Annotated in this window: 53 protein-coding genes (1 of these 53 running past the window's edge); 13 read left to right on the forward strand and 40 right to left on the reverse strand. The window is 70.0% G+C overall.

Annotated elements, in window-relative coordinates; genetic code table 11:
- Positions 1–100 precede the first annotated feature (100 nt).
- A complete protein-coding gene (gene tsf / locus ACT3SQ_RS01185; protein ID WP_441443583.1) occupies positions 101–925 on the reverse strand; it encodes a translation elongation factor Ts in 825 nt (274 codons plus the stop codon).
- A 101-nt stretch (positions 926–1,026) separates the two neighbouring features.
- Positions 1,027–1,980 (reverse strand): 30S ribosomal protein S2, encoded by a 954-nt coding sequence (gene rpsB / locus ACT3SQ_RS01190; RefSeq protein ID WP_441443584.1) that lies wholly within the window; start codon positions 1,978–1,980, stop codon positions 1,027–1,029.
- A 568-nt stretch (positions 1,981–2,548) separates the two neighbouring features.
- On the opposite strand from rpsB, the gene ACT3SQ_RS01195 reads away from it, so the two are divergent.
- Complete coding sequence (locus tag ACT3SQ_RS01195) at positions 2,549–3,283, forward strand: peptidoglycan DD-metalloendopeptidase family protein (RefSeq protein WP_441443585.1); 735 nt, start codon at positions 2,549–2,551, stop codon at positions 3,281–3,283.
- Between the two features lie 81 nt (positions 3,284–3,364).
- Here the strand turns inward: ACT3SQ_RS01195 and ACT3SQ_RS01200 are convergent, their stop codons facing one another.
- The 25 genes from ACT3SQ_RS01200 to ACT3SQ_RS01320 form a co-directional block, all read right to left on the reverse strand.
- Positions 3,365–4,354 (reverse strand): tyrosine recombinase XerC, encoded by a 990-nt coding sequence (locus tag ACT3SQ_RS01200; protein WP_441443586.1) that lies wholly within the window; start codon positions 4,352–4,354, stop codon positions 3,365–3,367.
- A 136-nt stretch (positions 4,355–4,490) separates the two neighbouring features.
- Positions 4,491–5,723 carry a DNA-processing protein DprA gene (gene dprA, locus ACT3SQ_RS01205; protein ID WP_441443587.1) on the reverse strand — a complete coding sequence of 411 codons (1,233 nt, stop codon included), beginning with the start codon at positions 5,721–5,723 and terminating at the stop codon, positions 4,491–4,493.
- Positions 5,720–7,261, reverse strand: coding sequence for a YifB family Mg chelatase-like AAA ATPase (locus ACT3SQ_RS01210; protein ID WP_444598965.1), 1,542 nt, complete (start codon positions 7,259–7,261; stop codon positions 5,720–5,722). Before ACT3SQ_RS01210 ends, dprA begins: the two co-directional genes overlap by 4 nt.
- Entirely contained in the window at positions 7,261–7,791 is a 531-nt protein-coding gene (locus tag ACT3SQ_RS01215; protein WP_441443589.1) for a YraN family protein, read from the reverse strand. Before ACT3SQ_RS01215 ends, ACT3SQ_RS01210 begins: the two co-directional genes overlap by 1 nt.
- A 205-nt stretch (positions 7,792–7,996) precedes the next feature.
- A complete protein-coding gene (locus tag ACT3SQ_RS01220; protein ID WP_441443590.1) occupies positions 7,997–8,299 on the reverse strand; it encodes a DUF2469 domain-containing protein in 303 nt (100 codons plus the stop codon).
- Positions 8,296–9,156 (reverse strand): ribonuclease HII, encoded by an 861-nt coding sequence (locus ACT3SQ_RS01225; protein ID WP_444598964.1) that lies wholly within the window; start codon positions 9,154–9,156, stop codon positions 8,296–8,298. Before ACT3SQ_RS01225 ends, ACT3SQ_RS01220 begins: the two co-directional genes overlap by 4 nt.
- Entirely contained in the window at positions 9,153–9,926 is a 774-nt protein-coding gene (gene lepB / locus ACT3SQ_RS01230; protein WP_441443592.1) for a signal peptidase I, read from the reverse strand. The genes ACT3SQ_RS01225 and lepB (ACT3SQ_RS01230) overlap by 4 nt, the downstream gene beginning before the upstream one ends.
- A gap of 30 nt (positions 9,927–9,956) precedes the next feature.
- Positions 9,957–10,535: a signal peptidase I gene (gene lepB, locus ACT3SQ_RS01235; protein WP_441443593.1), complete on the reverse strand. Its 579-nt coding sequence runs from the start codon at positions 10,533–10,535 to the stop codon at positions 9,957–9,959.
- Between the two features lie 8 nt (positions 10,536–10,543).
- Positions 10,544–10,894, reverse strand: coding sequence for a 50S ribosomal protein L19 (gene rplS, locus ACT3SQ_RS01240; protein WP_010551346.1), 351 nt, complete (start codon positions 10,892–10,894; stop codon positions 10,544–10,546).
- A 332-nt stretch (positions 10,895–11,226) separates the two neighbouring features.
- A complete protein-coding gene (gene trmD / locus ACT3SQ_RS01245) occupies positions 11,227–11,949 on the reverse strand; it encodes a tRNA (guanosine(37)-N1)-methyltransferase TrmD (RefSeq protein ID WP_441443594.1) in 723 nt (240 codons plus the stop codon).
- 8 nt (positions 11,950–11,957) lie between these two features.
- Entirely contained in the window at positions 11,958–12,542 is a 585-nt protein-coding gene (gene rimM / locus ACT3SQ_RS01250) for a ribosome maturation factor RimM (protein ID WP_441443595.1), read from the reverse strand.
- Positions 12,539–13,357 (reverse strand): hypothetical protein, encoded by an 819-nt coding sequence (locus ACT3SQ_RS01255; RefSeq protein WP_441443596.1) that lies wholly within the window; start codon positions 13,355–13,357, stop codon positions 12,539–12,541. The genes rimM and ACT3SQ_RS01255 overlap by 4 nt, the downstream gene beginning before the upstream one ends.
- Before the next feature lie 208 nt (positions 13,358–13,565).
- Complete coding sequence (locus tag ACT3SQ_RS01260; RefSeq protein WP_345082588.1) at positions 13,566–13,808, reverse strand: KH domain-containing protein; 243 nt, start codon at positions 13,806–13,808, stop codon at positions 13,566–13,568.
- 1 nt (position 13,809) lies between these two features.
- The gene (rpsP, locus tag ACT3SQ_RS01265; protein WP_441443597.1) at positions 13,810–14,289 is read right to left on the reverse strand and encodes a 30S ribosomal protein S16; all 480 of its coding nucleotides are present in this window, start codon (positions 14,287–14,289) and stop codon (positions 13,810–13,812) included.
- Positions 14,290–14,582: 293 nt separating this feature from the next.
- Entirely contained in the window at positions 14,583–15,695 is a 1,113-nt protein-coding gene (locus tag ACT3SQ_RS01270; RefSeq protein ID WP_442331935.1) for an amidohydrolase family protein, read from the reverse strand.
- A gap of 116 nt (positions 15,696–15,811) precedes the next feature.
- Positions 15,812–16,723 (reverse strand): DUF559 domain-containing protein, encoded by a 912-nt coding sequence (locus ACT3SQ_RS01275; RefSeq protein WP_444598963.1) that lies wholly within the window; start codon positions 16,721–16,723, stop codon positions 15,812–15,814.
- Positions 16,724–17,264: 541 nt separating this feature from the next.
- Positions 17,265–18,875: a signal recognition particle protein gene (ffh, locus tag ACT3SQ_RS01280; protein WP_441443600.1), complete on the reverse strand. Its 1,611-nt coding sequence runs from the start codon at positions 18,873–18,875 to the stop codon at positions 17,265–17,267.
- Between the two features lie 188 nt (positions 18,876–19,063).
- Positions 19,064–21,409 carry an HD domain-containing protein gene (locus ACT3SQ_RS01285; RefSeq protein ID WP_444600783.1) on the reverse strand — a complete coding sequence of 782 codons (2,346 nt, stop codon included), beginning with the start codon at positions 21,407–21,409 and terminating at the stop codon, positions 19,064–19,066.
- Entirely contained in the window at positions 21,399–21,737 is a 339-nt protein-coding gene (locus ACT3SQ_RS01290) for a P-II family nitrogen regulator (RefSeq protein WP_442332728.1), read from the reverse strand. The genes ACT3SQ_RS01285 and ACT3SQ_RS01290 overlap by 11 nt, the downstream gene beginning before the upstream one ends.
- On the reverse strand, positions 21,734–23,116 hold the full coding sequence (locus tag ACT3SQ_RS01295; protein ID WP_441443603.1) for an ammonium transporter: 1,383 nt from the start codon (positions 23,114–23,116) through the stop codon (positions 21,734–21,736). Before ACT3SQ_RS01295 ends, ACT3SQ_RS01290 begins: the two co-directional genes overlap by 4 nt.
- A gap of 323 nt (positions 23,117–23,439) precedes the next feature.
- On the reverse strand, positions 23,440–24,999 hold the full coding sequence (ftsY, locus tag ACT3SQ_RS01300; RefSeq protein WP_444501718.1) for a signal recognition particle-docking protein FtsY: 1,560 nt from the start codon (positions 24,997–24,999) through the stop codon (positions 23,440–23,442).
- 166 nt (positions 25,000–25,165) lie between these two features.
- Positions 25,166–25,321 (reverse strand): hypothetical protein, encoded by a 156-nt coding sequence (locus ACT3SQ_RS01305; RefSeq protein ID WP_441443605.1) that lies wholly within the window; start codon positions 25,319–25,321, stop codon positions 25,166–25,168.
- Positions 25,322–25,444: 123 nt separating this feature from the next.
- Positions 25,445–25,870, reverse strand: a complete 426-nt coding sequence (gene ndk, locus ACT3SQ_RS01310) for a nucleoside-diphosphate kinase (RefSeq protein ID WP_441443606.1) — start codon at positions 25,868–25,870, stop codon at positions 25,445–25,447.
- Between the two features lie 63 nt (positions 25,871–25,933).
- Positions 25,934–26,350, reverse strand: coding sequence for a DUF4233 domain-containing protein (locus ACT3SQ_RS01315; RefSeq protein ID WP_444501717.1), 417 nt, complete (start codon positions 26,348–26,350; stop codon positions 25,934–25,936).
- Between the two features lie 2 nt (positions 26,351–26,352).
- Positions 26,353–27,702: a bifunctional folylpolyglutamate synthase/dihydrofolate synthase gene (locus ACT3SQ_RS01320; RefSeq protein ID WP_444501716.1), complete on the reverse strand. Its 1,350-nt coding sequence runs from the start codon at positions 27,700–27,702 to the stop codon at positions 26,353–26,355.
- A gap of 229 nt (positions 27,703–27,931) precedes the next feature.
- Here ACT3SQ_RS01320 and ACT3SQ_RS01325 point away from each other — a divergent pair, with 229 nt between their 5' ends.
- Together ACT3SQ_RS01325 and ACT3SQ_RS01330 are read left to right on the forward strand one after the other, a co-directional pair.
- Complete coding sequence (locus tag ACT3SQ_RS01325) at positions 27,932–28,711, forward strand: hypothetical protein (RefSeq protein WP_444501715.1); 780 nt, start codon at positions 27,932–27,934, stop codon at positions 28,709–28,711.
- Complete coding sequence (locus tag ACT3SQ_RS01330; RefSeq protein ID WP_441443610.1) at positions 28,708–30,318, forward strand: WXG100 family type VII secretion target; 1,611 nt, start codon at positions 28,708–28,710, stop codon at positions 30,316–30,318. Before ACT3SQ_RS01325 ends, ACT3SQ_RS01330 begins: the two co-directional genes overlap by 4 nt.
- Positions 30,319–30,370: 52 nt before the next feature.
- Here the strand turns inward: ACT3SQ_RS01330 and ACT3SQ_RS01335 are convergent, their stop codons facing one another.
- Together ACT3SQ_RS01335 and ACT3SQ_RS01340 are read right to left on the reverse strand one after the other, a co-directional pair.
- Complete coding sequence (locus tag ACT3SQ_RS01335; RefSeq protein ID WP_441443611.1) at positions 30,371–30,814, reverse strand: hypothetical protein; 444 nt, start codon at positions 30,812–30,814, stop codon at positions 30,371–30,373.
- Between the two features lie 56 nt (positions 30,815–30,870).
- Positions 30,871–32,295: an S-layer homology domain-containing protein gene (locus tag ACT3SQ_RS01340; RefSeq protein ID WP_441443612.1), complete on the reverse strand. Its 1,425-nt coding sequence runs from the start codon at positions 32,293–32,295 to the stop codon at positions 30,871–30,873.
- A 232-nt stretch (positions 32,296–32,527) separates the two neighbouring features.
- Between ACT3SQ_RS01340 and ACT3SQ_RS01345 the strand changes: the two genes are divergently transcribed.
- Positions 32,528–32,953, forward strand: a complete 426-nt coding sequence (locus ACT3SQ_RS01345) for a hypothetical protein (protein WP_441443613.1) — start codon at positions 32,528–32,530, stop codon at positions 32,951–32,953.
- 51 nt (positions 32,954–33,004) lie between these two features.
- Here ACT3SQ_RS01345 and ACT3SQ_RS01350 read toward each other — a convergent pair whose 3' ends face one another.
- The 3 genes from ACT3SQ_RS01350 to ileS all read right to left on the reverse strand — a co-directional run bounded on the left by ACT3SQ_RS01350 (position 33,005) and on the right by ileS (position 38,729).
- Positions 33,005–34,480, reverse strand: a complete 1,476-nt coding sequence (locus ACT3SQ_RS01350) for a hypothetical protein (protein WP_444501714.1) — start codon at positions 34,478–34,480, stop codon at positions 33,005–33,007.
- The gene (locus ACT3SQ_RS01355; RefSeq protein WP_444600769.1) at positions 34,477–35,238 is read right to left on the reverse strand and encodes a hypothetical protein; all 762 of its coding nucleotides are present in this window, start codon (positions 35,236–35,238) and stop codon (positions 34,477–34,479) included. Before ACT3SQ_RS01355 ends, ACT3SQ_RS01350 begins: the two co-directional genes overlap by 4 nt.
- A 194-nt stretch (positions 35,239–35,432) precedes the next feature.
- Positions 35,433–38,729: an isoleucine--tRNA ligase gene (ileS, locus tag ACT3SQ_RS01360; protein ID WP_444600770.1), complete on the reverse strand. Its 3,297-nt coding sequence runs from the start codon at positions 38,727–38,729 to the stop codon at positions 35,433–35,435.
- A gap of 483 nt (positions 38,730–39,212) precedes the next feature.
- Here ileS and ACT3SQ_RS01365 point away from each other — a divergent pair, with 483 nt between their 5' ends.
- Positions 39,213–39,470, forward strand: a complete 258-nt coding sequence (locus ACT3SQ_RS01365) for a hypothetical protein (protein WP_444501711.1) — start codon at positions 39,213–39,215, stop codon at positions 39,468–39,470.
- A 156-nt stretch (positions 39,471–39,626) separates the two neighbouring features.
- Entirely contained in the window at positions 39,627–39,899 is a 273-nt protein-coding gene (locus tag ACT3SQ_RS01370) for a 2Fe-2S iron-sulfur cluster-binding protein (RefSeq protein WP_441445107.1), read from the forward strand.
- A 69-nt stretch (positions 39,900–39,968) separates the two neighbouring features.
- Here the strand turns inward: ACT3SQ_RS01370 and ACT3SQ_RS01375 are convergent, their stop codons facing one another.
- The 6 genes from ACT3SQ_RS01375 to ACT3SQ_RS01400 all read right to left on the reverse strand — a co-directional run bounded on the left by ACT3SQ_RS01375 (position 39,969) and on the right by ACT3SQ_RS01400 (position 45,891).
- A complete protein-coding gene (locus ACT3SQ_RS01375) occupies positions 39,969–40,193 on the reverse strand; it encodes a hypothetical protein (RefSeq protein WP_441445106.1) in 225 nt (74 codons plus the stop codon).
- 208 nt (positions 40,194–40,401) lie between these two features.
- Positions 40,402–42,333, reverse strand: a complete 1,932-nt coding sequence (locus ACT3SQ_RS01380; RefSeq protein ID WP_442331914.1) for an ABC transporter ATP-binding protein — start codon at positions 42,331–42,333, stop codon at positions 40,402–40,404.
- Complete coding sequence (locus tag ACT3SQ_RS01385) at positions 42,333–43,139, reverse strand: SDR family oxidoreductase (RefSeq protein ID WP_441445104.1); 807 nt, start codon at positions 43,137–43,139, stop codon at positions 42,333–42,335. The genes ACT3SQ_RS01380 and ACT3SQ_RS01385 overlap by 1 nt, the downstream gene beginning before the upstream one ends.
- Positions 43,140–43,192: 53 nt before the next feature.
- Positions 43,193–44,101, reverse strand: coding sequence for a cation diffusion facilitator family transporter (locus ACT3SQ_RS01390; protein ID WP_442331913.1), 909 nt, complete (start codon positions 44,099–44,101; stop codon positions 43,193–43,195).
- Complete coding sequence (locus ACT3SQ_RS01395) at positions 44,098–44,493, reverse strand: ArsR/SmtB family transcription factor (protein WP_442331912.1); 396 nt, start codon at positions 44,491–44,493, stop codon at positions 44,098–44,100. Before ACT3SQ_RS01395 ends, ACT3SQ_RS01390 begins: the two co-directional genes overlap by 4 nt.
- 117 nt (positions 44,494–44,610) lie before the next feature.
- Positions 44,611–45,891, reverse strand: coding sequence for a dicarboxylate/amino acid:cation symporter (locus ACT3SQ_RS01400; protein ID WP_444600771.1), 1,281 nt, complete (start codon positions 45,889–45,891; stop codon positions 44,611–44,613).
- Between the two features lie 181 nt (positions 45,892–46,072).
- On the opposite strand from ACT3SQ_RS01400, the gene ACT3SQ_RS01405 reads away from it, so the two are divergent.
- From ACT3SQ_RS01405 to ACT3SQ_RS01425, 5 genes are all read left to right on the forward strand, one after another.
- The gene (locus tag ACT3SQ_RS01405; RefSeq protein ID WP_441445092.1) at positions 46,073–46,867 is read left to right on the forward strand and encodes an ABC transporter permease; all 795 of its coding nucleotides are present in this window, start codon (positions 46,073–46,075) and stop codon (positions 46,865–46,867) included.
- Entirely contained in the window at positions 46,860–47,735 is an 876-nt protein-coding gene (locus ACT3SQ_RS01410) for an ABC transporter permease (RefSeq protein WP_444501709.1), read from the forward strand. Before ACT3SQ_RS01405 ends, ACT3SQ_RS01410 begins: the two co-directional genes overlap by 8 nt.
- Complete coding sequence (locus ACT3SQ_RS01415) at positions 47,732–48,733, forward strand: ABC transporter ATP-binding protein (protein WP_441445091.1); 1,002 nt, start codon at positions 47,732–47,734, stop codon at positions 48,731–48,733. The genes ACT3SQ_RS01410 and ACT3SQ_RS01415 overlap by 4 nt, the downstream gene beginning before the upstream one ends.
- 110 nt (positions 48,734–48,843) lie before the next feature.
- The gene (locus ACT3SQ_RS01420) at positions 48,844–50,139 is read left to right on the forward strand and encodes a hypothetical protein (protein ID WP_441445090.1); all 1,296 of its coding nucleotides are present in this window, start codon (positions 48,844–48,846) and stop codon (positions 50,137–50,139) included.
- A gap of 42 nt (positions 50,140–50,181) precedes the next feature.
- A complete protein-coding gene (locus tag ACT3SQ_RS01425; protein ID WP_442331922.1) occupies positions 50,182–51,240 on the forward strand; it encodes a lipoyl protein ligase domain-containing protein in 1,059 nt (352 codons plus the stop codon).
- A gap of 23 nt (positions 51,241–51,263) precedes the next feature.
- On the opposite strand, the gene ACT3SQ_RS01430 is transcribed toward ACT3SQ_RS01425, so the two are convergent.
- Positions 51,264–52,034, reverse strand: coding sequence for a metallophosphoesterase family protein (locus ACT3SQ_RS01430; protein ID WP_444501708.1), 771 nt, complete (start codon positions 52,032–52,034; stop codon positions 51,264–51,266).
- A 107-nt stretch (positions 52,035–52,141) separates the two neighbouring features.
- Here ACT3SQ_RS01430 and valS point away from each other — a divergent pair, with 107 nt between their 5' ends.
- Both valS and ACT3SQ_RS01440 read left to right on the forward strand, forming a co-directional pair.
- On the forward strand, positions 52,142–54,814 hold the full coding sequence (gene valS / locus ACT3SQ_RS01435; RefSeq protein ID WP_441445088.1) for a valine--tRNA ligase: 2,673 nt from the start codon (positions 52,142–52,144) through the stop codon (positions 54,812–54,814).
- Positions 54,815–54,964: 150 nt separating this feature from the next.
- Complete coding sequence (locus tag ACT3SQ_RS01440) at positions 54,965–55,456, forward strand: hypothetical protein (RefSeq protein ID WP_441445087.1); 492 nt, start codon at positions 54,965–54,967, stop codon at positions 55,454–55,456.
- A 211-nt stretch (positions 55,457–55,667) separates the two neighbouring features.
- Here the strand turns inward: ACT3SQ_RS01440 and ACT3SQ_RS01445 are convergent, their stop codons facing one another.
- Positions 55,668–56,141: the end of a WXG100 family type VII secretion target gene (locus tag ACT3SQ_RS01445; protein ID WP_441445086.1), read on the reverse strand. The gene runs 825 nt beyond the window's last position; only the last 474 of its 1,299 coding nucleotides appear in the window; the start codon falls outside the window, past its right edge; it ends in the stop codon at positions 55,668–55,670.

The following is a 56,141-nucleotide window of genomic DNA, read 5'->3' on the forward strand; positions in this document are numbered from 1 at the left end:
CCGGGGCGCCCCCGCACCGTTGGGGGGGGGCCGCGGGGCGGTGGCCACGCTCACGCGCGGCCGACGGGATCGGACCCTGGAAGGTCCGGCCCCGGTGTGGTCAGCTGCCGACGCGGAAGCGGACGAAACCGGTGATGGTGCCGCCGGCCTCCTCCACGATCTTGCCGACGGACTTCTTCGGATCCTTGGCGAAAGCCTGGTCCAGGAGGCAGTTCTCCTTGAAGAAGCCGTTCAGACGACCCTCGACGATCTTCTCAATCGCCTTCTCGGGCTTGCCCTCGTTCTTCGCGGTCTCCTCGGCGATGCGACGCTCGTTGGCGACCTGGTCCGCGGGGACCTCATCACGGGAGAGGAAGGCGGGGGTGAACGCAGCGATGTGCATGGCGACGTCGCGCGCGACCTCTGCACCGGCCTTGTCGGTGGCGACCAGCACGCCGACCTGCGGGGGCAGGTCCTTGTTGGTGCGGTGCATGTACGAGGACACGGACTCGCCGGAGACGCGACCGATACGACGCACCAGGATCTTCTCGCCCATGGTGGCGCCGGCGTTGGTCAGGGCCTCGCCGAAGGGGGTCGAAGCCAGGTCCTCGGGCTCGCTGGCCCCGGACTCGACGGCCGCGGCCACGGCCTCGTCGCCCAGGGCGACGAACTTGTCGTTCTTGGCCACGAAGTCGGTCTCGGAGTTGAGCTCGACGAGGGTGCCGGTCTGGCCGCCCTCGGTGTCGCGGATGTCGACGGCGATGAGGCCCTCGGACGCGGTGCGACCTTCACGCTTGGCGATGCCCTTGAGACCCTTGACGCGGATCAGCTCAACGGCCTTGACCTTGTCGCCGTTCGCCTCGTCGAGCGCCTTCTTGACGTCGAGCATGCCCGCGCCGGTGGACTCGCGGATTTCCTTGATGTCTGCTGCCGTGTAGTTGGCCATGTTCCTCTTCCTTGTCAGAGCTGCTGCGGGAGGGGCGGGGGCGGCGTGCGCCTCCCCGTGGAGGGGCCCGGGAGCGACGCTGTCGTTCCCGGGCCCGTGGGTCACTCGGCGGCGGGGGCCTCGGAGGACTTCTCCTCGGTGGACTCCTCGGCGGGAGCATCCTCGGACGGAGCCTCAGCTGCGGGGGTCTCCTCGACTGCGGGGGTCTCCTCTGCGGCGGGGGTCTCCTCAGCAGCGGCGACGGACTCCTCGGCGGGAGCGTCCTGCTGCTGGACCTCGGACTGCTTGAGCAGCTCCTGCTCCCACTCGGCCAGGGGCTCGGCCGCGACGGCGGAGACGTTCTTCTCGCCACCGGTGCTCTTGGCGTGGCGCTCCTGCAGACCAGCAGCCACGGCGTCCGCGATCACGCGGGTCAGCAGGGTGACGGAGCGGATCGCGTCGTCGTTGCCCGGGATCGGGTACGTGATCACGTCGGGATCGCAGTTGGTGTCCAGGATCGCGACGACCGGGATGTTGAGCTTCTGAGCCTCATCGACCGCGAGGTGCTCCTTGTTGGTGTCCACGACCCAGAGGGCCGAGGGCGCCTTGCCCATGTCGCGGATGCCGCCGAGGGTCTTCTCGAGCTTGTCCTTCTCGCGGCGCATCATCAGCAGCTCCTTCTTGGTGCGGCCGGAGGCGGCCACATCCTCGAAGTCGATCTGCTCGAGCTCCTTGAGGCGGTTCACACGCTGCGAGACCGTCTGCAGGTTCGTGAGCATTCCACCGAGCCAGCGCTGGTTCACGAAGGGCATGCCCACACGTGTGGCCTGCTCCTGGACGGACTCCTGAGCCTGCTTCTTGGTGCCGACGAACAGGATGGTGCCGCCGTGGATGACGGTCTGCTTGACGAAGTCATATGCCTTGTCGATGTACGTCAAGGTCTGCATGAGGTCGACGATGTAGATGCCGTTGCGCTCGGTGAAGATGAAGCGACGGACCTTCGGGTTCCACCGACGGGTCTGGTGACCGAAGTGGACGCCGCTCTCGAGGAGCTGGCGCATGGTGACTACTGCCATGATGATGCCTCTGTTCTCCGGGCCTGGGCTCGCACGGCGCGCCCGTGGGCGTCCGCAGTCATCGCGCAGGACCTGCATTCTCGGTTGTTCCCCCACCACCGGACGGTGTGGGGCCTGGTGCCCGGGTGCCGGCCGCCTCGGAGCATCCCGCACACGAGGTGCGAGAACGGCCGAGGACCGTTGGCCGACGAGCCCTGATGGGCACGCGAAGTCATCCGGACGGACCGGATGCTGAGAAGAGTCTATCTGACGCAGCAACCTGCCCGAGCGCGTCGTGCGTCACCTCGCGACCGCGATGCATGCTCCTCACGGGCTCGTCAACGGCTCATCGCGGGCATGTCGCGGGCTCGTCCCTGTCTTGTTGCGCGGACTCGTTGCGGGGACTCGTTGCGGGGACTCGTTGCGGGGACTCGTCGTGGAGAATCATTGCAGGGACTCGTCGCGGAGAGTCTTTGCGGAGACTCGTTGCGGACGCTGGTTCGCCGACGGTTCCTCCACAGCGACGCGCCATCCACAGCACGACCTGGACGCGAGCGGCCGGCGGACACTGCTGAGGAGGATGGCGCTCATGGCCATCTCATTCCTCGCCCCGTCTCCGGCTGCCGTGCTGCGTCTGGGGCTGGTGAGTCTGCTGCTGCTCTTCGCGGGTGTCGCGCCCGCGCAGGCGGATGCGCCGCCGTGGCAGTGGCCGCTCCCCCCTCCCCATCAGGTGATCGCGCCCTTCGAGGCACCGGAGCATCGCTACGGTCCCGGCCACCGAGGAATCGACATCGCAGCGCCAGTCGCGGGCGTCGTGGTGCGCGCGGTGGCTCCTGGCACTGTCAGGTTCAGCGGGATGGTGGCAGGGCGCGGGGTCGTCTCGGTCACCCATGCGGACGGACTCATCTCGACCTATGAGCCAGTGACCGGGACTGTCGCGGCGGGCGATCAAGTGGACACAGGGACGACGCTGGGGACGCTCGTGGACAAATCGGAGCTCTCTCACTGCCCGGGTACCGAGTGCCTCCATCTGGGGGCTCGACGGGGCGAGGACTATGTGGACCCGTTGCTCCTGCTCGGAGGGCGCGGGCCGAGCGTCCTGCTGCCCTGGGCTGATGGGCGATCGGGTGTCGGCGGCGCAGGTGGCGTGCAGCCGCCGACGGGCCCAGGCGCGAGCCCCGTCGGCGGGACTTCCCCGCGACTGGTGCCCTCCGGGGTTCGCGGGGACGCGGAGACGGTCTCAGAGAACGGCAGCGGGACGTGGATCTCGGGAGGTGGAGTCCGCAGCCACCGGCCCGGCCTGCGACAGGCTTCCCGCGCCTGAGCGACAGGCTTCCGTCGCATGAGGACGTCGCATGAGCACGTCGTATGAGCGGAGATCATCGGCTGTCTGACCGGCGGCAGCTCACGCGCGAGGATGGGCCTGATCGATTGTCCGGCGCAAGCGCTCGGCACTGACGTGGGTGTAGATCTGTGTGGTCGCCAGGGAGGAGTGTCCCAGGAAGTCCTGCACGCTGCGCAGGTCTGCTCCGCCTTCGACGAGATGGGTGGCAGCGCTGTGCCGCAGGGTGTGCGGCGAGATGTGCCGGGATATCCCGGCCTCGGACGCGTGACGATCCACCAGGGTGCGCACCGCGCGATCGCCGAGCCGTCCGCCGCGCACACCGAGGAAGAGTGCATCGTCGGCGCCGGCCGCCGCGCCCGCGGCCTCGAGCAGCACCGGCCGACCAGCTTCCTGCCACTGCTCGATGGCCTTGAGCGCAGGGAGCCCGACAGGGACGATCCGCTCCTTGTCTCCCTTTCCGCGCACTCTCACGGTGCGCTGGCCGTGGTCGATGCCGGAACGGTTCAGGGCGACCAGCTCGGAGACCCGGAGCCCGGAGGAGTAGAGCAGCTCCAGGACAGCTGCATCACGGAGCCTCACCGCTCGTTCCACCGGGTCCGGGGGCGCGGCGTCCTGAGAAGTGGCGCCTGCGTGCTCGAGGGCGGGCTCCGGTGCGCTCAACCCATCGAGCAGCTCGCCCGCTTGGTCTCCGGTGAGCACGGTGGGCAGGTGGCGACCTCGCCGTGGTGCGCGCAGCCTTCCCCCGACGTCGTGCGGGATCCGTCCCGTCGCCGCGAGCCAGGAGGTGAAGGTCCGTGCCGCCGCCGCGGAGCGGGCAAGGGTGCTCGCACTCGCCCCGGTGTCGGCCCGCTCCGCGAGCCAGGAACGCAGCGCCGCGACGTCCAGTTCAGCCACGGGGATGCGTTCGGCATCCCGCAGATGTTCGACCAGCCCGGCGACCTCCTGGCGATATGCGCGCACGGTGTGCTCGGAACGTCCCCGTTCGAGGCGGAGGTGCGCGACGAAGTCCTCGACGACAGTCCCCTCTGCGTGCCCGGACTCGGTGCTCATACCCCTCAGTGTCGTGCATCCAGGTCCGTGCCGTGCACCCACGCGAAAGGCAGGCGTGGCGAAACGCAGACGTGGGAGAGGTGAGTGCGCCGCTGGCCGGGCGCGTCGAGATGCATCGTGTCGGGAGCGCGGTGGGTCAGGGGGCGCGCCGGACACGTTCCGCGGTCCGCACCACCAGCCCCAGCAGTCCCAACCGCGCCAGGGCCGCCTCCACCTCCTGAGCGGTGAAGCCGATCTCGTCCGTGAGCCGGGCTGGGGAGATGCTCGACCTCGGCGGCACGGCGTCCAGCACCCTTCTGTCTGCGGGACTGAGCAGGTCCAGCTCATCCTGCACCGCCCAGCTGCCTTCCCCGGCGGCAGGGCCACCGGGAAGCAGATCCAACAGATCCGCTGACTCTGTCACCAGCACTGCGCCGCGTTCCCTGATCAGGCGGTGGCAGCCGGCGCTGGCTGCGGAGGTGATCGGTCCGGGCACAGCTCCGACCGGCCGCGAGAGCTGATCTGCCAGCCGAGCCGTGGACAGCGCTCCGGATCTCCAGGACGCTTCCACGACGACCGTCGCCCGGGACAGGGCGGCGATCAGGCGGTTGCGGGCCAGGAACCGCCATCGGGTCGGGGCGGTGCCCGGGGGCGCTTCGCTGAGGAGCAGGTGCCGGTCTCGGATCCGCTCCAGCAGATCGGAGTTGCCTCGCGGATAGAGCCGGTCCAGGCCTCCGGCGAGGATGGCGAGGGTTGCTCCTCCGTCGGCGGCGAGCGCACCGCGGTGAGCGGCGGCGTCGATCCCGTACGCCCCGCCCGAGACGACGGTACCGCCACCGGCGGCGAAGGCGGCAGCCAGGGAACCGGCGGTGTCTTCGCCATACGGAGTGGAGGCCCGCGAGCCCACCAGGGCGATGCATCGTTCACCGGCCAGCTGGTCGAGCCGGCCCGGCCCCTGCAGCCAGAGGCAATGCGGACGCGTCTCCTGTAGGTCGTCCAACGCTGCAGGCCATTCGGCGTCCTGCGGCGTGAGGATCCTGATCCGTCGCCGCTGGGCATCGTCGAGGATCTCCTCGAGCACGATGGTCTCCAGCCGGGCCCGCCACCGCGAGAGCGCTCGCTCGGCGCGTGAACGGCTCGTTCCCGGGGCGGGATCCGAGGCCTGTGCGGGCAGCTGGCCGCCGAGGGCGCGGTGCAGATCTGTGCTGCTGCCGTGCCGGGCCAGATCGAGAGCCGCCACCGGTCCGAGGAGGGTGCAGGCGAGCATCGCGACCGAATCCGATGGCTCCGCGATCACGGACCAGGTGATCCGGGCCGCACCATCCTGCTCAGCCGATGCCCGGGCGCCGTAGCGGTCCGGCGCGCTCTCCGGTGATGTCGGGGTGGTCATCGTGGTTCTCCTTCGCGCAGGGTGAGGGCAAGTCCGATGTGCTCAGCGGTGGGGCGCAGCGCCCCTGCCAGGTCGGCGAGGGTCCAGGCCAGTCGCAGCACGCGATCGTGCCCGCGCAGGGTGAGCCGGCCCTGTGCCACGGCGTGGTCCAGCAGGCGGCGCTCGGACGGGGCTGGAGAGAACTCCTTCCGCAGCAGCGGACCGGGCAGGTGAGCGTTGGTTGACCACGCCCGGCCCTTGAAGCGGGCGAGCTGTCGTTCACGAGCTGTGGCCACCCGGGCGGCGATCACTTCGCTCGGCTCTGCGAGCTCCGCCTCGACCCGGTGGACATCGACGGGACGGACCTCGACCCGCATGTCGATCCGGTCCAGCACGGGCCCCGAGAGCCGTGCCAGGTAACGACGTCGCTGCAGAGGTGTGCAGCGGCAGAGGTCTCCTTTGCCGTAGGCCATCCCGCAGGGGCAGGGATTCGCCGCTAAGACCAGTTGGAAGCGTGCCGGGTAACGGGTGACCGCTCGGGCCCGGTGGAGAGTGATGTCTCCGGTCTCAAGAGGCTCCCTCAGCGCCTCCAGCACTCGCGAGGAGAACTCCGGTGCTTCATCGAGGAACAGCACCCCGGCGTGGGCACGGGAGATCGCACCGGGCAGGGCGAGTCCCGACCCTCCCCCGACCACGGCCGCGGTGGAGGCTGTGTGATGGGGATTCTCGAAGGGAGGGGATCTCAGCAGTCCGGCACGGGCATCAAAGTGGCCGGCCAGGGAGTGGATCGCGGAGACGGCCAGGGAGTCCGCGCTGCCGAGTCGCGGGAGAATCCCGGGAAGACGGGAGGCGATCATGGTCTTCCCTGCTCCTGGCGGGCCCGTCAGGAGCAGGTGATGCGCGCCGGCGGCCGCGACCTCGGCGGCGCGCCTCGCCTGGGCCTGGCCGATCACATCGGAGAAGTCCAGTGCGAGTCCGCTTTCCGCTGACGCCACCGGTTCGGGAGGCGTCGGAGTGCTCGGGTCTCGCACGGGAGAGGGCGGGACGTCGGCGCCGTAGCGGTGCAGGACGCTGGTGAGGTCGGCGGCGCCATCGATCTCGATCCCTTCCACCAAGCGCGCCTCAGGCAGGTTCTCCTCAGGGACGATGGCGCGGGTGATGCCGAGCGAGCGGGCTGCGAGCAGTGCGGGCAACACTCCTGGAATCGGATGCAGGCGCCCGTCGAGACCCAGCTCCCCCAGCAGCACGGTGTCCGCCGGCACATGGACGAGAAGGTCGCCCTGGGCATCGACCACCGCCATCGCGATGGCGAGGTCGAAACCCGAACCTCGCTTGGGCCGCCAGGCCGGAGTCATGTTGACCGTGATGCGGCGCGAGGCGAGCCGGACCCCGCTGCGGGCTGCCGCGGCGCGCACGCGTTCACGGGCCTGCAGGGTCGAGGAGTCCGGAAGTCCCACCAGGGAGAAGGCCGGCAGCCCCATCGAGACGTCTGCCTCGACCTCGACCAGAGTTCCTTCCAGGCCGGTGAGGCTGATCGAGAGGGTGCGCGCGTGTCCCATCAGGACACCGCCTCGAGATGCTCGAGGGAGAAGGTCCCATCGAGATGGGCGTGCACGGCCACCACATCGATCCGCACATCTCGATGCGGGGTCGATCGCTCCATCAAGTACTCACCCGCGAGGCGTCGCAGCCTTCGGAGCTTATCGGGGGTGACAGCGGCCTGCGGCACGCCGGTGACGAAGGAACGCCTGGTCTTGACCTCGACGAACACCAGCGTGGTGTGCGCGAGGGCGACGATGTCGAGCTCTCCCTGGCGCAGGTGCAGGTTGCGCTCCACGATCTGCCACCCGCAGGCCTGCAGATGCTCCGCAGCAAGGTCCTCCCCCGCCTGCCCGAGCTCGCGGGTGGACATGTCCCGCACGCGTCGTGGCTTGGGCACGGCGACCGGGCCGATGACCGGCGGCTGCGCTGCAGGGCCCGGGATCTGAGGCGGCCTGGGCCCGTCGGCTGCTGCCGAGGCGGCGGGCCGGGGGCGGCGGTCCGGGCGGCGCCCTGCCGAGGGATCAGGAGCTGTGGCGAGACTGTTCATGCCAGTCAGCCTGGTGGGAGCTCAGCGAGCGCGGTACCGGTGCGCGGATCTTGGGGATGACGGAGGGCTGTGGAGGAACGGTCGCGCGCCGCCGCGGTGCGGAACCGCTCGGATCACGCGCCCCTTCGCAGCAAGGCCCGGCGCAGCAAGGCCCGGCGCAGAATGGCCCGGCGCAGCCCGGCTTGGCGCAGCCCGGACCCTCGGCTCAGGGCAGGGAGATGTCCTGCTTGTTGAGCTCCTCGATGTTGACGTCCTTGAACGTCACCACCCGCACCGAACGCACGAACCGGGTGGAACGGTAGATGTCCCATACCCAGACATCCGCCAGCCGCAGCTCATAGAACACCTCGCCGCCGCCGGAGCGAACCTGAAGGTCCACCTGGTTGGCGAGGTAGAACCGGCGCTCGGTCTCGACCACGTAGGTGAACAGGCTGACCACATCGCGATACTCGCGGAACAGCTGGAGTTCGAGGTCTGACTCGTAATTCTCGAGTTCCTGGGCGCTCACCGACGCTCCTTCCCCTCGTACAGGTGCCAATCGTCGTCCCACAGTACGCCAGCGGTGGTCGAGGCTGCTGCCGCCACCAGCGCTGGGTCAGACGGCTCCGGCTCGGTCGGCACAGGAAGCGCAGTCGGCACAGAGAGCGCAGTCGGCACAGAGAGCGCAGTCGGTACAGAGAGCGTGCGCGTCGGCGACGCCGCTGGAACGGTGGAGCTCAGCCGCCAGCTGCGGCGATGATGCTCATGCGGACCGAGCCGGTCGATGGCTTCGCGGTGCACAGCGGAGCCATAGCCCTTGTTGGAGGCCCAGCAGTAGTCCGGTGCCAGAGCGTCGATCTCGACCATGTGTGCATCACGCGCGACCTTCGCCAGGACGCTGGCCGCCGAGACGCTCGCACAGTCGCGATCTGCGGCGACCCTCAGCTCGACCAGCGGCGCCGGTCCGGAGCCGGTGCTCAGCGCGGCGGAGAGCACATCGACGTCGCCGTCCAGCACGATCGCGTCGATCTCCAGCTCGAGGGCATCGAGCGCGCGCAGCGCGGCACGGGTGAGGGCAGGCATGATGCCGATCTCATCGACCTCTCCGGCACTCGCCCAGCCCACCGAAGAGCCTGCGGCGGTGGCGCGGATAGGGTCCACCAGCGCCTCGCGGCGCCGAGCGGTCAGCTTCTTGGAGTCCCTCACACCCTCGGGGAGTGCCAGGGCTCGACCGTCGACCACCTTGATCGCGCACGCGCCGACGGCGACCGGACCTGCGAGCGCACCGCGGCCCACCTCATCGATGCCGACGACGATGCGAGGCCCGGGCCCTCGACGGGCAGCCAGCGCGAGCTCGAGGTCGAGGGTGGGGGCAGGGCTGCTCACGGCGTCTCGGGAACGGTCGCGAAGGTCTCGCGGCCGTCGTTCAGGCGGTCCCAGCTGCTGGTGGGCCAGAAGATGACCTCGGCCCGGCCGGTGATGTCGGATTCGTCGACGAAGCCGCCGTCTCCCTGGGTCTCATGCCAGGCGGAGTCCGCGGAGGCGTAGCGGTTGTCGCCCATCACCCACACCTTCCCCTCCGGGACGGTGACATCGAACGCGACCTGGCAGGCAGAGGTCTGAGGGTTGATGTAGGGCTCCTCGAGCGGCGTGCCGTTGACCTCCAGGACACCGCCCTGCTCCTCGCAGACGACACGGTCGCCGGACACCCCTATCAGCCGCTTGACCAGGTGGTCCTGGGAGGGGTCCGGCGCGAGGCCCACCATGCTCAGCAGCATCATCACCCGCACCCGCGGGGTGGGGTTCTCCGTGGCGTCGCCCGGGATCCAATCATCGGGGTCCTCGAAGACGATGACGTCCCCGCGCTGCAGGTCGAACACTCCGGGACTGAGCTTGGAGACGAGGATCTTGTCGTTCTCCAGCAGGGTCGGGTTCATCGAAGCGGAGGGGATGTAGAAGGGCTGGATCAGGAAGGTCTTCACCAGCACGGCGATGACCAGGGCGACCGCCATGGTGACCAGGGTGTCGAGCCACAGCGGCATCCGCTGACGGCGGTGGGTGCGCTCGGAGTCGCGCTCCGCGTCGGAGCGGTCCTCACCAGGTGCGGGGTCCGCAGAATCGGACACAGCAGGGCGAGGTTCTTCGGACGCGTTCATCGCGGTGATCCTATCGGCAGATGCTGGGCGTCAGAGGGCACCGCTGCGAGTGAGAGGCCACACGATGCGATCCGCCTCCCCCACGACGCGGTCCAGCGGGACCATCCCACCGCCCGGAGCGCCGAGCAGGTGACGGGAGTCGGTGGAGTCGGCGCGGTTGTCGCCGAGCACGAACATATGACCTGCGGGGACCTGCAGATCGAACTCGATCTCGCTGGGGACCGTGCCCTCGGGCAGATAGGGCTCCTCCAGAGGGACGCCATCCACGGTGATCGCGCCGTTCGGATCGCAGCAGGTGACGCGGTCTCCATCGATCGCAATCACACGCTTGACCCAGTAGCGGTCGCCGTCGGACGCGGACGGGGCGAAGTACCCGATGCCGTCGAAGACCACGATGTCACCGCGCTCCGCGGTGCCGCGCTGCGATCGGTCCGCCAGGAGCACGTCACCGGGCTCGAGGGTCGGCGACATCGACGCCGAGGGGACACGGAACGGCTGGGCGACGAACTCCCGCGCCAGCAGTGCGATCACCAGCAGCAGCACGACGCAGACGGCGGCGGCCACCACCGAGTGGGGCCGCCGCCGTCCGTTCGCGTTGTCGCGGGACATTCCTGAGATCAGGAGTGGTCGCGCTTCTCCTTGATGCGGGCCTTCTTGCCCGTGAGGTTGCGCAGGTAGTACAGCTTCGCGCGACGGACGTCGCCACGGGTGACGACCTCGATCTTGTCGACGGTCGGTGCGTGCACGGGGAACACGCGCTCCACGCCGACGCCGAAGGAGATCTTGCGGACGCGGAAGGTCTCGCCCACGCCGTGGCCCTGACGGCCGATGACGTAGCCCTGGAAGACCTGGATACGAGAGCGGTTGCCCTCGATGACCTTCACGTGGACCTTGACGTTGTCGCCGGCGCGGAACGCGGGGACGTCCTCGCGCAGCGAGGCCTTGTCGAGCTCATCGAGCTTCTGCATGATGCTTCTCCAGCCCTCCGCCTCAGGTCGGACAGCTTCGTTCGTCGAGCTTCCCGAGATGCGGGAGGCCCGTCATGAACTGTCGATCCGGCGAGGAGCGAACTCCCCGTACCGGTGTGCTGGGACTCTGGCGGCGACTCCCATCGCCACGGAACATCCCGACCGCTTGCTGCGCCCCTCCCCTGAGGCAGAGGAGCGCGCGGTGCGCACAAGAGGTCATTGTGCCAGCGCGGGACCAGTCGCGGCAAGCCCCTGACCTCTCGTCGCCGCTGGTCACAGCGTACGGAACTGTCGTCTGCGTCACGCAGGCCGGGCGGCTGCGGGTGTCCGGGTCACTGGAGCAGGTCGGGGCGGCGTTCACCGGTGCGCTGGACGGACTGCTCACGACGCCAGGCGGCGATCTTCGCATGGTCCCCGGAGAGCAGGATCGGCGGCGCCTCCCGGACCATCCCGAGGGGATCGGTCCAGCTGGCGGGCCTCGTGTAGAGCGGGTACTCGAGCAGTCCGTCGGAATGGGACTCCTCGACGAGAGACTCGGCATTGCCGACCACCCCGGGGACCAGGCGCACCACCGCTTCGGTGATCGCGAGCACGGCGACCTCGCCGCCGTTGAGCACGTAGTCGCCCAGGGAAGCGAGCGCCACCTCGCAGCCGATATCGGCGAGATGCTCGTAGACCCGCTCGTCGATGCCCTCGTACCGGCCGCAGGCGAAGATGATCCACTCGCGCTGTGACCATTCCTGGGCGGTGGCCTGGACGAAGGGAGCCCCGGCAGGGTTGGGGAAGACGATCAGGGGCTCGACGTCGACCCCGAGGGATTCCTGGCCCTCGACGCGCACCCCGGCGAAAGCTGCTGCCCAGGGCTCGGGCTTCATCACCATGCCGGCGCCGCCGCCCAGCGGAGAGTCGTCCACAGTGCGGTGGCGGTCATGGGTCCACTGCCGCAGATCGTGCACGTGCAGGTCGACGAGGCCCTCGCGACGGGCCTTGCCGATCAGGGACAGCTCGAGCGGCGCGAGGTACTCGGGGAAGATCGTGATGACGTCGATGCGCATCGTCGGTCTCAGCGCTTCCCGCGCGGGGGTGCGGAGGTCTCCGGCTCCGGGCCCTGCTCGTCCTCGGGAAGGGCGTCGAAGAGTCCGCCGGGAGGATCGGCGATCACCACGCCCGCCTCGATGTCTACCTCGGGCACCAGCTCGTCGACCAGCGGCAGCTGGACCCGACGGCGGTCCAGGGTGCGCACCACCAGCAGGTCCTGTGCCGGGTAGTGCTCCACTCCCATGACGGTGCCGAGCTCACGGCCGTCCACATGGCGCACGATCAGGCCCTTGAGCTGGCTCGGGTACCAGGCCTCGGGGTCCTCGTCGGCCTCCTGCTCTTCATCCACCGCGATCGTCAGGTCCACGCCGCGCAGGGACTCGGCGTCGGTGCGATCAGCGACCTCGTCGAAGCTCACGTACCAGCGGTCCTGCTGGCGCCTGGATCGCCCCACGGTCAGCGTGCGGGCACGGCCGTCGACGTGCACGTCGAAGGCGGTGCCATCCTGCAGGCGCTCCTCGGGCTGGTCGGTGCGCAGGATCAGTGCGACCTCGCCGCGCAGTCCATGCGCTCTGCCGATGGTCGCGACGATGACGTCGAGTGTGCTCATGAGCCTTCTCCGTAGTCCATGCCGTCCTCGCGGGCGGCGTTCGCGCCGATGACGGCGCCGTTCTCGATCTCCCCGGGGTCCGGTGAGGAGTACCCGGCGTCAGTGCAGGCGGTGCTCAGCGCGGTCAGCGGCTGATCCAGGCCGTCCGACCAGGAGTCACCCGCCAGTGCGTCCTGGAACGGAACGCGGACCTGCTCGAGGGCTGTGGCCACCGCGTCATCGTCCACTGCCAGGATCTCCGCGGTCAGCAGGTCCGAGGTCTCCCGCACCTCGTCCATCCGATCCGCAGGGACCTCCCGGGCAGAGAGCCCCACCAGCTTGAACATGTTCGAGGTCAGCACATTGGCGTTGCCGAAATGGGTGAGGGTGCCGGGCGTGTCGAACACATCAGCACAGACCAGGGCCGCCGGTTTGGTGCCGTCGGCTCCTGGACCCACGGCCCAGCTCGCCGCGGCGGAGACTCCGCTGCAGCTGCCGGCCACTCCGTCCCAGGCGATGCGGAAGGCGTCGCCATCCGCCTCGGCGCCCCGCTCGGGCTCCGTGCGGAACCACTCTGACAGTGCCGCTGCGGCCTCTTTCGCCGCCGTGGGGGCTGCGTCGAAAGCACTGTCGATGTCGTCCCCGGTCATCTCATAGAAGAAAGGGTCCGTAGGTCCCGCCTCCGGGGCGGTCGCGGCTCGGTCCAGGGTGGTCCTGGAGAGCGGATCGGTGTAATCCGGATCGCCCCAGAAGGCTGCGCATGCCGCATCGAGGGCGGGGTCCTCGGTGAGCGTCTCCTCCACGGTGCCGGTGCTGGCGGCTCCGGTGCCGGGCACGGTCTCCTCGGTACTCGTGCCACCGGCTGCACATCCTGCCAGCAGCAGGGTCAGGCCCAGCAGGACGGCACCAACGCGGGAGGCGACAGCCTTCGGGTCGCGGGATCCGACCGCCTGTGGCTGACGCGACCCGGAAAGCCAGGAGCGGTGCTGCCCGGACCTCTCGGTCCGATAGGCAGCACCGCTCCGTGAAGTGGCTCGAGGCAACTCAGCGCCGGTCGACGTCGACGATGTCGACCCGCACATCGTCATCCGACAGGGCTGCGGTGACCGTGCGCAGGGCACGGGCGGTGCGGCCGGACCGTCCGATGACACGGCCGAGGTCGGCGGCGCCGACCCGGACCTCGAGGAGCGGACCGCGTCGCGTGGACTTCTCGGTCACGGCCACGGCCTCCGGGTCATCGACGATGCCCCGGACCAGGTGGTCGAGTGCGTCGGCGCGGGCGCTCATCTCAGGCCTCGTCGGTCGCCGCGGCGTCGGCGTCGGCGGTGGTCTCGCCCTCGGCCGGGGCCTCCTCGGAACCGGCCTCGACCTCTGCAGTCTCGGCGTCCTTCGCGTCCTTGGCCTTCTTCGCGCCCTCGCGGGACTCGGCGGCAGCCTTGTCGGCGTCGGCGATGAGCTCCTCGGCGGTCTTCTTGACCTCGGCGGTCTTCAGGGTGCCGGCGGCGTCGCCCTCGCCCTTGGCCTTCTGCCAGTCGCCGGTGATCTTCAGCAGCGCAGCGACCTGCTCGGTCGGCTGTGCGCCGACGCCGAGCCAGTACTGTGCACGCTCGGACTCGACCTCGATGACCGAGGGATGCTCGGTCGGGTGGTACTTGCCGATCTCCTCGATCACGGCGCCATCGCGCTTCTTGCGCGAGTCGGCGACGACGATGCGGTAGTACGGTGCACGGATCTTGCCCATGCGCTTCAGACGGATCTTGACAGCCACGTGGGTGGACTCCTTCAAAGATGTTCGGGTGAGTCCCGCCGCAGCCTGTGGGGTCATGCGGGCGCTGGCGGTTCTCGGGGTGTCGTGCACAGGCTGGTAGAGGGCCGGTCCATGCACATACAGGGGTTGATTATGCCAGGGATCCGGGTCGACGTTCCACCCCGATCCGTGTGCGCCGGGGCACACGCCTCGCAGCGCGTCACCCGCTGGCGCAGCCGTGCCCGCCCCGGTGCGCGGACACGCTGGCCTCGCGCCCGCCGTGGTGCACGGACCTCACCGCCTCGCGCACGACGTCAGGCGACGATCCTGCCGCCCAGCACCACCCGGCTGCGCTCCCGCAACGCGCGGTGGTCCTCACGCGGATCCCGCGGCACCACCAGCAGATCAGCCGGGGCCCCCTCCTCCAGCCCGGGCACATCGAGGAAGCGGCGCGGTGCCCAGGCGGCAGCGTCCAGGATCGTGGCGGCAGTGAGTCCGGCGCGGGCCAGCTCGTCGAGTTCGTCGTGGATGATGCCGTGGCCCAGCACTCCCCCGGCGTCGGTGCCGACCAGCAGCTGCACGCCGGCGTCGTGCGCATCGCGGGTGCGGTCGAATCGGCCCGCCCGCAGGCGACGCATGTGCGCGGCGTAGGCGGGGAACTTCCGCTCCCCCTGGCTCGCATAAGCCTCGAACTCGTCGACGTTCACGAGCGTGGTGACCACGGGCACGCTGGCCTCGGCGGCGCGGGCGATCGTCGCGTCGGTGAGCCCGGTGGCATGCTCGAGGCAGTCGAAGCCGGCGTCGAGGGCGAGCGACAGGGTCGCCTCGTCGAAGGTGTGGGTGGTGATGCGGGCGCCCGCATCATGAGCGGCATCGGCCGCTGCGCGGAAGTCCTCCGCGTCCCAGCACGGGGCCAGGTCGCCGAGGCTGCGGTCGATCCAGTCCCCCACCAGCTTCACCCACCCGTCGCTGCGGTGCGCCTCGCGAGTCACCGCGGCCGGGAGGGCCTCAGGCTCGACCTCGTCGGCGTAGCCGATCAGGTAGCGGCGGGTGCGGGCGAGGTGTCGGCCGCAGCGGATCAGCCGCGGCAGGTCGCTGTGCTGCTGGAGCGGAGAGGTGTCGATGATCGAACCGGCGTCGCGGATCAGCAGCACGCCGGTGTCGCGGTCCGTGAGCGCCTGCTGACGGGCCTGTTCGAGCGTGGTGCCCCCGCCGCCGTCGGCGATCCCGAGGTGGCAGTGCAGATCCGCGAGGCCGGGGACCGTGAAGCCGTCGAGCGCGAGGACCTCCTCGCCGGCCGGGAGCTCGGGGCGCTCATGATGAATCCGGCCGTCCGCCACCCACGCCTCCGGCAGCTCGCGGTCGGGGCCCAGCAGGACCGGCCCGCGCAGGTGCAGGGCCGGGGATGGGCCGACGGGAGTGCGCATGATCCGAGGGTATCTGAGCACCGGGGGCCACCTCGGGTCCGGCCATCCTGTCCCGTCCCGTCCCGTCCTGTCCCGTCCTGTCCGGCCGGGCGAGTGCTTCGTCGGCGCCAGGGGTGTCATCCGGGGCCTCGTCGGCGTTGCAGTGCATCGTCCAGGCGGGCGAAGAAGACCTGCGGCCGACGGTGGTCCGCGACCGTCACCCGGATGACCTTCCACCCCGACTCGTGCAGGACATCGTTCTTGTTGATGTCGTGCTGCCACGCTCTGCGATCGAGGCGGTGATCCTCGCTGTCGTACTCGATCGCGATCCTCTTCTCCGGGTAGGCGAGATCGATGAAGTACTCGATCCCCGTGGACGCTTCGACGACGGGGTGGTTCAGCGCGGGCTCCGGGTACCCGTGCCGCAGCAGCTGCAGTCTCACCTTGGTCTCCATCGGGGACCACGAGCGCTCACGCACGTGCGGGAGCGCGCTCCGCAGCGCCGGGGCGCCCCGGCCACACAGCTCCTCGACGATCTCTGCCATCTCAGCCATGCGGACCCGACGTTTCGCGCCGAAGCGATCGGTCGCCAGTGCGTCGAGCGCCACGACGAGATCCACCGGCCGCAGGCGCGCGGCGATGTCTTGCAGGGCGAGGAGCGGATGGACCATCGGCAGACCCTTATGGGAGATCTCCCGCTGAGCGAGAGCCGCGTGCACCACGACCAGCGATCCCGCCGTCGCGCCGGTGCCGCCCGGCCCCCTGCAGTGCAGAGCGGACCCGCCCACGAGGGTGAGCGGCACAGGCAGCGGCACGCCGAGGATCTCGGCCGCGGTCTGGTGGCTGAGCACCGCCCCCGGCCGGACGTGCGTCACGAAGAACCGGGCGAGCCCCTCCAAGGCCAGCTCGGCATCGGAGCGGGCCCACCATCCGGGGAGCACCCGGCGCATGGCGTGCGAGGCGAGGTCACGCCGATGCATACCGTCCTCGAGCAGGCGCGCACGGCTGTAGAAGACGCCCCTGCGCAGGTCCTCGGGTCGAAGTGACATTGCTCGAGCGTAAAGAGGAGAGGACCGGCCTGGGCCGGGCTCACCCCCGCTGTGGATGATGCACGGCTGTGGAGGAAGAGACAGGTGCTGGGGCCAGGTCGAGAGTGGCTTCGAGAGTCTCAGACCGGCCCGCCGGGGAAGAACGTGCCACTCTCCTGGAACCTTTCGGCCCGTGGGCGGGAGTGGACCAGCGGCGGACCCGGGCGTGGGCCCGCGGCGGACCTGGGCTTGGGCCTGCGGCGGACCTGGGCGCGGGCCCGAGAAGGGGTCGATCCAGGCAAGGCCCAGCCAGATGAAGAAACGTGCCAGATTCCTGGAACCTTTCGGCACGTGGCGGGCGCCGGGCTTGGCCAGGCGAAGATAAGTGCCGGATTGCTGGAACTTTTTGGCCCGCGGCGGGGCCAGAAAACCGCAGGCCCTTGTCGGGGGTCGGGCCCCGGCCGGGCTTGGTCAGATGAAGAAAGGTGCCAGTCTCCTGGCACCTTTCTTCATCTGGCCACGTCGACCCCAGCAGCCACGCCGAGCCCGGCAGCCGCGGCAGTCACTTGCCGCCGAACAGCTTCTGCATCTCCGGGGGGAGCTGATTGGGGTCGAAGTCGGAGAGATCCGGCTGGCCGGCCTGCTGGGCTCCTCCACCGGCGCCGCCGCCGAAGGCCGATCCGCCCTGGCCACCGGGACCGCCGCCTGCTGCGGCCCGCTTCGCGGCCTCGGCCTGCTCGCGTGCAGCCTTGGCGGGGTTCTTGGACTTGCCCTTCTTGAGCTGCTTCTGCGGGGCCTGCTTGCCGCGGGACTTCTTGCCCATCCCCATGCCGGGGCCGCCGGGCATCCCGGGCATGCCACCGCCGGCCATGCCCTTGCCCATCGTCTTCATCATCTGCTGGGCCTGCTTGAACCGCTCCAGCAGCTGATTGATCTGCTGCACGCTGGTGCCGGAGCCCTTGGCGATGCGGTTGCGGCGCGAGCCGTTGATGAGCTTGGGGTCGTTGCGCTCCTGCGGCGTCATCGAGCGGATGATCGCCTCGACCTTGCCGATCTCTCCCTCGTCGAAGTTGTCCAGCGCCTCGCGGTACTGGCCCATGTTCGGGAGCATGCCGAGCATCTTCTTGATGCTGCCCATGTTCTTGAGCTGCTGCATCTGGGAGAGGAAGTCGTCGAGCGTGAAGTCCTCGCCGGAGGCCAGCTTCGCGGCGGCCTTCTCCGCTTCCTCGTGGTCGAAGGCCTTCTCCGCCTGCTCGATCAGGGTGAGCACATCACCCATATCGAGGATGCGGTTAGCCATGCGGTCCGGGTGGAAGCGCTCGAACTCGTCGAGGCTCTCACCGGTGGAGGCGAACAGGATCGGGCGCTGGGTCACGCCGGTGATCGACAGCGCCGCGCCGCCACGGGCGTCGCCGTCGAGCTTGGAGAGCACCACGCCGGTGAAGCCGACGCCGTCGCGGAAGGCCTCGGCGACGCGGGCGGCGTCCTGACCGATCATCGCGTCGACCACGAACAGGGTCTCGTGAGGATTGACGGCGTCGCGGATGTTCCGCGCCTGCTCCATCATCTCCTCGTCGATGCCGAGACGGCCCGCGGTGTCGACGATGACCACGTCATGCTGCTGGAACTGGGCGGTGGAGACGCCGTTCATCGCCACCAGCACCGGGTCTCCCACGCCGTTGCCCGGCTCGGGGGCGAAGACCGGCACCCCGGCCCGCTCGCCGACGACCTGCAGCTGGGTCACGGCATTGGGGCGCTGCAGATCAGCGGCGACCAGCAGCGGAGTGTGGCCCTCGGACTTCATCCACTTCGCGAGCTTGCCGGCGAGGGTGGTCTTGCCAGCGCCCTGCAGGCCGGCGAGCATGATGACCGTGGGCGGGTTCTTCGCCCAGTGCAGCTCACCGGTGGCCCCGCCGAGCACCTCGACCAGCTCGTCGTTGACGATCTTGACGACCTGCTGGGCAGGGTTCAGAGCCTTGGAGACCTCTTCGCCGAGCGCGCGCTCGCGGACGCGCCCGGTGAACTCGCGCACCACCGAGACGGCGACGTCGGCGTCGAGCAGGGCACGACGGATCTCGCGGATCGTCTTGTCGACGTCCGCTTCGGTGAGGCGGCCATGGCCGCGCAGACCCTTCAGCGACGCTGTGATGCGATCGGAGAGGTTGTTGAACACGAAGCGCTTCCCCTTGGTCGAATGGACCGCCTCAGTGTAGTGCGCCCGGCGCCGCCGCCCCAGGATGCGCGGTCAGGCCCACAGGAGAGAACCGCCACCCTCGCCGCCCCGTCCCGTTCGCGTGTCCACCGCCAGGTCCGGCAGGGCTCACCGGTCCGGCGCCGCGGACGCGGCCAGCAGGCGACTGCTCAGGTCCCCGCGGCCTCCATCAGCGCCGCGACGATCCGGCCCACTGCGGGCGGGTCCAGCGCTCTCCCGTGCTGGTCGGTCAGGTACAGCACGTCGACCGCACGCCGGCCCAGGGTCATCACGTGGGCGCTGCGCACCTGGATGCGGTGGTCGGCGATCACCCCGGCGACGTCGGCCAGCAGGCTGGGGCGGTTGCGCGCGTTGACCTGCACCACGGTGGCCTCCCGGGAGGCCCCCGGCAGCAGCGTCACCACCGGGGTGTCCTCGGTGGTGCGGGGCGGCGGGGCGGGCGGCAGCTCGAGGACCCGGGCGTCGGCCCGGTCGCGGTGGGCGAGCTCGCGGTCCAGTGCGGTGCGCAGCACGGAAGGATGCGGGAGCTCCGACGGGACGCCGGCGACCCACCAGGTGTTCACGGCGACGCCGTCCATGGTCATCACCACCGCGCTGTGCACGTCCAGCCGCAGCCGCACCAGCACCCGCGCCATGGCGGCGAAGACCCCGGCGCCGTCAGGGGCACCCAGGCAGATCTGGGAGATCGGCTCGTCCTCCAGGTGCGCCGGATAGAGCACCTGGGCACCACCGGCGCGCAGCACAGCGGCCCGCACCGCCTCCTGCGCGGGTCGCTGCGGGGCCAGCCGGGTGCGCGGAGCGGCGGCGGTGCCGCTGAGGGCGTCGCGGGCCACTGCTGTGAGGTGCTCGACGAGGTCCGCGCGCCAGGTCGACCAGGCCGACGGGCCGGCCGCGATGGCATCGGCCTCGGTGAGGGCACGGAGGATCTCGAGACCCTCGAGGCTCTCATCGACCGCGCTCAGCAGCTCGCGCAGGGTGGTGGGATCGGCGAGGTCGCGGCCGGTGGAGAGCTCGATCAGGGTGAGATGCTCCCGCACCAGGACCCCCACCAGTCGGGCGTCGTCCCGGTCGAAGCCGAGGTGGCGGGCGGCCTTCTCGGCCAGCGGCGCACCCTCGGCGGCGTGGTCGCGGCTGCCGGGCCGCTTGCCGAGGTCGTGCAGCAGGGCGGTGACCAGCAGCAGGTCGGGGCGGCTGACCCGGGACAGGAACCGCTGCGCCTCGAGCACGGTCTCCACCTGGTGGCGGTCCACCGTGAAGCGGTGCACGGCCGAGCGCTGCGGGCGGTTGCGGATCTCGGCCCATCCCGGCACCCACCGCTCGAAGATGCCCTTCACGTCGAGCGCTTCGTAGACCTCCGCGAAGTGCTCCCCCGCCAGGGCGTCGACCAGGACGTCCCGCTGGGCGGGCAGCAGGGGCTCGGCGGAGCCCTGGGCCATACGGGCGAGGGTCGCGTCGGCCAGCGGCAGGCCGGTGGTGGCGGCGTGGCGGACCGCGGCCATGTCGCGCAGCAGGTCGCGGGAGTCCGGGTCGACGGAGACCTCTCCGGCCTGGACCAGCACGCCGTGGGGCAGCCGGGTCAGGGCCGGACGGCGCTCGGCGCCCTGCCCGCGGGTGGCGGCGCCGCCGGGGGCGATCGCGGCCTCGGCGGCACGGACGGCGCGATGCAGCTCCCAGGTCACGGCGCGGGCGGCCTCGGCGAGCACGGCGTGGTGATCGTCGGCGTTGGCGTGCCCCGTGAGCGCGGCGACCGCGTCCTGATCAGCGCGGCCCAGGCGGGTGCCCGAGGACCCGGTGACGGCCTGCAGCGCATCGCGCGCGTCGCGCAGGGTGCGGGAGGCGTCATCGACCACCTCGTGGTCGTGGTCGGCCAGCCAGCTCTCGGCGAGAGCGCGGATGACGGTGATGTCCCGCAGGCCGCCGCGGTCGGACTTCAGATTCGGCTCGGAGGAGTGCGCGAGGGAGCCGCGGCGGCGGACGCGGTCGGTCGCGAGGTCGACCAGCTCCCCCACTCGGCGCCGGGCCTCGCGGCGCCACTGGCTGCGCAGGCGCCTCGCAGTGTCCTCGACGAGCTCTGCATCGCCCGCGATCACCCGCAGGTCCAGCAGCGAGATCGCGGCCCGCAGGTCCTTCCGGGCGACCTCCTCGCACTCGACGGGGCTGCGCACGGAGTGGTCGAGCGAGGTGCCCGAGTCCCAGATCGGATACCACAGCGCGCTCGCCAGCCGGGCCGCCTCCGCCTGGTCGACCAGTTCGGCGTCCAGCAGCAGCACCAGGTCGAGGTCGCTGCCGGGACCGAGGGAGCGCCGGCCCAGGGAGCCGATGGCGGCCAGCGCCGCCCCGGACGCGGGGGCGCCGGCCCGCTCCCACAGCTCGCGCAGCCAGTCGTCCACGAGGTCGGACTGGGCGAGACGACGGGAGGGGCCGGCAGCGGGATCCGCGAAGCCCTCATGGAGCACCTGCGAGATGCGGCGGGAGGAGAGCGCCTCAGAGGGCATCCGCACCCCGTTCACCGGTGCGGACCCGCACCAGGGTGCCGACCTCGGTGGTCCAGACCTTGCCGTCCCCGATCCGCCCGGTGCGCGCGCCGGCGACGATCAGGTCGATGATCGCGGATTCGTCGATCTCCTCGGCGAGCACTTCGAGCTTGATCTTCGGGATGGTGTCGATCGTGTACTCGGCGCCGCGGTAGACCTCGGTGTGGCCGCCCTGGCGACCGTAGCCGGCGACCTCGGTGACGGTGATCCCGCTGACCCCGTACTCGCGCAGGGAGTCTGTGACCGCCTGCAGCGCGTGCGGCTGGATGATCGCGGTGATGAGCTTCATCGAGTCTCTCCTGTGGTGACCGGGGTGGGGTCCGCCTCGACCGAGGGGGCGGCGAGGGGCGTCGGGGCCGGGTTGCGGGGTTCCGCAACCTCCGTCCCGGCGAAGGGGACGGGGGCGGGACGGTCACGGCGGGAGGACAGCGCTCCGGCGAGATCGTATCCGGACTCGGCGTGCTGGGTGATGTCGATACCCGCGCGCTCGTCCGCCTCGGGCACCCGCCAGCCCATCGTGTACTTGAGCACCAGGGCGATGGCGAGGGTGAGCACCCCCGAGATGGCCATCGCGGCGAGTGCCACGAGGATCTGCACCAGCAGCAGGCTCACGCCGCCGCCGAACAGCAGTCCGCCGTCGGCCGCGAGGACGCCGATGCCGATGGTGCCGACGAGGCCGCCCACCAGGTGGACGCCGACCACGTCGAGGGAGTCGTCGATCCCGAAGCGGTACTTGAGGCCGACGGCGAGGGCGCAGGCGAGGCCTGCGACCAGGCCCAGCACGATCGAGGTGAGCGGGGTGAGCGCGGCGGCGGCGGGTGTGATCGCGACCAGGCCCGCGACCACTCCGGAGGCCATGCCGAGGGAGGTGATGTGCTGGTCGCGGATCCGCTCCACGAGCGCCCAGCCGAGCATCGCCCCGGCGGTCGCGACGGTGGTGTTGACCCAGGCGAGGCCCGCGGTGGCGTCGGCCGTGCCGGCGGAGCCGCCGTTGAAGCCGAACCATCCGAACCACAGCAGGGCAGCGCCGAGCATGACCAGCGGCAGGTTGTGCGGCTTCATCGCCTCCTTGCCGAAGCCCTTACGGACGCCGACCACGAGCGCGAGCACCAGACCGGCGACGCCGGCGTTGATGTGGACGACGGTGCCGCCGGCGAAGTCGATCGGCTCGGCGATCGCAGCGAAGGGGCCGTCACCGCTGAGCAGTCCGCCGCCCCAGACCATGTGGGCCAGGGGTGCGTACACGATGAGCACCCAGATCGCGGCGAACACCATCCAGGTCCCGAGCTTGACGCGATCGGCGATGGCACCGGAGATCAGCGCGGTGGAGATGATCGCGAAGGTCATCTGGAAGCCGGCCGCCACCAGGAAGGGCACGCCGCTGCCGCCGAGCAGCGACTGCTCGTCGGTGCCTGCCAGGCCCAGGTGGTCCAGCGGGTTGCCGAAGAGGCCGCCGATGTCGGTGCCGAAGGCGATCGAATAGCCGGCGAGGGTCCAGGCCACGGCCACCACGGCAATGGCGCTGAAGGACATCAGCATCATGTTCAGCACGGTGCGGGCACGGACCATGCCGCCGTAGAACAGGGACAGGCCTGGCGTCATGAGCAGCACCAGAGCGGCGCTGGTGAGAATCCAGGCGGTCGCTCCGGTGTCGAGGACGAAGGGCATGGCAGCTCCTGGGAGTGAGGAGGACCGGTCCCGGGACGAGTACCTCGACCCCGGGCCGAACGGCCGTGCGGGCCGTGGCCTCATCGTGCTGCCGGGGCTGATGAGCGCCTAGGCCGGAAGGTCGCCGTGACCGTTCCGTGACCCACCGTCCCGCGCGCTGGACAGGGCCGAGCACGACGGACCCCCGCCGCGAGCGACGGGGGTCCGAGAGGAGGAGCCTTCCGGGCCGGTGCCCAGGCCACGGGCAGCGTGCACAGGCCACGGGCAGCCTGCTCAGGTGACGGTCGACGTGCTCAGCCCTCGAGCAGTCAGCCTTCGAGCAGTCAGTCTTCGAGCAGAGCGTCGACGAAGCCGTAGGCGTCGAAGGGCGTGAGGTCGTCCATGCCCTCCCCGAGGCCCACCATCTTCACCGGGACGCCGATCTCGCGCTGCACGTTGACGACGATCCCGCCCTTGGCGGTGCCGTCGAGCTTGGTGAGCACGAGGCCGGTGATGTTGACCGCCTCGGAGAACACTCGCGCCTGCTGCATGCCGTTCTGGCCGGTGGTGGCGTCGATGACCAGGAGCACCTCGGCGACGTGATCGCCGTGCAGGCCCTTCTCGGCCACCCGCCGCACTTTGCCCAGCTCGTCCATCAGCCCCTTCTTGTTCTGGAGGCGGCCGGCGGTGTCGATGATGACCACATCAACACCCTGGGCGATCCCCTCCTTGACCGCGTCGAAGGCGACGGCGGCGGGATCCGCGCCGTCCCGGTCCGAGCGCACGGTGTCCACGCCCACGCGCGAGCCCCAGGTCTGGAGCTGGTCGGCGGCCGCGGCGCGGAAGGTGTCCGCCGCGCCCAGCACGACGGTGCGACCGGCGGCGACCAGGACCCGGGCGAGCTTGCCGACGGTGGTGGTCTTGCCGGTGCCGTTGACCCCGACCATGAGCATCACCGAGGGCACCTCGGTGCCGTCCGGTGCAGTGCGTCGGGTGGCGGCCAGGCGGCGGTCCAGGTCCGGGTCCACCAGGGCCACGAGCTCCTCACGGAGCACCTCGCGCACCGCGGCGGCATCGTCGGTGCCGAGCACCTGGATGCGGCGGCGGAGGTTCTCGAGCATCTCGTCGGTGGCGTCCGGGCCGAGGTCCGCCAGCAGCAGCGTCTCCTCGATCTCGTCCCAGGTGTCTTCGTCCACGCTGCTGCCGCGGGTGAGCAGGGTGAGGATGCCGCGACCCAGGGCGCCGGAGCGGGAGAGCCGCTCGCGCAGGCGCACCATGCGGTCGGCCGGGGCCTCGGGGGTGTCGAGGGCCGGGGTGGCGGACGTGCCCTGCACCGGGGTCGCGGTCTCGCCCGCTGCCGGGGCTGCCGGCGTCTCCGCCTCTGCAGGGTCCACGGCCGGGCCTGCAGGGTCCGTCGAAGGCGCGACGTCAGCGTCGGTGGACGTCGTGCCAGTCCTGCTGGAGGTTTCAGCGGTGCGGGAGGCAGCAGCGGCAGGCGGCTCGTCGATGGCCGAAGGTGCGGGGGCGTTCTCCTGGTCGAAGGGAACATCCGCCGGTGCGGTGGACTCCGGAGCGCTCGCAGGGGTTGCGGCATGGGACTCGGAGGTCGAGCCCGGGGCCGCGGCAGGCGCAGGTGGCGTGGCCTGAGAGTCCTGTGCAGCGGGCTTCGTGGGAGCCGGTGACAGGGTGTCGGCCCAGGTCGGCGCGGCAGGCCGCTCCTTGACCGCGGTGGCGGTGCGGGAGGGCTGGGTATCGCTGCCATGGCCGGTGGGGTCCTGCGAGGCGGTGTCGTCCGAGGACTTCTTCCGCCCGCGGCTGCGGATATAGGCCCAGGCGCCGGCGCCGAGCACGAGCACGCCTCCGCCGCTGCCAGCGATCAGTGCGAGTAGGGCATCGGGATCCACGGGTCACCTCCGAGGTCGGGGAAGCCGACGAAGCGGCGAGGACAGCCGCCAGTCTAGGCCGCGAGCATCGGGCACCCTGGACAGTGATCTCCCAGGGACGCCTCCGCACTGCTGTGCGTCCCGGCGAGCCCCGGTGCTGACTGCGATTCAGCGCGCCGACGGGTGCTCACCGACGTGTGCGGGAGCTGTGCCGGGGGTCGCTCTCCTGCTGGTCATGCTTCGCGCGGCTCTTCAGATGCGGCAGTGCGACCACGATCAGGATCCCTGCGGCGAGCAGCACGGCAAGCACCAGAAAAAGGATGACGACGAAGGGCAGTTCCATGCTCGTCATTGTGCACGCCGCAGCGGGGGCGGAGCGGGACCGCGGGATGCGGCGCGCCTCACCCTCGCCGTGGCGTGCGGGTCCTGCGGTGCAGAGAGCCGGAGAGGTCCAGCTCAGGGAGGCTCAGCCCAGCTCGGGGAACCAGATCGCGATCTCGCGGGCCGCGGACTCCTCGGAGTCCGAGCCGTGGACGAGGTTCTGGATGACGGGGAGATCCCATTCGCGGGCGAGGTCGCCACGGATGGTGCCGGGGGCTGCCTCGGTGGGGTTGGTTGCACCGGCCAACGAGCGGAATCCGGGGATCGCGCCCTCCCCCTCCACAACGATGGCGACCAGCGGGGCGGAGCCCATGTAATCGACGAGCCCGGGATAGAAGGGCTTGCCCTCATGCTCGGCGTAGTGCGAGGAGAGCTCCTCCGCGGTGGCGGAGCGCTGGGTGAGGGCGAGGATGTCGTAGCCCTTGGCCTCGATGCGGCGGATGATCTCCCCGCGCAGGCTGCGCTGAACGGCATCGGGCTTGAGCAGGACGAGTGTGCGCTGTGCGGTCATGGCACCAGGGTACCCACGAGCGGGACCGTCGAAGTGCGGAGCAGCTCCGTGGGGCCGGGACGGTCAGGAGGTGGGGCCGTCCGGATCCCGGGAACGGGCCGCCCACACTTCGGCGTCGACCGTGTCCTTCTCGCCGTCCAGCTGGTGGCCCTTGAAAATGCCATAGGCGTACAGCGCTGCGAACAGGATGCCCACCACCCACATCGCGGTCACCTGGATCCCGAGCAGGATGACCGGCAGCTGCAGCACCAGCCCCAGCCAGTACGGCCAGGCACCACGCCGGAGCAGCCCAGAGCAGAGCACCAGGAGGAGCATGGCCAGCAGGCTCCAGGTCCAGGTGAGCAGCCGGTCCCCGGGAGCGAGCTGGTGGGCAACGAGCGCGGCGAAGAACACCACGAAGGCCTCGATGACGAGGAGCGTCGAGGCGATCATCCGCTGTGCGCCATGGGGGCGCGCGGAGGGGGTGAGATCGAGGTCCATCGTCACTCCTCTCCCGGCGCGCCGAGCAGCTCTCGCACCTCGGCGACGAGCGTCACCGATCCGGCAGCCACCACGCCTCCGAACTGATCCCCCTCCATCTCGGCGAGGTCCACGGCGGCCTGGATGGCATCGGGCAGGCTCCCCTGCTCGAAGACGCGGTCCTCATCATCGAAGATGTCACGGGCGAGGTCCGCGAGCTGGTCGGCAGGAATCGCGCGCGGGGAGCTCGACTGGGTGATCACCACAGCGTCCAGCAGCGGTTCGAGCACGTCGAGGATCCCGGCGGCGTCCTTCCCCTGCAGGATCCCGATGAGTCCGATGGTGCGGGTGAAGCGGAAGTTCTCCCGGACCGTCTCGACCAGCGACAGCGCTCCCGCCGGGTTGTGGGCGGCGTCCAGCAGGATCGTCGGCGCCTGCCGCACCACCTCAGCGCGGCCCGGCGAGGTGACGCTCGACAGCGCGGCGCTGAGCAGCGGCCCGTCCAGGGCGGTGCTGCCGTCCCCGAGCAGCGCCTCCGCGGCAGCCACCGCGAGCAGGGCGTTGCGGGCCTGGTGCTCACCGAGCAGCGTGAGGAAGAGATCCTCGTACCGGCCCGCGATGCCCTGGAGGGTCAGCATCTGGCCACCGACCCCCGGGGTGTGGGAGAGCACGCCGATCTGCTGGTCCTCGATGGCCGCCTCCGCGCCCAGTTCGCCGATCCGTGCCCGCAGCACATCGGCGGCGTCCTCATAGGGCTGGGAGGCGATGATCGCGGTGGCCTCCGCGGTGAGGATGCCTGCCTTCTCCCCCGCGATCTCGGCGATGGTCTCCCCGAGGTACTCCTGATGGTCCAGGGAGATCGGGGTGATCACGGCGACGTCGGGGGTAACCACGCCGGTCGCGTCCCAGGTGCCGCCGAGGCCGGTCTCCACCACGGCGACGTCGACCGGCGCCGAGGCGAAGGCCTGGAAGGACATGGCGGTCAGATATTCGAAGTACGTCAGCGGCGGGCCTCCTGCGGCCTCCGACTCTGCATCGACGATCGCAGCGAAGGGCTCGACATCGCGATAGGCCTGGAGGAAGCCCTCCTCGTCGATCGAGGCTCCGTCGATCGCGATCCGCTCGACGGGAGAGCGCAGGTGGGGGCTGGTGGTGCGCCCGGTCCGCAGACCGGCCTCGCGCAGGATCCGCTCGAGGATCCGAGCGGTGGTGGTCTTCCCGTTGGTGCCGGCGATGCGGATGGAGCGGTACGAGTTCTGCGGGTCCCCCATCAGCTCCATCACCCGGGTGATGCGGCTGAGGTCGGGCTCGATCTGGTTCTCGGGCGCGCGCTCGAGCAGCGCCGCGTAGACCTCCCGCACTGCGGGCGACATGGCCTGACGGGATGGCCCCTGGCGGGGAGATTTCTGCACAGCGGCTCCTGCGGGGACGAGGGGTGAACGGGCGTCGTTCAGTGTACGAGGCAGGGCTGGGACCGTTCCTCCCCACCGGGTGCCGGTCCACAGGAAGAGTGCTGCCCGTCACCGGCATGCGGCCCCGCTCATAGCCTCAGCAGCAGGACCGGCGGCCGACGGGGTCGCGCCGGAGACGAGGAGGGGTGCGATGACCGAGGTGATCGCGACCGTGGAGCACGCTTCGCAATGGGCGCGCAGGGGAACGGGACCGGAGGCATCCTGGAATCCGGTGTATCGAGCGCTGGCCGAAGGCTCTGCACCGACTCCACTGCCACCAGCGGATCTCCCTGACGGCGCGAGCCTCGAGCTCATGCAGAGACAGCTCACGGCCTCTGCGCTGCTGGTCGTGGCGGTGACGGACGGGCAGCGGACGCGACGGCTGCGGATCGGTGTGGATCCCGCTGCCACGACCGTCGAACAGGCAGATCCGGACCAGCCCTCGCGGTGGTCCGAGCTCAGCATCCAGGACGTGCCCGCGAGGGTCATCCGGCTGCTCGAGGAGTCCGGGGTGGACCTGGACCCCGCCGAGCTGTCGATCGTGCGCGGCACCCACGCGCTCCGCCTCACCCCGGTGCAGAGCCGCATGGCCTACGCCGCACTCACCCGGGGCGCCCCTCCCGAGGGGGCGTTCGCCGCGATCCCGGATCTCGACGACACCCTGCGGGATGCGCTGACTGCGACCGGCCCGCGCATCTCCCTCGCCCTGACCCTCCACGATCCGAGAGGGCTGGTGACAGAGCGACCGGTGACCTGGTCCAGGCTCTGGGTGACCGGGCAGAAGGGCCTGTGTCGCCTGGACCAGCCCTCGGGCCCTTCCCTGGCCGTCCATCCGGTGGGTGGTGGCGACGTGCTCGGCACCCTCCTCCCACTTCTCGAGGAGGGCCTGCGATTCGCCGGCGCCTGCGCCGGGTCAGGCAGCGCGCGATGAACACCTTCTGGGGGATGGACACCGCGCAGCTGCGCGGTCACGCCGAGCACCTGCGCACGGCCTCCGACGAGGTCGAGGGCCTCACCGCTCGCCTCGGGAGCACAGTGCAGGGGGCGCCATGGACGGGCTCCGATGCGGAGGCGTTCCGGGCTCGCTGGATGACACTGGCCGCGAGTCGGCTGGAAGAGATGTGCGGCGAGCTCCTGGCCCTGGGCGATGACGCGCTCCACGAGGCGGATCAGCAGGACGTCGCCTCGAGCCCGGACGGCGCCACCGCTGTCCCGGATGCCGCCGCTGACCCGGATGCTCCGACGGATCCGAGCATCTCCGCGATTCCACCCGGGGACGCCTCGGGGACGAGCGGCGGGCACCTCCGCGAGGGCGGTCCCTGGATCCCGGAGTGGCTCGAGATCCCTGTCGACGGAGCGGCCTCGGGGCCGGCGGGCAGGGTCTCCGACGGAATCGGCTGGAGCGTCACCACCGGGATGGACCTGCTCGGCGACGGTCTGGATCGGCTCGGGGTGCGCACGGAGGGGTTCGCACAGTTCCAGCGGGACGCCGGCCACTTCGGGGAGATCCTCGAGGACTGGGCCACCGGCGAGCGGGTGCCGACCATCGCCGAGGTCGCCGCCGCAGGCCTGGTCACCGCAGGATCCGCCGGCACCGGAGTCTTCGAGGCCCTCACCGGCCAGGACACCCCGTTCCTGGATGACCGGCCCGGCGGCATCGTCGAGTCGGTGACCGTCGATGCGGGCCCGGCGCAGAGCCCTCAGACCCTGCAGGAGCTGGTCGAGCAGAACGATGCGGTGCGCATCGACAACCCGGGCGGTCCGCTGGAGCACGGGCAGATCGGCATTCAGGAGGTGCGCGGCCTCGAGGGCGGGGAGCCGGCGTTCATCATCCAGATCCCGCCCACCGAAGGAGCGAGCGTCCTGGATGCCCCCGGCGCCTACGGCGCGCAGGGGAACTCCCGCGACTGGGGATCGAATCTGCGCCTGGTCTCCGGCCAGCATCCGGCCGCGATGGATGACGTCCGGGCCGCGTTGGAGGCCGCCGGGGTGCCGCCGGGTGCGGAGGTGATGATCGTCGGCCACTCCCAGGGTGGCATCGTCGCGAATCATCTCTCCGCCGATCCCACCTTCAACAGCGCCTCCGGACAGCCGGGCACCTACGACGTGACGCACACCTTCTCGGTGGGCTCGCCGGTGCAGACAGTCGTCCCCGCGCAGCTGTCGACGCAGTCGGTGAACGTGAACCACGAGAGCACGATCGGGACCGGCGGGGCCAGCGGGGACCTGATCGCGGCGCTCGACCTGAACGGTGCGCAGGTCGACGGCGGGACCCTGGTGGCGGAGAACCGGCACGAGGTATCGCTGCCGGGCTATCCGGTCTCCTCGCTCCATCCCGTCACCGTGCTCGAGTCGAACCATGATTCGATGAGCCCGGGCGGTGGCGCCGAGGGTGGGTACTCAGGCAGCGTGGGCCGAGCCACCGCCAGCGATCCCACGCTCTCCGCGCTGCAGGAGGACCTCACGGGGAGGTATCTCGGGGAAGGGACCTACGTCGCACAGTCCCAGGTCGTGACGGTGGGGCGCGGCGCGCTGTGAGCGCCCCGTGCGGAGGCCCGAGCGGAACGCCGGTCGCCCAGCCATCCCGTGCTCAGCTCAGTCCGTACTTCTCGTAGAACGACTCGGCCGTCACCCGATCCCGTCGTGGATTCGGGATCGACAGGTCGGGGAGAAGATCCAGCGGGGTCAGCTCCTCCCCGCCATCGAGTGCTGCGGTGATCCCCCCGACCCTGAGGCTGCGAGCCTCCGGATCGTCGAGCTCTGCATGGATGACCGTCACGACCTCGCGCATCACCTGGTCGAAGAGCACGAGGCCACTGTCACGGTCCTCCGCCTCCAGGGAGACGGTGCCGCGCAGGAGGCGCTCGAAGTTCGCGCCATCGGCCATCTCGAGCTCCACTGCGGAGACGCCCTCGACCCCGGCCGCGGCCTCCTCTGCCGCGGCGAGGAGATTCCTGCGCCCGAACCCGCACCCGCCCAGCAGCAGTGCCGTCGCGGCAGCGGCCCCGCCCAGAACTCCACGTCTGCTCACCATGCTCATCCCCTCGTCGGAAGGTTCAGCCCTGAGCATGTCATGCACGGTGCCCGGAGTCAGTCGATCGTCATCCGGTAGATGAACGCCGCCATCGCATCCCGGTTGATCGACTGCAGCGGCCGGTAGGTCCCATCGGACCAGCCGGTGGTGATGCGCTCGTCCTCCGCCCAGGCGATCTCCTTGTAGAACAGCGAGCTGCGCGGCACATCCGTGAATGGAGACGTGCGCGGAGGCGTGAAGGCAGGCTCCCCGGCGGAACGGTAGAGGAACGCCGCCATCGCATCCCGGTTCACGGGCTGCAGGGGACGGAAGGTCCCATCGGACCATCCGGTGGTGATCCCCTCGGACTCGGCCCAGGCGATCTCGTTGAAGAACTGCGAGCTGCGCGGCACATCCTTGAAAGGAGACGTGCGCGGAGGCGTGAAGGCAGGCTCCCCGGCGGCGCGATAGAGGAAGGCGACCATCGCGTCGCGGGCGATCGGCTGCAGCGGTCGGTAGGTGCCGTCGGCCCAGCCGGTGGAGAGCTCCGTGTGCTTCATCCATGCGATCTCGGTGAAGAAGATCGAGCTGCCGTAGGGCACATCGGTGAACGGTGCGGCAGGGTCCTTCCCCCAGGGTGCTGTGATCGGGTAGCGGTCCTCAGGGGCGCCGGTCGGCGAGCCGAACCACAGCGAGAAGGTGCGGAAGAAGTTGCGGTTGCCGTAGGTCGCACAGACATCGTCGGGGACCGCGCCGGCACCTGCGGCGAGGGTGGCCTCGGTGGGGGTGAACGGAGTGTAGTTGTACAGCGCTGCCGTCGCCCGGTTGAAGATCTTCACCTCGCCGTAGCCGCAGAACTCAAAAGGGCTGTACTGGATGTCGTAGGTCCGCCCCGCCTGGTAGCGATAACCACGGGCAGGGTCGCCGTACTCCTGCAGGCGGGAGATGCCGTGGTAGATCTGGTGGACGAAACCACCGAACGCCGGATCGCAGGCCTGGAAGTCGGGGCAGCGGAAGCCGAGCGCCTTCTCCAGCTGCGTCGGCGTCGCATTCCGGGTGGTGATCAGTCCCTGCTCCTTCTGGAGCATCACGAGGATCACCTGCGGGTTCACGTCGCAGGCCTGGGCCACATCGGTGATGATCCTGCCTGCGGTGGCGTTGTTGGCCGCCGGGATCGCGGCGCAGTAGGCGGTGGCCGCTCGCTGCGGCGTGTCCGCCGTCAGATTCTTCAGGCAGTCAGCGCCATCGGTGCCGTCGACGCAGTTCGCCCCCTGCGCGTCGAGGAAGGAGTCGACTCCTGCACGGTCCATCGCGGTGGAGTCGAACATCCGGGTATCGGTGATGAGGAAGCCCGGAGAGAAACCGCCGAGCCCGGGCGGTGGCGTCTCGGCCCGGGCTCCTGGGGAGCCGGCGAGCACGGAACCCGCGAGCACGAAGAGGGAGACGGCGAGCAGCAGGACGCGGAATCCATGGGTGCGCTCGGGTGATGGTGGCGCTGTCACCGGACCTGCCGACGCCGCGGATGAGGGAAATGGCAGGGGGCGGGGCGAACCATCATGATCTCCGATGTCCAAGGATCCCGAGGAGTGGATCCTCCGCTCAGGATAGGTCCGGAAAACCCGCTTGGAAAGCTGTGATGACCAGCTGATACCGACTTGCAATGCGCCGCCTTCCGCGCTCATCTTCGAGCACGAGAGGTACCGTGGTGCTCCGCGGGCGACACCGAGAGGATCGATGCAGATGAACCGCCGGATCGCACTGACTGGAGGCGCCATGGGCCTGGTTTCGATACTCACCGGCTGCGGGCTGCTCCGCCCCGGCACGCAGACTGTCGAAGACGCCATCAAGAGCGCACCAGCAGTCACCGGCGCAGACATCAACTTCGGTCCCGGAGGCGGGCTGGGTTCGCTGATCTCCGGCAGCATCACGCTCGACGTCGCTGCAGATCAGCTACACGACGCCTTCGACGAGGCCTGGGGCCTCGGCGTCGAGGTCCTGCACCGCAAATATGACGGCGACCGCGGGATCCGGGTCGCCAAAGTCGCCGGAACGGGCTCCGATGGCTCCGAGATCACCGCGACCGACCTGGTGCGGGATGATCTCGGTGAGTCGAGGTCCGCCACCCTGGGCCACTTCTACGATCGCTACGGAATCAGCTGATCCCCGCGGATCAGGGCGTGGCGCTCCTGTCCCGCCTCCGAGCACCGCAGATCACTGCGAGCGCCTGACGTCGACCACGACGTCCTCTCCCATAGAGGTTCCCTCCCCGAAATACTTCCCCCGCATCCGCTCGTCCTTCGCTGCGAGCGCGGGATCGTCGCCGTTGTTCCGCACCGTCCCGTAGTACGCGGAATCCGGATCGTAGGCGGTGTCGCCCTTGTTCCACAGCACGGAGTCGTGCGCCTGGTGCTCGTCGCTGTCCGGAGTGAAGCCGTCCGACGGCCCCGGAGTTCCGAAGGCAACGTCGCGGACGTTGGGCGCTGGGTTTCCATCCGGATGGGAATGCGAGCCCCCTTCAAGGTCGAGGGTGGGGACGAAGTCCCCTTTGTTGCCGGCCTCCTCGACGTGCTGGACGTTGAGCACGTCGGTCCTCGGGTCCGCCGGGGTGTAGGTCTGCACCGGGGAGCCCACTGAGAAGATGTCGGTGACCTGGTAGCTCCCGCCGTTGAAGGAGGGATCATCGGCGAGCTGCGCGGCGACGAGACCTCCCTGCGAATGACCGACGAACGCGATCTCGGAGCCCTCCGGGATCCCGGCCTCCCGCATCGCCTCCTTCACGGCATTCGCTCCTGCGTTCTCCATACCTGCCATCGCATAGAGGTTGTTGTCCCAACCGAACGGCTGCCCCTGCTCGTTCCATCCGTCGAGCGTGGCATCCACATCCGGGATCTTCGTATCGTGGCCCAACACCTTGTGGTTCTTGATCATCGGCGCGCCCTGGGTCGGAGGGACATGGACGATGTAGCGCTCGACGCCGTCGGCGCCTGTGACCGTCTGGATGCGGATCTGCGCCTCATCCATGGGGTCGTATTCTCGCGGAGGTTCGGTGCCGGGGATCGTCCGCCGGCTCTCATCGTTGTCGAGCACGAGGTCCTCGAGGTTCTCCGGGGCTTCGCTGCCGGTGATCTCGCGTGAACCGAGGACTTCCACCTCCGAGGGGTGATCGAGCTTCTCGTCCTCGACGAGCATCTCGACGACGTCCTCGGCGAAGATCTCCGCCCATGGCCGGTCCGGATCAGCGGCGTCGCCGAAGGTGTCGTGGAACCGGTCTCGGAACCAGTCCTCGACGTCCTCGACCCTGTCCTGGAACCAGTCCTCGACCTCCTCGGCCCGGTCCCGGAACCACCCCCCGACATCCTCGGCCCGCTCCCAGAGCCACTCCCCAGCATCGTCGAAGAGGCTCGCGAGGTGGTCCCCTGCCTCCTCTCCGGAGACCCGATCCTGCTCCTCTGCTTCTCCGCGCAGCTCTGCGGCGTGCTCGGTCAGCAGCGTCTCGAGGCGCGCGAGGCCGGGTGCGGCATCGCTCGTCCAGGTCGAGACGAAGTCATCACGGTCCGGGCCTGCCCAGGACGTGCCCCGGACGATGCCATCGAGGCGCTGCTGCAGGCTGCTGATCTGCTCGGCACCGGTTGCGCAGCGGTCTGCCTGTGCGCGGACCTCCTCGGGGATCATGCCGTAGAAGGTCATGCCACGACCTCCTTGCCGAACGCCAGCCCGGCGCCTTCTTCCAGGAGGGGCAGCACGGTGGCGAGCACGTCGCCCTCGGCGACCTGATGGAGGGCGTCGCTGAAGCCGTCCTCACCGTCGGCGCTGTACAGGCCGTGGGCGCCGACGTTCCATCGTCGCAGCAGGTGGAACCGCAGCATCGGAGTGTGCGGAGTCGGGGGGACGTGCATGCAGATGTCGAACGTGGCCCGTTCGCGATCGCTCAGGAGGGCGTCGCGCAGCGGTGCGCTGAGATCGGTCTGCGCGTCGATGGCCTCATGTGCCGGGATCCCGTCGGCGACGCGCGCCGCGATCGCCCGCCGTTGCTCGGCGGTGAGGGTGAGGGCGTTGTGCGGGCCCCGCGTCGTCATCTGCGGTGCGGCGGCGAGCCGTGAGGACGAGGAGAGCAGCGTGAGCACCAGGTCGGGGATCACCTCGAAGGGGGCGTCCCACCATTCGTACGGGTCGTCCCCGATCCGGGTCAGCGCGATCGCACCGGCGGTGTCCAGGACGACGCGCAGCTCTTCCCTGCCCTCCGGGGTCGTGGCGGTGAGCGCGATGACCACAGTGGCGATCAAAGCGCGCTGGGCGAGCCGCTGCTCCGCCGGGGCCAGGTCGGGTCGCTGCAGCGCGGCGCCGTCGAGGTGCGGCAGCCAGGTGGGATTGATCCGCCGAGGTTCGCGCAGTCGGGCGAAGGCGGCGCTGAGCGCCGGTTCGAGGGGCGAGCGAAAACGTGTCATGTCGGTCTCCTGAGCTCATACGGCACGCCGGCGTCGGTGCCGCCACGCTACCCAGGAGGTCTTGCACTGCGCGATGGGGAGAAGTGCCCACCTCGGCGAGGCGCCGCGCCGCCGATCGCCCCCGCCGAGCCCGGAGCCGGTCACGGTCCCGCAGCTGGGCCCGCTCCGGGGTCGCTCGGGGGTCAAGCGCAGCCTCAGGCGCGGGCGACGGACACCGTGACGGTGCCGCCGGAGACCTTCTCGCTCGCTGCGTGCGCACCCTCGGCCGGTCCGGCCGGCACAGAGACCTCGAGCGCGAGCACCTCACCGGCGACCAGCTCCCGGTGCGCGGCGACGGCGGCGGTCACGGACTGATCACCGTCCACGGTGAGACGGATCCGGTCGGAGACCTCGAGGCCTGCCTCGCGGCGGGCCGACTGGATCGCGCGGACCACGTCACGGGCAACTCCCTCAGCCTCGAGCTCCGCGGTGACCCGGGTGTCGAGCGCGATGAAGTCCCCGCCGCGCAGCACGCCGACTGCCCGGCCCTCCATAGCCGCAGTCTCACCGGCGACCAGGTCCAGCGAGTACTCGCCCGCGGCGAGCTCGATGCCGCCGGAGGTGACCACGCCGTTCTCGTCGGCGGACCAGTCGCCCGTCTTGGAGCCCTTGATGACCGTCTGAACCTGCTTGCCCAGGCGCGGCCCGGCGGCGCGGGCGTTGACGCTGAGCCGCTGCTCGACGCCCATGCCCTGCGCCTCCTCGCTCGCCACGTCCAGCAGGCGCACTGCCTTGACGTTGAGCTCGTCGGAGAGGAGAGCCGTGAATGCCTCGAGGGTGCTCGGGTTGTGGTGGACCACGGTGAGCTCGGCGAGCGGCAGGCGGGCCCGCAGCTGTCCCTTCTTGCGCAGGGAGTTGCCCACGCTCGCGATGGCGCGGACGTCGTCCATCTGCCCGACCAGCTCCGGGTCGCGGGGGAACAGCTCCGCATCGGGCCAGTCGGTCAGGTGCACGGACCGCCCGCCGGTGAGCTGCTTCCAGATCTCCTCGGTGACCATCGGCAGCAGCGGCGCCGCCACCTGGCAGAGGGTCGTCAGGCAGGTCGAGAGCACGTCGATCGCCTGCTCATCGCCCTCCCAGAACCGGTCGCGGGAACGGCGCACGTACCAGTTGGTGAGCATGTCGAGGTAGTCCTGGATCAGCTCGGCGGCGTCCGCGATCGCGAGCGCGGTCATCGCCTCCTTCACCTCGCGCACGAGGTCGCCGGTGCGGGCCAGCAGGTAGCGGTCCATGACATCGCTGGAGTCGTAGCGGGTCTTCCCGAGGTAGCCCGTCGGCTTCCCGGCCGCGTCCTTCTGGCCCGCAGCATTGGCGTACAGCCCCAGGAAGTACCAGACGTTCCACAGCGGCAGCACCATCTGACGGGTGGCATCGCGGATCTTCGGCTCATCGACCACGAGATTGCCGCCGCGCAGGATCGGCGAGCTCATGAGGAACCAGCGCATCGCGTCGGCCCCGTACTTGTCGAACATCTCGCGCACGTCGGGATAGTTGCCCAGCGACTTGGACATCTTCTGCCCGTCCTCGCCGAGCACGATGCCGTGGCAGATCACCGAGGTGAACGCCGGACGGTCGAAGAGCGCGGTGGAGAGCACGTGCATGACGTAGAACCAGCCGCGGGTCTGCCCGATGTACTCGACGATGAAGTCCGCCGGGTTGTGGGACTCGAACTGCTCGGTGTTCTCGAAGGGGTAGTGCATCTGTGCGAACGGCATCGAGCCGGAGTCGAACCAGACGTCGAAGATCTCCTCGACACGACGCATGGTGGACCGCCCCGTCGGGTCATCGGGGTTCGGGCGGGTGAGCTCGTCGATATAGGGGCGGTGCAGGTCCACCTCGCCGAGCTCGTTGTGCGGCAGGGTGCCGAAGGCCTCCTCGATCTCGGCGAGGGAGCCGTAGACGTCGATCCGCGGATGGTTCGGATCGTCGCTCTTCCAGATCGGCAGCGGGGTGCCCCAGTAGCGGTTGCGGGAGATCGCCCAGTCGCGGGCACCCTCGAGCCACTTGCCGAACTGGCCGTGCTTGACGTTCCCGGGGACCCAGTCGATCTGCTCGTTCAGCTCGAGCATGCGCTCGCGCTGGTCGGCGACCTTCACGTACCAGGAGGAGACGGCCTTGTAGATCAGAGGGTTACGGCAGCGCCAGCAGTGCGGGTAGGAGTGCACGTAGCTGGCCTCGCGCATCAGGCGTCCGGCCTGCTGGAGGTTGCGGATGATCGGGCGGTTCGCCTCGAACACCTGCACCCCGGCGATCTCGTCGAGCGCGGTGCCGGCGAAGTAGTCCAGGAACTGGGCGCCCTCGTCCACGGAGACGATCACGGGGATGCCGTACTCGGCGTTGACCTGCTGGTCGATCTCACCGTAGGCGGTGGCCTGGTGGACCACGCCGGTGCCGTCATCGGTGGAGACGTAGTCCGCGACGGTGACGATCCACGCGTTCTCGGTGCCCCACTTCGCCCGGTCCTCCGAATAGACGGTCCACAGCGGCTCGTAGGCGACGTGCTCGAGCTCGGAGCCGGCGTACACGCGCTCCTCGCAGGCGGCGAGCGCCTCCTCGGCGCTCTCGTAGCCGAGCTCCTTGGTGTAGGAGCCGAGCAGCGCGGTGGCCATGAGGTAGCGGCCTGCACCTGCGGCGGTGCCGTCGGCGGCGCCGAGCGGACCGGCGGGGACCACCGAGTACTGGAGCTCGGGACCGACGGCGAGGGAGAAGTTGGTGGGCAGGGTCCAGGGAGTGGTGGTCCAGGCCAGCGCCTTCACACCGTCAAGGCCCAGCTGCTGGGCCTTCTCCCCGGTGAAGGGGAAGGTGACGGTGACGGTCTGGTCCTGGCGCTCCTTGTAGACGTCATCGTCCATCCGCAGCTCGTGCGCGGACAGCGGCGTCTGGTCCTTCCAGCAGTAGGGCAGCACGTAGTAGCCCTCATACGCCCGACCCTTGTCGTACAGGGTCTTGAACGCCCACAGCACCGATTCCATGAAGGTGACGTCGAGGGTCTTGTAGTCGTTCTCGAAGTCGACCCAGCGGGCCTGGCGGGTGACGTAGTCCTCCCACTCCTTGGTGTACTTCAGCACCGAGGCCTGGGCGGCGTTGTTGAACTCCTTCACGCCCATCGCCTCGATCTCGGACTTCTCGGTCATCCCGAGTTCCTTCATCGCCTCGAGCTCGGCGGGCAGCCCGTGGGTGTCCCAGCCGAAGCGGCGGTCGACCTTGTTCCCGCACATGGTTCGGAAGCGGGGGATGACGTCCTTGACGAAGCCGGTGAGCAGGTGACCGTAGTGCGGCAGACCGTTGGCGAAGGGAGGACCGTCGTAGAAGACGAACTCCTCGGCACCCTCGCGCCGGGCGATCGAAGCACGGAAGGTGTCGTCCTGCCGCCAGAACTCCTGGATGGCGTTCTCGAGCGAGGGCAGGTTCGGTGAGGGGACGAGCGGGTCTCCGCTGACCGGGTAGACCATGGGACGGACCTCCGAGGCAGAACAAGGGTGAGAGCTGGGACAACACGCAGTCCGAGGACGCTTCCCGGCGCAGGGCCGGTGGCGCGGTACCACCTCGGTTGACGTCCGCTGCATCGCCGGTGGCGATCCAGGGGCCTCCCCTTGTTCCTCAGCTGTGACGGGCTGGTCCCGGCGGGTTCTACTAGGCCCGTGCCCGCGAACGGACAATGGGCGGTTCTTCCCGCGGCTCGCCGGTGATGGCCGGGTCGATGCCGATGGCGGTCAGTGTACGCGGCGGCCCGAGGACGGTCACGCGGCCGGGCGGGGAAGAGACGCGCGGAACAGCCCGGCTCCCCCTCCCTCGTCCCTTCCTTACGTGTCCCCTCCTTGCGCATCCCATTCGCGTCCCAGCAGATCCGGGTGAGATGCACAGCACCTGCCCAGCCGCGGGACGTCGAATACAGGCAGCGGCTCGACCTGCCGCTCCCCCATCGAGGAGGTCGCATGGATGAGGACACCGGTGCCCAGGATGCCGGCCCACGGCGCAGCCGGGCCACGGCGAGCGCCTCGGCACTCGGCGCGGCGGCCCTGCTCGTGCTCAGCTTCGGTCCGTCGGCGCTCGCGCTGACACCTTCCGTCCCGGGCACGCCGAGCGTGCGGGCCGCGATCTCGGCTCCTGTGTCTGTCGCTCCCGCGCCGATGACGGCGAGTCCCGGGAGCCTTCGTGAAACGGCCGACGCGGACGACGGCTCCCTCAGGTGAGCTGCCGCTGATGTCCCTCTGGGCTCTGCAACGCGCTGGGCGAGGCGCTGGGTGAGGAGGCAAGACTCACCTCGTGGAGGAGGCGAGGTCATGGAAGACTGAGAGCTCCACGATCCCGCCCCGCGTCACGGGGTGGTCGACGCAGAAGGAGCGAGGATGTCGCTGTTCGGAGAGCCCTTCACCGCCAAGTGCCTGAAGTCGGGCGTCACGCTCGAGATCGGCGAGGGTCAATCCCTCCTCCAGGCGCTGCTTGACGCTGACATCCCGATGGACTACTCGTGCGAGGGCGGCGTGTGCGGCACCTGCGTGGTGCCGCTGGTCTCCGGCGAGGTCGAGCACCTGGACGAGTTCCTGATGGACGACGAGCACGCGGACCAGATGATCACCTGCGTATCCCGCGGCGAGGGCGAGATCGAGATCGACATCTGAGGACGTCCCTCAGGATCCCTCTGACCGGGATCTCGCTGATCGGATCGGGATCTCCGTGATCGGAGTGCGTCAGAGCCGGGGACCAGCCACGACCCAGGCCACGCCCACCAGCATCATCAGCGCCGTCGCGGCACCGACCGCGAACGGCAGCGCGATGCTGGGGCCGGTGACCAGCAGGAGCAGCATTCCGGCAGCGGCGACGGCGAGCAGCAGAGCGAACAGCAGCGGCCTGCCCATGGCGGGCTTGGCCCCGGATCGTGCCTGCTCGACATGGCCGAGATGCGTCGTCGTCATCAGGGGGACCTCTCTGCTCGGATGCTCGAGAGGCCGCCGTCCGGTGGGGGTGCGGCGCCTCTCCATGGAGAGATCCTCCCCCGGGCGGCAGGTCTCCCACATCCTGCGCAGGGTGGAGATGTCCCTCCCCCTTTGGTCGTAGACCGGCACATCGGGTCGTAGACCGGCTCAGCTGGCCGTGGACCGGCTCAGCTGGCCGCGGACCGGCTCAGCTCCGCAGCGGCGGGGCCGGGTCCTCGGCATCGTCACTCGCCGCCCACGGCTGCAAAGCCTCGCCGTCCCCTGGTCCGGGCGCGGCGCTGTCCCGTCGGGCGTCCTGGATCGCGAGCTGCGCGAAGATCCCGCCTCGCGTCACCAGCTCCTCGTAGGTGCCGCGCTCGAGGATGCGGCCGTGCTGCATCACGATGATCTGATCGGCGTGCCGGATGGTGGAGAGCCGGTGGGCGATCGAGACGGTGGTGCGGCCACGGGCGGCGGCGTCGAGCGCACCGGACATCGCACGCTCGGTGGCGACGTCCAGCGCGGAGGTCGCCTCGTCGAGCAGCAGTACCGGCGGGTCCCGCAGGATCGTGCGCGCAAGCGCCAGACGCTGCTTCTCCCCGCCGGAGAACCGGTAACCGCGCTCCCCCACCACGGTGTCGTAGCCCTGCGGCAGAGACTCGATGTGGTCGTGGATCTGCGCGATCCGGCAGGCCTTCCGCAGCTCCTCATCGCTCGCCTCCGGCCGGGCGAAGCGCAGGTTGTCGGCGATCGAGGCGTGCAGCAGATAGGTCTCCTGGGTGACCACACCGATGCTCGCCGCGAGCGAATCCATGGTGATCTCCCGCAGGTCGTGACCATCCAGGGTGATCCGGCCGGAGCTGGGCTCATAGAGCCGCGCCATCAGGTAACCGGTGCTGGTCTTGCCCGAGCCGGTGGCCCCCACCAGCGCGGTGTGCTTCCCGGCCGGAACCACCAGGTCGATGCCGTGCAGCGCCGGCGCCTCCGCGCCCGGATAGGTGAAGGTGACGTCCTCGAAGCGGATCTCTCCGCGCACGGTTACCGGGTCCAGCGCCAGGGCCTCCGGCGCGTCGCTGATGAGGATCGGAGCGTCGAGGTACTCGAACACCCTCGCGAACAGCGCCAGGGAGCTGTTGACCTGGGTCGCGACGCGCAGCAGCCCGTTGATCTGGGGGAACAGGCCGGATTGCAGGGCGATGAAGGCGACCAGAGTGCCGATGGTGACGCCCTGGCCCTCGGGGTCGCCGAAGAGCAGGTGGCCGCCGAGCAGGTAGGTCAGGGCCGGGAACAGCGCCATCAGGGTCGTGAAGACGGCCATGTGCCAGCGGCCGGCCATCTCGGAGCGGACCTCGAGGTCCGCGAGCTCCCGCGAGTCGGTGGCAAAGGCCTGGCTGAGCGCCTGCGTGCGCCCCATGGTGACCCCCAGCAGGATGCCGGAGACGGACAGGGACTCCTGGATCCCGGCGGAGAGGTCCGCCGCCTTCTCCTGGCGGGTCTTCACGATCGCTCGTCTGCGGCGGCCCACCCGGCGGTTCATCCACACCGCGAAGGGCAATGCGATGAGGGAGAAAAGGGTCAGCCGCCAGTCCAGGGCGAACATCGCCACCAGCGCCATCGCCACCCCCGCCCCGGAGGAGACGATCTGGGTCATCACGGAGGTGACCACGGCCTGCATGGAGCCGATGTCGGAGAAGATCCGCGATTGGATCTCTCCGGTGCGGGTGCGGGTGAAGAATCCCAGCCCCATCCGCTGCAGGTGGGAGAAGACAGAGACCCGCAGGTCGTGCATCACGGACTGGCCCACCCGGGTGGAGAGCATCGACTGGGTGACCCCGAGCGCGCTCGAGATCACCGTCACCGCGATCAGCCCGCCGACGGACCATGCCAGCACGTCGGCGCGCTGCTCAGGCAGGGCGACATCCACGATCTCGCGGATCAGGAACGGGGAGACCACCCCGACGGCGGCACCGATCACGATCAGTGCCAGCACCCCCGTGAGGATCCCGCGATACGGGCGGAACAGGGACAGCACCCGTCGCAGGTCGGGGCGCTGGCCGGGGGCGAGCTTGAGGTCGTCGCGCATCCGGCCGCCCCCGCCGCCCATCCCTCCGCCGGGGCCGCCCATCCCGCCGTGGACCATCAGACTCCCTGGTGGCGGGCGACGCGGTGGGCGGCCGCCTGCGCGAGGGGACGGACGGTCACCAGATCGAGGTTCACGTGATGCGGGGCATTGAGCGCATAGGAGATGACGTCCGCGCAGTCCTCCGCGGTCAGCGGCTGCTCGACTCCGTCGTAGACGGCGTCGGCCGCGTCCTGGTCGCCGAGGCGGGTGAGGGAGAACTCCTCGGTGCGGACCATTCCGGGGGCGATCTCGATGACGCGGATCCTCTCCCCGTTCAGCTCGAGGCGCAGGGCGTTGGCGAGCATGTGCTCCCCGGCCTTGGCGGCGTTGTAGCCGGAACCGCCGGGGTAGGCCTCGTGACCGGCCACCGAGGTGACGAACAGCAGGTCTCCACGGCCGCTCTCCCGCAGTGCCGGCAGCAGGGCGCGGGTGACCCGCACCGTGCCCAGCACGTTGATGTCGTACATGCGCTGCCACTTCTCGAGGTCCGCCTCGGCGGCGGTCTCGACGCCGAGGGCGCCGCCGGCCACATGCACCACGGCGTTCAGGGAGCCGCCGAACAGCTCGGCGGCCCTTTCGACCAGGCGCTGGACGGAGTCATCGGAGGTGATGTCGACGGCGAGCACCTCGCAGCCGGTCTGCTCGGCGAGCTCGCGCAGCCGGTCCTCGCGGCGCGCGACAGCGAGCACGCGCCAGCCCTCGGCCACCAGGCGCACGGCGGTGGCGCGGCCGATGCCGGAGGAGGCGCCGGTGACGACGGCGGTCAGACGGGTGGGGTCGTTGCCAGCAGTTTTCGCAGCATTCATGGAGGTCGTAGAGGTCATGGCCCCAGCGTACGCGGAGCCCGACGCTCTCATCCGGCGGTCCGGCCTGCAGGTCACCAGCCGATCTCGAGGCAGCCGTGGTGGTCGGTCGGCTCGGTCTGGACGGTCGCATGGGCGATGTCGTGCGTGGTGCTGAGCAGCTCCTGGGCGGCGTCGAGGACCGGGTGCGGATCAGCTCCGGGCGCGGTCACCAGATGGACGGTGGCGACCTCCATCCCGGAGGTGAGGGTCCACAGGTGCAGGTCGTGGACATCGGCGACCCCGTCGAGGGCCCGCAGATCGTCCTCCACCTGCTGGGGGTCGATGTCTGCGGGTGCGGCCTGGCCCAGCACGGTGAGCACCTCGCGGGCCAGCAGCACGGCACGCACCGCGATGAACGCCCCGATCGCGAGCGCGACGATCGTGTCGATGAGGCTCGCTCCGGTCAGACGGATCAGCACCGCTGCGACGATCACCCCGACCGAGCCGAGGGTGTCGGCCAGGACCTCGAGATAGGCACCCTTGACGTTGAGGCTCTCCTTCGCCCCGCCGTGCAGCATCAGCAGCACCACCAGGTTCACGACCAGGCCGAGCCCGCCGACGATCAGCATCGGCGTGGTGTCGACGTGGACCTCGGCACCCAGCCGGCTGATCCCGCTGATCGTCACGAGGGCGGCGACGACCAGCATGATCAGGACCGCCAGCAGGGCGGCGAAGGTCTCAAGGCGGTAGTTGCCGAAGGTGCGCCGGCCATCACGAGAGGGACGCGCAGCGAACACCGTCGCGGCGAGCGCCGCGGACAGGGTGACCACGTCCGCAGCCATGTGCCCGGCGTCCGAGAGCAGCGCGAGGGAGCCCGAGAGCAGCCCGGCCGCCAGCTCGACGACGAAGAACCCGCCGATCAGCACCACCGCGACGATCAGCCGCCAGCGGTGCGCGGCCCCGGCGTGGCCGGTGGCGCCGCCCCCGTGGGAATGGCTCATGAGACTGCCTGCTCGACCGGCTCGTGGGGCGAGCCCGCACGCTCCTGCGGCGCGTCCACGGTGCGCCTCTCGGGATGCTGGAGCTCGCTGTGCTCGGTGTGGGTGAGGGCGACCTCGAGCAGCATCCGCACGTGCGGGTCGTCCAGACGGTAGAAGGCGCGCCGCCCCTCCCGACGCACGCGGACGATGCGGTGGGCGCGCAGCAGCTGCAGCGCATGCGAGACCGCGGAATCCGACTGCCCGGTGAGGGTCGACAGCTCCCCCACGCTCACCTCGCCCCCGCGCAGCGCGAACAGCAGGCGCAGGCGTCTGGGATCCCCCAGCAGGGAGAAGACGTCGGCGAGGTCGGCGATCTCGGCGGACCGCACCTCAACATCTGAACGATTGCTCATATGTTCAGTATGGCAGATGCTTCAGGTGCGAGCGGCTGACGAACAGAAGCGGGCCCGCCCGCACCTCGCAGGGTGCTGACGGGCCCGCTTTCACGACGGCCGAGCTCACACGACAGCTCAGACGCCGTGCACCTGCGGATGGTGCTGCGCGGTCATGTCGCCGCTGATGCGTCCCTTGGAGAACCTGGTCATGAGCGCCGCGATCGCGCCGTCCCCGGTGACGTTCGTGGCGGTGCCGAAGGAGTCGATCGCGATGTACGCGGCGATCATGAGGCCCACGGCAGCCTCACCGAAGCCGAGGAACGAGGCGAGCACACCGGCGGCGGCCATGATCGCGCCACCGGGCACGCCCGGCGCCGCGATCATCACCACGCCCAGCATGAACACGAAGCCCACCAGGGCGCCGATGTTCAGCGGCCTGCCGGTGACGATCATGATCGCGACGGCGAAGGTGGTGATCTTCAGCGTCGAGCCGGCGAGGTGGATCGTGGCGCACAGCGGGATCACGAAGTCGGCGATCGCGTCGGGGATGCCGTTGCGCTTGGTGCACTCGGTGGTCACCGGGATGGTCGCGGCCGAGGAGCTGGTGCCGAGCGCCGTCATGTAGGCGGGCAGCATCGTCCACAGCATCTTCAGGGGATTGCGGCCCATCGCCCAGCCGGCCGCGGCGTACTGCGCGAGCAGCACCGCCACGGTCATCCCGAAGACCAGCAGGATCACGGTGAGGAAAGTGCCGATCACGGTCCAGATCTGGCCGTTCATGGTCAGCCCCAGGAACATGCCGAAGATGTAGAGCGGCAGCAGCGGGATGATGATCGCCTCGATGATGCGCACCACGATCGTGCGCAGCTGCACGAAGGACTCCTGCAGCGCACCCTTCTTCACGAGCGTGAGCCCGATGCCGAGGCAGAACGAGAGGACCAGCGCGGTCATCACGCCGAACACCGGCGGGATCTCGATCTCGAAGAAGGCCGCGATCGCGGAGTCCTCGGGGTTCTCGAGGGAGTCGATGCGCGCCCCGCCCAGCATCCGCGGCAGCAGGAACAGGGAGAGCGCCAGCGCGAACAGCCCGCACAGGATGGAGGAGAGGTAGGCGATCCCGGCGGTCGCGGCGAGCATCTTCCCGGCCCCGTGGCCGAGCTCCGCGATCGCCGGCGTCACCAGGCCCACGATGATCAACGGGATGAGGAAGCCGAGGAACCCGGAGAAGACCCCGTTGAAGGTGGTGAAGATGCGGGCGAGCGCCTCGGGCATCACGAGGCCCAGCAGGATCCCCAGCACGATCGCGAGGAGGATCCGGGGAAGCAGTCCGAAGCGCTTCCGACGAGGTGCGCGCGCGGAGGGGTCGACGGCGGTGTCGGAGGGAGCGTCGGAGGAGGCGTCGGAGTAGGTGTGCATGGGCCGGCTCTCACAGGGGTCGGGTGGGGACCGGAACAGCGTAGACCCGGGCGGTGCGCACGCCGGCTGCGCCCTCGACCCGATCGCTCGCCACCCGGAGGGACAGCGCGGCCCGGCCCAGGTGGACACGGATTCCACGTTCACCTTGTGGCACCTCCCACAGCTCGCTAGGCTCGCGCGAGTGCCCACGTACTGGACGATCGCCGCTGCGGCCTTCCGCCAGTACTCGACCTACCGTCTGGCAACGGCCGCCGGGGTATTCACCAACTCGATCTTCGGCCTGATCCGCGCCTCGATCCTGTTCGCCGCGATCACCACCGCCGGCGGCGAGCTCAGCGGGTACACCATCGCCCAGGCGGCGACCTACGTCTGGCTCGGACAGGCGCTGCTGGCCCCTATCGAGGCCTTCGGCACCCGTGAGGTCTCCCAGCGCGTCCACCAGGGGGATGTGGCGATAGACCTGCTGCGCCCCACTTCCTTCCTGGGCCTCTATTACGCGCAGAAGCTGGGACGTGCCGCTTTCCTGCTGCTCGGCCGCGGCGTGCCGCCGCTGTTGATCGGCGCGCTGCTCACCGGCCTCGCGCTGCCGGAGGATCCGCTGTCCTACCTGCTCGGCGCGCTCTCCCTGCTGCTGGCGATCACGGTCGCATTCCTCGCGGACATGCTGGTGAACCTCGCCGCCTTCTGGCTGCTCGAGACTCGCGGTCTGACCGTGGTCTACACCGCGGTGATGAATCTGCTCTCCGGCTTCCTGATCCCGATCGTGTGGTTTCCTGACTGGTTGCTCACGATCGCCCGCGCCACGCCCTTCCCCTCGATGATCCAGACCCCGATCGACACCCTCTCCGGCCGGGTGTCCCCGCTGGAGGCGCTGCCGTTGCTGGGGACCCAGCTGGGCTGGATCGCGGTGCTCACCGCCGCGGCTCTGGCGATGCTGCACGCCGGGGTGCGGAGCGTGGAGGTGCAGGGTGGTTGAGCAGCCCCGTCCCTCGCCTGCGGATCGTGCCGCCCGGGCGGCCCGCCCCGATCCCCTGGACCGCCCCGTCTCCACAGCCCGGATGGTCCGCACCCTGTACGGCTCCCGGATCCGCTCACAGGCGACCTTCCGCACCAGCTTCCTCACCGACCTCCTGGGGCAGGTGCTGATCGTGGGCACCGAGTTCCTCGAGCTGTGGGTGATCCTCTCGCAGGTGAGCACGCTCGGCGGGATGACGCTCACGCAGGTCGCCGTGGTCTATGGACTCGGCGCCCTCGCCTTCGGGATCGGGGACATCCTCTTCGGGGAGATCGACGGGCTCTCCACCCAGATCAAGTCCGGAAAGCTCGAGACCCTGCTGATCCGCCCCGTTCCGGTGCTGCTGCAGATCTCGAGCCTGGATCTCTCGCTGCGCCGCATCGGCCGGATCGTGGTGGGCCTGGCGATGTACGTCACCGCCCTGGTGCTCGCCGGCTTCCAGCCGACGGGGGCCACGCTGCTGCTGGCCGTGCTCGCACCGCTCGCCGGCGCGTTGCTCTTCGGCGCCCTGTTCACGGTGGCCGGCGCCCTGCAGTTCTGGCTGGTCGACGGCCGCGAGTTCGCCAACGCCTTCACCTACGGCGGCAACTACGTCGCCACCACCCCCGGCGCCGTCTTCGCACTGCCGATGCGCGCCTTCTTCACCTTCGTCATCCCGGCGACGCTGATCGCCTACGCCCCCACCCTCGCGCTGCTGGACCTGCCCGGCCCGGCCCTGATCCCCGCCTGGGCCGGGTGGCTGGGCCTGCCGGCCACGGTCCTGGCCTGGATCGTCGCCGGTCTGCTCTGGCGCGCGGGAGTCCGCAGATACACAGGAGCCGGTGGATGAGCACCCCTGAACCGTCACCGCAGTCCCCCGCCGTGGAGCTCGCGGGGCTGCGTCGCGACTACCTTGTCCGCACTCCCGTCGCCGGCTCCCGGCGGCGACGACGGCAGCTGGTGCGCGCGGTGGACGACGTCACCCTGCGCATCGACCTTGGTGAGACGGTCGGGTTCGTGGGTGCCAACGGCGCGGGGAAGTCCACCACCATCAAGATGATGACCGGGATCCTGCAGCCCACCGCCGGCACGGTCCGGGTGCTGGGCCGCGACCCGGTGCCCGAGCGCCGTCACCTCGCCCGCGACATCGGGGTGGTCTTCGGCCAGCGATCCCAGCTGTGGTGGGACCTGCCGCTGCGGGACAGCTACCGGATCCTGGGGGCGATGCACCGGCTCACCGACCGTGGCCGCGAGCAGCGCCTGGGGCGTCTGGTGGAAGGGCTCGACCTCGGCGGGTTCCTGGACCGCCCGGTGCGGCAGCTGTCGCTCGGGCAGCGGATGCGCGGCGAGGTGGCGGCAGCGCTGCTGCACTCGCCCGAGCTGGTGGTGCTCGATGAGCCGACGATCGGGCTGGACATGGTCTCCAAGGAGGGGCTGCGCCGCTTCCTGCGCGAGGACCGCGCCGAGCGCGGCACCACCCTGTTCCTCACCACTCACGACATGGGGGACGTGGAGCGGTTGTGCGACCGGATCGTCGTGGTGAACTCGGGCACCGTCGCGTACGACGGGGCGCTGGCCTCCTTCCGTGCGCGCCTCGGTGCTCCCCGCGAGCTGATCGTGGATCTCGAGGAGCCCCTCGCCGCGCTCACCCTCCCGACCGCCGCGAGCACCCTCGCGGTGGAGGCCGACGGGATCCGCCACCGGATCGCGTTCTCGGGCGCCGAGCTGACGGTCCCGGCGCTGCTCACCGCGATCGGTGCCCAGGCCCAGGTGCGGGACCTGTCGCTGACCGAACCGGCGATCGAGGACCTGGTGCGGCAGATCTACGCCCGCGACGGGAGGCTCTGACCCGGGACACGCCTAGACCCTCCACCTGCGACGATGCACACTGTAGGAGGAGGATAATGGCCCACCACCACAGCCCGGACCGCCTGTGCCCGCCCTGGAGAAGGAGGATCATGGCCCGCTCGTACGCCACCGTCGGACAGATGCTCACCTATGCCGTGGATCGCTCCGCGCTCTCCCCCGATCTGGAGTCCTCGGCGGAGCGCCATGTGCGGGTCGAGGTGATCCTGCGGCACATGCTCGAGTTCGTGCTGATGTCCCCTCGCAGTCGGGACGCGTTCCTGCGCACGATCGCCCGCACCGAGCACACCACCGGCTCGATCGCCGCCGCCCCACGGCTGCGGAAGACCTCCCCCGATCTGCTCGCCGAGCTGCTGCCCACCGCAGGGGAAACCGACGACGGCGCCCGTCTGGGCATCGCTCTGCGCGTCGGCGGCCCGTTCTCCACCACCCGGCTGAGGGAGATGCGAGCGGCGCTCGGCCCCTCACCCCAGCACCTGCTGGTCGCGATCGCCCGACACACCGACCGCGCCGAACTCGACGGCGAAGTCCCCGACGGGGTCGTCGCCACCAGCTGGGCCCGAGTGGCCAGGCGGATGCCGAAGGCCGATCCCGGCCACGCCCACCTGTGGGAGACCCTCGGCGAGGTGGGTGAGAACGCCGGGCGGCCCGTCGTGCAGTTCCCCGTCGATGCGAAGAAGCTGCTGACGAAGACCTCCACCGCCCGCGAGTTCCGCGCCCACCTGGACGTGCTCCACCTAGCCAGCCGCACCCTGCTCGGCACGAGCCCGCACTTCTCGACCCGTCGCGGCCAGACCGGCGCCCACCTCCAGGCGGGTGTGGGACGGCATCGCACGGGCCTCGAGTTCGGAGAGGTCGAGCAGGGCACCCCGGTGCACTTCCTGCGCACGGGCGAGGACCCCGTCCCGCTGGGCATCGGCCGGATCGAGACCGACGAGGAGCGGGAGGCTGTCACGCAGCGCCTGGCGATGTTCTCCCGTCGCACCGCGTGGCGCACGGAGGCGGGGAGCCCGCCTGTCTCCGCTGAGCTGATAGGCGCGCCCGCGTCCCCCGAGCTGGAGGGAGCGCGGCTGCTGCTGTGGGCGCTGTTCAATCCCATGCTGCTGCGCGACCGCGGCTTCGAGCCGGCAGCCGCCAAGCGCCAGCCGGCACTGACCGCGACGTCGATGGGGATGCGGCTGCTGCACAGGGGGGACGAGTCCGGCACCGAGTACCGCCTGTGGGTGGGCGGGGAGCGCGAGTGGAAGAACCTCATCCCCCGCGTCACTCGTGAGGAGACCTCACGGCGCCCCGCCGAGACCTACGCGATCGCGCCGCGCAAGAGCCAGTCCACCGCGGATTTCGTCTGGGAGGTCCACCGCGCTCTGCGGTCGCTGACGATCCACTGAGGGACAATGGCAGGCATGGAAGAGCGCAACGACAGCACGGTGATGAACGGCCAGTACAAGGTGCGCGGCGGCAAGCTGGTCTCGGTGGACGTCACCGTCGCGGGCGGCCGGATCGCGACCGCCCACGTCTTCGGGGACTTCTTCCTCGAGCCGGATGATGCCCTCGAGGATCTCAACGCCGCGCTGGAGGGGATGCCCACCGACGCGACCGCCGCCGAGCTCGGCGCGGCGCTCACCACCCGGCTCGAGACCCGCCCGGACCCGGTGCAGATGATCGGCTTCTCCGTCGAGGCGGTCGCGATCGCGGTGCGCCGGGCGCTCGGACACGCGACCAGCTGGGACGACCTCACCTTCGACGTGATCGGCCCACAGGTGCTGCCGCCGGTGATGCACGTGGCGCTGGACGAGGTGCTGCCGAACGAGGTGATCGCCGGGCGTCGCAACCCTCACTTCCGGATCTGGGACTGGGACTCCCCGCTGGTGGTGATCGGCTCCTACCAGTCGCTGCGCAACGAGATCGACGCCGAGGGCGCAGCGAGGCATGGCATCGGGGTGGTGCGCCGCATCACCGGCGGCGGCGCGATGTTCATGGAGCAGGGCAACTGCATCACCTACTCGCTGGTGGTGCCCACCTCCCTGGTGGAGGGACTTAACTTCGAGCAGTCCTATGCCTATCTCGACGACTGGGTGATGGGCGCCCTCGCGGAGATCGGGGTGAAGGCTCATTACGTGCCGCTGAACGACATCGCCTCCGAGCAGGGCAAGATCGGCGGCGCCGCCCAGCGCCGCTTCGCGGGCGGGGTGCTGCTGCACCACGTGACGATGAGCTACGACATCGACGCGGACAAGATGAGCGAGGTGCTGCGGATCGGCCGCGAGAAGCTCTCCGACAAGGGCACCAAGAGCGCGAACAAGCGCGTGGACCCGATGCGCTCGCAGACGGGCCTGGCCCGTGAGCAGATCATCGCCGGGTTCCTGGACTTCTTCCGCGCCCGCTATGACACCGTCGACTCGGACTACACCGAGAATGAGCTCGCCAAGGCCCGCGAGCTGGTGGAGACGAAGTTCGGGACCGAGGAGTGGACCGCGCGGGTGCCGTGAGCGCTCGAGATGCGCGGTGAGGCTCAGCCACGCGGCGTGCTGAGCCCGAGCGCCGCGTGGTCCCCTCGGTACACCCCAGTGCGCAGCTCGATCTCGTACGCCTCGAGCTCGGGCATGCCGAGCGCACGGGCCGCCGCGATCTCGGCCTCGACGTCATAGGGCACCCGTACGAACTGGATCCCGAACGGTGCGTCCTTCCCGCCGTCCGGGTCGCCTTCGAGGATCGCGTAGGAGGGTGTCGGATCGTCGAGCTGATTGCCGACGCTGCCGACGTTCACCAGCGTCCCCTCCTTGCCGGAGCGCAGGAAGGGGTCATGGATGTCGCCGTAGACGACGACATCCGCGGGGCCGCCGTCCCCGGTGAACGGGGTGGGAGCGAACATCATCGCGAACTGCTCCGCACCGTGTTCGCGGTGCACCCGGGTGAACTCATCGACCGGCGAGGCGTGCAGCACCCGCACCCGTCTCCCGGAGAGCTCGAGGTCCAGGCTGCCGGGCAGGGCGAACAGCCACTGCCTGTCCTCCGCGGGAATCTCCTTCCGCCACCAGGCCTGGCCCTCGCTGCGCAGCTCGCCATCTCCGGCGACGAACACCTCCCAGTTCCCGCGCACGGTCGCCTCGCAGCGCTCTCGGGTCAGCGCCGAGCAGGCGGCGCCGCGGGGGCCCTTGCCCACTACATCGCCGAGGTTCAGGATCCGGGTGATGCCGCGCGCGGCGATGTCGGCGAGCACAGCGTCATAGGCGGTGAGGTTGCCGTGCACGTCGGAGACCACGGCGAGGCGTTCGAAGGACATCCCTCCACGGTACGGCCCGCCCCCGCTGCGCCCCGCCTCGTACGCGAGGGCGCTCACACTGTCGCCGCCTGCGTTGCACCCGAGCACAGACCTGGAACAATGTCCCCATGACCGACACTGCACCGCGCCCTGACACCGCCACGTCCATCCCCGATCGACCCTCCCTCGAGGGCCTCGAGGACAAGTGGGACGGCGTATGGAGCGAGCAGCAGCTCTACGCCTTCGACCCCGACACCACCCGCGACCAGGTCTTCAGCGTCGACACCCCGCCGCCCACGGCCTCGGGCTCGCTGCACGTGGGCCACGTGTTCGGCTACTCGCAGGCGGACATGATCGTGCGCTACCAGCGCATGCGCGGCAAGAACGTCTTCTACCCGCTGGGCTGGGACGACAACGGCCTGCCCACCGAGCGCCGGGCGCAGAACTACTTCGGCGTGCGCTGCGACCCCTCGCTGCCCTATGTGGAGGACTACACGCCCCCGCAGGAGGGCGGCGACAACAAGTCTTCCAAGCCCGGGAACCAGGTGCCCGTCTCGCGCCGCAACTTCATCGAGCTGTGCGAGCGCCTCACCGCGATCGACGAGAAGTCCTTCGAGGAAGTGTTCCGCACCCTCGGCCTCTCGGTGGACTGGAACTACAGCTACCAGACCATCAACGCGCACTCCCGCGCGACCTCCCAGCGTGCCTTCCTCGAGAACCTCGAGGCCGGTCAGGCGTACCAGTCCGAGGCCCCCACCATGTGGGACGTCACCTACCGCACCGCGGTGGCGCAGGCCGAGCAGGAGGACCGCGACCGCGACGGCGCCTACCACCGCCTCGGCTTCACCCGCACCGACGGCACCGGCGAGCAGGTCGTCATCGCGACCACCCGCCCCGAGCTGCTGCCCGCGTGCGTGGCTCTTGTGGCCCACCCGGACGATGAGCGCTACCAGGGGCTCTTCGGCAGCACCGTCACCTCTCCCCTGTTCGGGGTCGAGGTGCCCGTGCTGGCGCACCCCCTCGCCCAGCCCGACAAGGGCGCGGGCATCGCGATGATCTGCACCTTCGGCGACTCGAACGACGTCACCTGGTGGCGCGAGCTCGAGCTGCCCACCCGCTCCGTGATCGGCCGCGACGGCCGCTTCCTGACCGAGGCGCCGTGGATCACCACGCCCGAGGGCCAGGCGAACTACTCCGAGCTGGCGGGACTGACCGTGTTCAGCGCGCAGAAGCGCGTGGTGGAGATGGCGACCGAGTCCGGAGACCTCACCGGCGAGATCGAGAAGATCTCCCACCCGGTGAAGTTCTACGAGAACGGCGACAAGCCGCTGGAGTACGTCACCTCCCGCCAGTGGTACCTCACCAACGGAGGCCGTGATCAGTCCGAGGGCGGCCTGCGCGACGAGCTGATCGCCCGTGGCAAGGAGCTGACCTGGCACCCCACGTACATGGAGTCCCGCTACCGCAACTGGGTCGAGGGCCTGGCCGGTGACTGGCTGATCTCCCGCCAGCGCTTCTTCGGTGTGCCCTTCCCGATCTGGTACGCGGTGGGCGCCGATGGCGAGACGGACTACGACACCGTGCTCACTCCGTCGGTCCAGTCACTGCCGATCGATCCCACGATCGACGTGCCCGACGGCTTCGAGGAGTCCCAGCGCGGCGTGCCCGGCGGCTTCGTCGCCGACCCCGACATCCTCGACACCTGGGGCACGTCCTCGCTGACCCCGCAGCTCGCAGGTGGCTGGAACTCCGACCCGGAGCTCTTCTCCAAGGTGTACCCGATGGATCTGCGGCCCCAGGGCCACGACATCATCCGCACCTGGCTGTTCTCCACGATCGTGCGCTCCCACCTGCAGCAGGACTCGCTGCCCTGGAAGCACGCTTCGATCAACGGCTGGATCCTGGACCCGGACCGCAAGAAGATGTCCAAGTCCAAGGGCAACGTGGTCACCCCCATCGGTCTGCTCGAGCAGCACGGCTCCGATGGGGTGCGCTACTGGGCCGGTCGTGCCCGTCAGGGCGTGGACACCGCCTTCGACGAGGGGCAGATGAAGATCGGCCGACGCCTCGCGATCAAGATCCTCAACGCCTCGAAGTTCGCCCTCGGCTTCGGGGACGCCCCGGCCGATCCCGCCGGACGCCTCGCCGCAGATCCTGCCGTGGTGACCGATCCGCTGGACCGGGCGCTGCTCGCACAGCTGGCGGATGTCATCGAGCAGGCCACCGCCGCGAACGACGACATGGACTACGCCCGCGCGCTCGAGGTCATCGAGCCGTTCTTCTGGGCGTTCTGCGATGACTACATCGAGCTGGTCAAGGAGCGTGCCCACGGCAACTCCCCCGCCGGTGAGGCCGGGGCAGCTTCGGCCCGGGCCGCGCTCGCGATCACGCTCGAGGTGCTGCTGCGGCTGTTCGCCCCCGTGGTCGTGTTCGCGACCGAGGAGGTCTGGTCGTGGTGGCGGGGTGGCAGCGTGCACACCCAGGCCTGGCCCGAGGCCGCTCCCCTGCGGGAAGCGGCAGCCGGTCAGGACGCGGCGCTCGTGGACACGGTCGCGCAGGCCGCGATCACGCTGCGGCGCATCAAGTCCGATGCGAAGGTCTCACAGAAGACCCCGATCCTGTCCGTCACGGTCGTGGCCCCACAGGCGGCGCTCGCCCACCTCGAGGCCGCCGCCGGTGACCTCACGGCGCTGGGCCGCATCGAGAAGCTCGAGCTGGTCGCCGGTGAGGTCGAAGGGATCCTCACCCGCGATGTCGAGCTCGGCGAGCCGCCGGTCAAGCAGCCCCGGAACCAGGGCTGAGCCCGCGCAGGCTCGTTCTGCACAGTCGCAGTCTGCGCAGGCCCGGCTCAGTCTGCGCAGACCCGACTCGGCCTGTGCAGACCCGACTCAGTCTGTGCAGACCCGATCGTCGCCGGAGCTGAGTGGCCGGCGCTGTGAAAAGGAGACCCCATGGGCTTCGCCACCGTCCGGGCAGGATCCAGCTCCGGACTCATGTGGGCCGGTGCCGCGGTCGCCGCCACCGGAGTCTTCACTGCGCTGTTCGCCGTGGCCCTGATCGTCCAGGGTGAGGTGCTGGGTGCCGTGCTCGTGGTGCTGCTCGGACTGCTTGTGGTCGGGGTCGGGGTCGCCCTGTTCCTGCTCGCCCGCCGGGCCTGCGCACGTCTGGATGCCCGCGGGGTCGCCTGGTCCACGATGTTCGGAGCTCGCAGCTTCGTGCCCTGGGAGCAGGTCCACCAGGTCGTGGTCCCAGGGATGCACGAGCGAGGCGACTCGGTGCTGCTGTGGCTCCGGGACGGCTCCATGGTGCCGATCACGCCGCTGCGGAAGACGCAGAGCGCCGGCGACAGCACCGGCCCTCATCCGTGGTACGTGCGTGCCGGTGCCGCTGTGATCAGGGCGCATCAGCAGTGGCTTGCGCAGAACCCCGAGTCCGGGCGCTGAGCCCGCCCGGCCGGGGCTGCTGGGCTGAGCCGGCCAGGTCAGAACGGCCAGTTTTACTCGACGAAGTTCTTCGCCCCGTCGAAGATGCCGGAGGCGTCGTCGATGATGTTCTCGAGGTCGTACTCGCCCGTTCCGAAGGGCCTATATCTCCCGTGCGGAGATGCCCATGGGGGGAACTCCCCTGCCCGGTCTCGTCGTCACCGAGGAGCGCTCAGAAGGGCCACCGGTCCGCCACCCAATGTCCGGCATCGCGAGCTGCTCCGGAGGCATCACCGAGCGCGTCATCGATGTTGTAGTCACCGGGGGTGAAGGAGTCGACGATGGCGTTGGGGTGGATCGCGACCGAGAGGTTACCGGTACCTCCCCCGTAGACGGCGAACTCGCCACCGAGGCCGAAGGAGATCTCATCGGTCGAGACGGAGCCGCCGGTCGACGCGCCAGCACCGAAACCTGCCTGGCCGCCCACAGAACCCTCGCTGGAGAACCAGCCTCCGGGACTGGTCCGCTCGAACTTCACCGCACCCTCGGCGCCTGCGAAGGCCTCAGCTCCCGCGCCCCACTCAGCGCCGTTGACCTGGCCGTCCTCGTTGCGGGTCAGGTTCGCGTAGGCGTTGGTCTCGGCGTGGGCGCCCGCATAGCCTTCGACACCGATCTCGTAGCTCGAGCCCATCGGCCCGTGGAAGGT

Source organism: Brachybacterium sp. AOP42-C2-15 (assembly GCF_052377065.1).
Classification (GTDB): domain Bacteria; phylum Actinomycetota; class Actinomycetes; order Actinomycetales; family Dermabacteraceae; genus Brachybacterium.

Coding starts and splice junctions, on each gene's coding strand:
- tsf (WP_441443583.1), bottom strand. CDS start 925: ATGGCCAACTACACGGCAGCAGACATCAAGGAAATCCGCGAGTCCACC.
- rpsB (WP_441443584.1), bottom strand. CDS start 1,980: ATGGCAGTAGTCACCATGCGCCAGCTCCTCGAGAGCGGCGTCCACTTC.
- ACT3SQ_RS01195 (WP_441443585.1), top strand. CDS start 2,549: ATGGCCATCTCATTCCTCGCCCCGTCTCCGGCTGCCGTGCTGCGTCTG.
- ACT3SQ_RS01200 (WP_441443586.1), bottom strand. CDS start 4,354: ATGAGCACCGAGTCCGGGCACGCAGAGGGGACTGTCGTCGAGGACTTC.
- dprA (WP_441443587.1), bottom strand. CDS start 5,723: ATGACCACCCCGACATCACCGGAGAGCGCGCCGGACCGCTACGGCGCC.
- ACT3SQ_RS01210 (WP_444598965.1), bottom strand. CDS start 7,261: ATGGGACACGCGCGCACCCTCTCGATCAGCCTCACCGGCCTGGAAGGA.
- ACT3SQ_RS01215 (WP_441443589.1), bottom strand. CDS start 7,791: ATGAACAGTCTCGCCACAGCTCCTGATCCCTCGGCAGGGCGCCGCCCG.
- lepB (WP_441443592.1), bottom strand. CDS start 9,926: ATGAACGCGTCCGAAGAACCTCGCCCTGCTGTGTCCGATTCTGCGGAC.
- lepB (WP_441443593.1), bottom strand. CDS start 10,535: ATGTCCCGCGACAACGCGAACGGACGGCGGCGGCCCCACTCGGTGGTG.
- rplS (WP_010551346.1), bottom strand. CDS start 10,894: ATGCAGAAGCTCGATGAGCTCGACAAGGCCTCGCTGCGCGAGGACGTC.
- trmD (WP_441443594.1), bottom strand. CDS start 11,949: ATGCGCATCGACGTCATCACGATCTTCCCCGAGTACCTCGCGCCGCTC.
- rimM (WP_441443595.1), bottom strand. CDS start 12,542: ATGAGCACACTCGACGTCATCGTCGCGACCATCGGCAGAGCGCATGGA.
- ACT3SQ_RS01260 (WP_345082588.1), bottom strand. CDS start 13,808: ATGAGCGCCCGCGCCGACGCACTCGACCACCTGGTCCGGGGCATCGTC.
- ACT3SQ_RS01270 (WP_442331935.1), bottom strand. CDS start 15,695: ATGCGCACTCCCGTCGGCCCATCCCCGGCCCTGCACCTGCGCGGGCCG.
- ACT3SQ_RS01275 (WP_444598963.1), bottom strand. CDS start 16,723: ATGTCACTTCGACCCGAGGACCTGCGCAGGGGCGTCTTCTACAGCCGT.
- ACT3SQ_RS01285 (WP_444600783.1), bottom strand. CDS start 21,409: ATGCCCTCTGAGGCGCTCTCCTCCCGCCGCATCTCGCAGGTGCTCCAT.
- ACT3SQ_RS01290 (WP_442332728.1), bottom strand. CDS start 21,737: ATGAAGCTCATCACCGCGATCATCCAGCCGCACGCGCTGCAGGCGGTC.
- ACT3SQ_RS01295 (WP_441443603.1), bottom strand. CDS start 23,116: ATGCCCTTCGTCCTCGACACCGGAGCGACCGCCTGGATTCTCACCAGC.
- ACT3SQ_RS01305 (WP_441443605.1), bottom strand. CDS start 25,321: ATGGAACTGCCCTTCGTCGTCATCCTTTTTCTGGTGCTTGCCGTGCTG.
- ndk (WP_441443606.1), bottom strand. CDS start 25,870: ATGACCGCACAGCGCACACTCGTCCTGCTCAAGCCCGATGCCGTTCAG.
- ACT3SQ_RS01315 (WP_444501717.1), bottom strand. CDS start 26,350: ATGGACCTCGATCTCACCCCCTCCGCGCGCCCCCATGGCGCACAGCGG.
- ACT3SQ_RS01320 (WP_444501716.1), bottom strand. CDS start 27,702: ATGTCGCCCGCAGTGCGGGAGGTCTACGCGGCGCTGCTCGAGCGCGCG.
- ACT3SQ_RS01325 (WP_444501715.1), top strand. CDS start 27,932: ATGACCGAGGTGATCGCGACCGTGGAGCACGCTTCGCAATGGGCGCGC.
- ACT3SQ_RS01330 (WP_441443610.1), top strand. CDS start 28,708: ATGAACACCTTCTGGGGGATGGACACCGCGCAGCTGCGCGGTCACGCC.
- ACT3SQ_RS01335 (WP_441443611.1), bottom strand. CDS start 30,814: ATGGTGAGCAGACGTGGAGTTCTGGGCGGGGCCGCTGCCGCGACGGCA.
- ACT3SQ_RS01345 (WP_441443613.1), top strand. CDS start 32,528: ATGCAGATGAACCGCCGGATCGCACTGACTGGAGGCGCCATGGGCCTG.
- ACT3SQ_RS01350 (WP_444501714.1), bottom strand. CDS start 34,480: ATGACCTTCTACGGCATGATCCCCGAGGAGGTCCGCGCACAGGCAGAC.
- ACT3SQ_RS01355 (WP_444600769.1), bottom strand. CDS start 35,238: ATGACACGTTTTCGCTCGCCCCTCGAACCGGCGCTCAGCGCCGCCTTC.
- ileS (WP_444600770.1), bottom strand. CDS start 38,729: ATGGTCTACCCGGTCAGCGGAGACCCGCTCGTCCCCTCACCGAACCTG.
- ACT3SQ_RS01365 (WP_444501711.1), top strand. CDS start 39,213: ATGGATGAGGACACCGGTGCCCAGGATGCCGGCCCACGGCGCAGCCGG.
- ACT3SQ_RS01370 (WP_441445107.1), top strand. CDS start 39,627: ATGTCGCTGTTCGGAGAGCCCTTCACCGCCAAGTGCCTGAAGTCGGGC.
- ACT3SQ_RS01375 (WP_441445106.1), bottom strand. CDS start 40,193: ATGACGACGACGCATCTCGGCCATGTCGAGCAGGCACGATCCGGGGCC.
- ACT3SQ_RS01380 (WP_442331914.1), bottom strand. CDS start 42,333: ATGGTCCACGGCGGGATGGGCGGCCCCGGCGGAGGGATGGGCGGCGGG.
- ACT3SQ_RS01385 (WP_441445104.1), bottom strand. CDS start 43,139: ATGACCTCTACGACCTCCATGAATGCTGCGAAAACTGCTGGCAACGAC.
- ACT3SQ_RS01390 (WP_442331913.1), bottom strand. CDS start 44,101: ATGAGCCATTCCCACGGGGGCGGCGCCACCGGCCACGCCGGGGCCGCG.
- ACT3SQ_RS01395 (WP_442331912.1), bottom strand. CDS start 44,493: ATGAGCAATCGTTCAGATGTTGAGGTGCGGTCCGCCGAGATCGCCGAC.
- ACT3SQ_RS01400 (WP_444600771.1), bottom strand. CDS start 45,891: ATGCACACCTACTCCGACGCCTCCTCCGACGCTCCCTCCGACACCGCC.
- ACT3SQ_RS01415 (WP_441445091.1), top strand. CDS start 47,732: ATGAGCACCCCTGAACCGTCACCGCAGTCCCCCGCCGTGGAGCTCGCG.
- ACT3SQ_RS01420 (WP_441445090.1), top strand. CDS start 48,844: ATGGCCCGCTCGTACGCCACCGTCGGACAGATGCTCACCTATGCCGTG.
- ACT3SQ_RS01425 (WP_442331922.1), top strand. CDS start 50,182: ATGAACGGCCAGTACAAGGTGCGCGGCGGCAAGCTGGTCTCGGTGGAC.
- ACT3SQ_RS01430 (WP_444501708.1), bottom strand. CDS start 52,034: ATGTCCTTCGAACGCCTCGCCGTGGTCTCCGACGTGCACGGCAACCTC.
- valS (WP_441445088.1), top strand. CDS start 52,142: ATGACCGACACTGCACCGCGCCCTGACACCGCCACGTCCATCCCCGAT.
- ACT3SQ_RS01440 (WP_441445087.1), top strand. CDS start 54,965: ATGGGCTTCGCCACCGTCCGGGCAGGATCCAGCTCCGGACTCATGTGG.